This is a genomic window from Halioxenophilus sp. WMMB6, from assembly GCF_033283405.1.
GTDB lineage: Bacteria > Pseudomonadota > Gammaproteobacteria > Pseudomonadales > Cellvibrionaceae > Halioxenophilus.
Map to the genome: position 1 here is coordinate 115,343 of NZ_JAWMQR010000006.1, position 57,671 is coordinate 173,013.

Consider the following 57,671-nt stretch of genomic DNA (forward strand, 5'->3'; position numbering starts at 1 on the left):
ATTGATGCTGTTGTCGCCAAGTTTGGCGCTCTGCACATCGTTAACAACTTTGCCGGTATCGCCCCTGCCTGCAAAACCCTGAGCAAAAAAGGTCCGCACCCACTCGATACCTACATGAAGGTGGTTATGGTCAACCAGGTGGGTACCTTCAACGTGGCCCGCTTGGCTGCTGAGAAGATGGCTGCCAATGAGCCGGTCAATGACGATGGCGTACGTGGTGTGATTATCAACACCGCTTCTGTAGCCGCCTATGAAGGCCAGATTGGCCAGGTAGCCTACTCTGCCACTAAAGGTGCCGTGGTCGGTATGACTCTGCCGATGGCCCGTGAACTGTCTCCCTATGGTATTCGCGTCAACACCATCGCCCCCGGTCTGATCTGGACTCCGCTGTTTGAAACCATCGATCCGGAATACGTTAAGACCCTGGAGGCCTCTGTGGTCTTCCCTCATCGTTTGGGTAAAACCAGCGAGATTGCCGCCCTTGCCGCCCACATCGTGGCCAACGACTACATCAACGGTGAAACCATCCGTATGGACGCCGGCGTGCGTATGCAGCCCAAGTAAGTTGGGTTTCTCCGCCGCTAAAAAAGCCCGCCCTGTGCGGGCTTTTTTTATAAGTGGCCAGCCGGCGACTGCGAATCCAACCATGGTCGTGTTGGCAGGCGGATGGCGCTGGGTTAAAAAGCTATCAGAATTGGCCGGGCCGGCTATTGTGCTTACCGGCCTGGGCTCTAACATCGGCTCTTGGTGGCAACACAGGCCGACACTGATCGGCTGTTGCGCCTGCCCGTTATTCAAGCGCCGCTCAAATAATAAGAGGTTAACTCATGAGTGAATTTGAAAGCCTGCTCTACCGCGTTGAAAATTCGGTATCCATCATTACCCTCAACCGCCCGCAATCACGCAACTCGCTTAATTTATCCCTGCGCCAGGAGCTGATTGCAGCCGTGCGCCAGGCGAACTGTGACACCAGCGTGCGGGTGGTCATCGTCGCCGGTGCCGGCCAGGGCTTTTGCGCTGGTGCCGACTTGAGTGAAGAGGCGGAGGGCAGTGATCAGGATGGCTGGTCGACGCGGCAATTGCGCTATGAATTTAACCCGATTATCGATGGCATTCTGACTGCGGAAAAGCCCTATATCGCCGCGGTGAATGGTGCCGCCGCCGGCTTTGGGGCAAGCCTGGCACTGGCCTGTGACTTTACCGTTATGGCCGAAGATGCCTACCTCTACTCCGCCTTCGGCAATATTGGCCTGATTGCCGATGGTGGCCTGCACAAAATGTTGAGTGATTACATCGGTTCGAAAAAGGCCTATGAGATGATCGCCCTCTCCCAGAAATTAATGGCTGAGGAGTGTTACGAAGCGGGCATGGCCAACCGAATAGTGCCGGCGGAACAGCTGCTGAAGGAGGCGTTGACGCTGGCCTTAACGCTGGCCCAAGCCTCACCACTGGCTTTGCGTTATTCAAAAATGGTGTTGCGTGAAGCCAATGCGGCCAGCGTCAGTGAGATTGCTGAGTATGAAGCCCAGCTACAAAATCACTGCGTGCGCAGTGCCGATTTTAAGGAAGGCATTACCGCCTTTTTTGAAAAGCGGCCGCCCCGTTTTCGCGGGGCTTGATTTTGGGGCCGTTGCCGATCTTGTTCGAGAGACCGGCTGCGAGGGGTGTAGCATCGCCACCTGAAAATCCATGCCCGGGGTCAGGTGCACCGAGCCTAAGTGCACTTGCTCGTTCGGCTGGTTAAACCAGTTGTCTGACACTCCACCGGTGAGTGAAGCGTTAATTTATCGCAAAAACCTTCGCGACCATGTGCTGACCAGTCGCCACTTTGCCACCTGCTCGTGCTATCAGCTGCAGATTCCCCTAACTGATAATACTGAGGGTTGGAACAGTTTGACTTTCTAGGCAGAGCTGGATAGCGTCCTGCGCCAGAAGCTGTAGCAAAGCTGGTGACTGGAGCGAGCACTGAAAGGCGGATTGCACTGCTGTGCGCTTTTGTTTGCGAGCCCATGCAGTACACTAATCTGTTCCTGGTGGAAGTCGAACACGTTGCCCTGTTTTGGCGATACCAAAGTCAGCGTGGATATCCCCTGCTTCTGCGATATGCTGACGTCTTCCAGACTTAGAATAAGGTTAAAAATAAGGGCGGTGGCTATGTTAAGCAGTGAGCAGATCCTGTATGTGATTGTTGGTTGTCGTATCGTTGGTTTGGCATGAGATTATTTTTCAAGCATTCAATAATTTTCTCCTTTTGGTGTGCGCTGGTTGCTTTTATCAGTGTTGCTAGCCATGCCGATGTTCCGGTCAATGCCGAGACCAAGACAGAGACCAATACCAAGAATCACTATGTCGGTTCCCAGAGTTGTGCCGGGTGCCACCAAGGCGAATTCGAGAGCTGGCACCAGTCTGACCATGCCGCTGCGATGGCCGTGGCTGACAGCAACAGCGTGTTGGGAAATTTTGACAACAGCACCTACGACTATGCCGGTAAGACCTCGACGTTTTTTATTCGAAACAATGAGTATTGGGTCAATACAGAAGGACCGGATGGCAAACTGTCTGATTTCAAAATAAGTTACACCCTGGGATACAAACCTCTGCAGCAATATGTAATTGCCTTCCCCAACGGGCACTACCAGGTACTGGGTATAGCGTGGGATACACGCCCTGGCGAGAAGGGCGGTCAACGATGGTTCCATCTTTATCCGGGGCAGGCCGTCGATTCCGAAAACCCGCTCCACTGGACGGGGCCGTATCAGAAATGGAACAGTCGCTGTGCGAGTTGCCATGTTACCGGTTGGTCAAAAAACTTTGATCCAGACTCGAATCAGTATCAGTCCCAATGGCAGGAAACGGGAGTCGGATGCGAAGCCTGTCATGGCCCTGGTGCACAGCACATAACGTTGGCGGCAGGTGGATTCGAAGGTGTCGATAACAAAAGCATTATTTCGGTTCCGGATTTGGGCTCCCACTGGCGATTTGACGGCAACTCCCCTATTGCACGCAATGAATCGACGGCGAGCGATCAGAACAAGGAGCTGGACCTCTGTTTTGGTTGTCATTCACGTAGAGGGGCCATGGCGCCACACCAGCCCGGCGATAATTTTCTGGACTCCTATAGCCTGGAGTTGTTAGGGCAGGGGCTGTATCACGCCGATGGTCAAATTGAAGATGAAGTATTCGTTGCCGGTTCCTTTTTGCAAAGTGCCATGCACCAGGCCGGTGTTGTCTGTAGTGACTGCCATAACGTACACAGCGGTAAACTCAAGGCGGATCTTAACGGCACTTGCTTCCAATGCCATTCGGCCCCTCTATTCGGTGTTCAGAGTCATCATAAACACAAGGATGGTAGTGCAGCCGCCCAATGTGTGAGCTGCCATATGCCTGAAACCACCTACATGGTTGTCGACCCACGCAGAGATCATAGTATTCGTATTCCGGATCCGGCCTTGTCGCAATTGACAGGAACGCCGAACGCGTGCAATAGCTGTCATAGCGACAAAACCCCAGCTTGGGCTGCGGATGCGGTTGAGCGGTGGTCGCAGGAAAAAGAGGTATCTGCCGGTCTTACGCGCGGTGTGAGTGTCTATCGTGATCTGGCCCGTAGCCGGGGCCATGATCTCTTGGCCAGAACTAAACAGCAGCAATTACTTAAAGACAGTCAGGCCCCCGGAATTATACGCGCCTCGGTACTGGAACAATGGCTGCCAACACAACAACAGGACGTATTGATTCTCAATAGGCTACTGACTAGTGATGACCCGTTGGTCAGAGGGGCAGCCTGCCGCAATTACAGCGGATTGCCTGTCGAGATGCGCAAAGAGGCCCTGTGGCCGCTGCTGGACGATGCCGTAAGGTGGGTGCGTCTTGAGGCTTTTCGGGCCCTGTCCGACGTCAATGTGAATGGCCTGAACTTTGTGCAGAAGCAGCAGTTTTCCAAAGCGCGACAAGCCTATTTTGAGGCGCAGAAAGTGAGTGCTGATATGGCACAAAGCTGGATGAACCTAGCAGCTGTACACCTGAATCAACAAGAATTGGCAGAGGCGGAAAAAGCCTATCGTAAAGCTCTAGAATTAGAGCCGGATTTTATTCCCGCCTGGCTTAATATGGCGGATCTTTACCGGGCGACAAATCGTGACTGGCTGGCAAAAGGGTTGCTTCAAACTGCCTTAACCAAAGCTCCGGATGATGGCGGGGCGCATTTTTCAATGGCGATGCTGTTGATTAGGCAAAAGCAGTATCAGCAAGGGATTGATGAGCTTAGCGCGGCTGTGAAGTTGGAACCTACCAACGGCCATTATGCTTATGTGTTCACCGTTGCCCTTTACGATACCGGTAAAAAGGATGAGGCGATCCGGTTTGCCGAGCGCGTCGTCGATGGATTGGATTCATCCTTACCGCTGCTGGAGTTCCTCCGAGACCACTATCTACGCGTTGGAAACTTGGAAAGAGCGCAAGATCTGCAAAGTCAAATTGAAGCGGCCAGAGGCTAGGGCCGTTACCACGCCTTCGATCATCACTGTTGAGACAATAAAACATCAATCCAGGCGCGAGTAACGTGGCTTGTATTCCAAATGCGTGGTGAACAGCAGCGAGTGGTGCTTTATTGGCCGCAGCCGGTAGGGTTGGAGACATTTTTCCCGGCTGTGATTTCAGCTAGGGCCTGTTAACACTAATTTAGCACCTCTGTTGAGCTTGAAATGAGCTCGATCTAAGCGCGAGCCGCGTAGTTTGGTGGGCCCAAATCAGCGGTGAGCAACAACGAGCGAGCTCATTTCAGGCTCAACCCTTCGGGCTGGGGCCAGTTTTTTTGCCCAGCGTTGTTACCAGCCGCTTATGTAGGCCCACTACATGGCACGTCTGGCGCCTAGCTGGACAAAAAACTGACCTCCAGCAGTGGCGCTAAATTAGTGTTAACAGGCCCTAGCACGGGGCTGAATTAGTGGTTGTCACTGCATGCGCAGTGCCGATTTTAAGGAGGGCATTACCGCCTTTTTGAAAAGCGGCCGCACCGCTTTCGCGGTGCTTGTCCGTCGGGAGATTGATCGGAATGTGATTGACGGCGCTAGAATAGGTCTGGTGCATCACGCTGCTGTCTGTCGTTATCCTGCTGGCTGTAGTTGTACTGCTGAATAACCCTATCGAAGTTAGTCACGGTAGCGCGCAACTCCTGGGCCGCTTTCGCCAGTGAGGTGGTCTCACCGGCGCAATGGGTGGCCTGTTGGGCCATGGTCGCCAAGTTACTGTTGATATGCTGTGAGGCCGAGCGCTGCTCATCGGCCACCTTGGCAATGGCGCTGTTGAGATCGGTCATGGTGACCACTGCGGTGCGAATATGGTCGATGGCGTTGGTTGCCTGCTCTGCCAGCAGCGCGGTATTTTGTGTTTTCTCTACACCGCCATTCATGCTGCTCACTGCTTTCGAGGCGGACTCCTGGGCGGAGTGAATAATCGCACGAATCTCATCGGTGGAATGTTGGGTTTTCTGGGCCAGGGAGCGAACCTCCTCTGCCACCACGGAAAATCCCCGGCCGTGTTCACCGGCCCGGGCGGCTTCAATGGCGGCGTTTAGGGCCAGCAAATTGGTCTGCTCGGCAACACTGATAATCACATCCAAAACCGCACCTACGCCAGTAACCTGCACCTGTAATTCAGTGACGGTGTGTGCCGCCTGGGTGATCTCTTCGGCCAGTTGTGTCATGGCGGCGTGGGTTTGGTGAATAACGGTCTGCCCGGTTTCGGTATGGTTGGCGGCCGCCTGGGCTGCAGAAACGGCGCTGGTGGCGTTGTGCGCGACATCGTTGATGTTGTCGTGAATTTGCGCGGTGGCCACCGAAGAGTTGGCCATAGATTTGTCGATAAGGGCGGTGAATTCGGCAATCTGGTGGGTGGCCTCTCCCACATTATTGGCCATGTTATCGATCAACAGGGTCGACTGCTCGAGCTCAACCAGCATCTCCATAATAGCCCGCCGCACCCGTTCCATAGCCAGACTGATTTGGCCCAGTTCGTCACTGCGGTTAAGGCTAATCTCACCGGTAAAATCCTTGCGCTCCAATTTCAAAAAGGCCGCGAGCAGACGCTTGGTTGGCCAGATAAATTTCACATTGAAAAAGAGAAAGGTACCGATCAATACCAGGACCAAGGCTATAAGAATGGCGGGCGCAGTCATCTTTGCCGCCCGGCTGGCTTTGTTGATGGCCTGGTCAGATTGGTCTAGTGCTTCCGTTAAGATCAGGTCGGCGGTGTTGCTGAGCAGCTCGGTGGGTTCCCGGTCTATGCCGCGCACATGGGCATCGGCGGCAGTGGCATCGCTGCTTGCCACAAAGATTTCATAGCCCTCCTGGTAGGCCCGCATCATGGCCGAATAGGCTTGTTGGAAGCGCAGCAGGTTGCTGTGTACCTCCGGATTTTGGGAGGCCTCCGCCAGCTCGTTGGCGCGGACACTGATCTCCGACTCCGCCTTCACAAAGCGTGACCAATATTTTTCCCGGTCTTTGGTCACGTTGCCGCGCAGCAGGGTGTTCTTCCACTCCTGTACCTGAATTTTAAAGTCGATATTGAGCTTGAGAATCTCAGTGCCCTGTTGCATGGGCCCCTTCAGCAAGGTGGCAAAGGTGTCGCTGCTATTGATCTGCTGGTGACCAATAATGAGGGCAATTAGGGTTACGATAAAAATGCCGCATACCAAGACCAACATCAGTTGATTGCGGATGGAGCGGCGGAAAAAATCGGAGAAGGGCATAGAGTGACTGCTCTCTAAAACACTTGTGGATGGCAATGGTGTGATTTCTGTTTGCCATAATGTGTGGCAAAACGTTTTCGGTCAGAAGGGTAAGCCGGTCTGAGCCGCATATTCCAAAAGCAGGAAGCTAAAAGTTAGAGGTTTGAATTGTTCTATAGAGCCTCAATTCATCGCTCTTTGGCAATGGTAGGAATTATCTGTTTAGCGTAGACGTTAAGTGAGTTTTGGATGTTACATTTTTATTAAATTCGGCGTGCACTGCCACTGCCAGAGAGCGGTGGCGACAAAGGGCGTGGGTGGGAAAATAGACGCAAAAAAGCCACTCACTTGCGTTTTGATTGGTGAGTGGCTGTGACGGGATTAACTGCTGGGGTTAATGGGCGGCGGTTAAATAGTGCTGGCGAATCTGCTGCAGTTCGCTGTCGGTGACATTTAACTCCTGCTGAATATACGCCAGTGCCGAACCGGATTTGGCCTCCATGGCGGCGAAGGTCGCCTCCAGATAGGAGCGGCGTACCCCCACCAGTGGCGCCAGGGTCTCTTTTGGAAAACGGGCCAACAACTGCTGCATGGGATCGCTGTTTTCCTGATCACTACTCTCCTGCAGGGCACTGCGGGCTGATGGTCGGTTGTAGTAGGCGTCGGAGAGCATAAAGTCATCGATGATGGTGTCGCGATCCACTCCCAATACGGTTAGCAGCAGTGCCGCGCCGATACCGGTGCGGTCTTTGCCGGCGGTGCAGTGAAAGACCAGGCCTTTGTCATCGGCGGCGAGGCGGTCAAATAGGGTGGCAAACTGCTGTTGGTGGCTGGCCAAAATCCGCGGGTAGGTATCCCTCATAAATTGTTCCATGCGCTCGGCATTGATGCCCGGCTCGCGCAGCACTCGACCAAACTCACCCATATCCAGGTCACTATCCCAGGCAAAAATCTCCGGGGCGGGGCCCTTCCAGTGGGTGGGTTCAGCTTCACGTTCTGATGCGGTGCGCAGGTCGATGACGGTATCGATATTGAGGCGCGCCAGGGCCAGATAGTCGTCATCGGTCAATGCCCAAAGTGCGCCAGAGCGAAACAGCTTGCCCCAAATCACCTGCTCACCATCGCTGTTGGTGTAGCCACCGAGGTCGCGAAAGTTCTTGCCGCCGGCCAGTGGCAGCCAGCGGCTGGCCGCTTCATCAGCCTGGCCCGCTTGCGGCACCACCTTGAAGTAGTAGCGGGCCACTTCGTGTTCGGGTTGCCACTGGAATTGGCTGCCTTGCCAGTCGTCGGAGAGTAGCTCGCTGTTGCTGAAGTCCCAACTTTCCGACACAAATATATCGACCGGTTGCTCACTGGCTGTGGCCTGCCAACTGAGCTGGTAGCGCTGTTCGGCCTGGTCGAAGCTGACGTGTAGTTGGTCGATGTTGTTGGTTTGAATCTGGGTCTCTGTGCAGGCGCTAAGCAGGCCTGCGGCAAGGGCTGCGGCTAGCAAGTGTAGCGGCGCAGAGAGAAGGCGTTTCATGGTTAGTATCCGATTAATATGCGTGAATTTTCCGGCAGTCGCGCGACTGCCGGGAGTGGTCTGACCTGACTGTTCCGTGCTGGCAACAGCGCGCTAGAAGTTGATGCGAACACCGGCCAGGTAGCGGCGGCCGTAGCGCTCCACCTGGTTGGGGGTGGCACTGCTGCCCTGGTAACGCACATCGACGGCGTCGGTCAGGTTATTGGCATTGAGGTAGAAGCTCAACTCGGCACCGTAGATATCCATCGGCAGGGTGTAGCTGATGGCCAGGTCCATGCGCTCATTCTCATCCCAGTATTCAGCAAAGTCGCTGGACTCGGTGACCGTTAACCAGGCATCCCGGTATTGGTAGTTCAAGCGCACGGAAAGGCCGGCCACCTCGTAGAAGAGCGAGGCGTTGTAGACCATATCGGAGGTGCCGGGCAAGCTGAATTTTTGTCCCTCGCGAGTGGTGAATTCACTGTCAAGCAGGCTCAGGTTGCCGCTAAAGCCTAGGCCGGCCAAGGGGTTGTCGAACTCCAGGTGGAAGAGATCAGCGGCCTGGGTAATAACGTTGAATTCAACTCCGCTCAGCTCGCCATCTTTGCCGTTAACGGTGCCGACGAAGTCCCAGGTTTCGCCCGCCGCCGGAGCGTAGTAGATGCCTGGGTCAATGGTGGAGACCGCCTGGTAGATCACATTGTCGATGGTGCGATAGAAGGCGCCCACGGCCAGCAGAGAGCTGTCACCCAGGTACCACTCGTAGGCGATATCACTGCCCCAGGCCTGCTCCTCCTCCAGGGCCGGGTTGCCGCCGGTGATCGCTTCGTTGATGACATCGACGGAGGCGGAGGCGCGCCACTCGTTGTAGGTGGGGCGGGTGATGCCGGAGGTCAGTGACAGGCGCAGCTTCTGGTCGTCGGCCACGTTGTAGTTCAAGTGCAGGCTGGGCAGTACGTTGGTGAAGTTGTCGCTGTAGTCGGCGTCCGGTCCGCTGGCGCTGTAGTCGGTGTACTCCACGCGCACGCCGTAGTTGAGGCTACCCCAGTCGAAATGGGTGGTGCTCATGGCGTAGACGGCGGTGATATCTTCGTCGATTGTCACCACTTGGTCGGCACCGACGCTACCTTTGATGTCGGCACCGGTTGCGCGCCAGGCTGATAACACACCGGCATTGTCGTAGTAGGTGCCGCCCACGGTGTTGGTGAAGTCGGTCTCCCAGCTGCGGCCGGTGTTAAAGCTGTCGATATCCACTTCACTGGGGAAGCCGGTAACGGTAATCGCTAAGGCGTGGCCATCGGATTGACGCTGATCGCGCACCAGGCCCATCTGCACACTGTGGTCGAGGCCGGCAAAGTTAACATCGCGGCTGGCGTCAAATTTAAACTGGTTTGACTCCACCGAGAGGCTGGAGGTGATGGGCAGGCCGATGGTGGCGGCGTAATTGACATCCGACAGCGCCATCTCGGTTTGGGTCATTGGCTGGTAGAGGAACAGCTTGGGGTTTTCCAGATTGCTGATGTCGTACTCAGCGGCGGCGGTGCCGTAAACACTGCGAACAATGGGCAAATACATATCGTACTCGGTTTCGGTGCGGCTCAGTCGGGCCTCCAGCAGCCAGTCGCCGGCCTGGTAGTCGAGGCCCAATGTTTTGGCGTCGGTGGAGTTGCTGTACTCGCCATCCTGCAGCATGCGCTGCACCTGAATAATGGGTTGGTAACCGCTGTTGCCGGGGGTGACATCGACAAAATCGCCCAGGCCAAAGACAAACTGGTTGCGGCGCTCGTGATCTTTGAATTCGCTGTAGAGGCTGGAGACAAACAGGCGGCTGGCGCCATCGTCGAAGCGGTATTCAAACTGGCCGCCGTAGGATTGGTTCTCACGCTTCACCTGGTAACTGCGGAAATCCATATCGAGGGGGATCAATCGGCCATCGTCGGCCTGTTCGAGCTCGTATTCGCGGTTGTCGGTGAGCTGCTCGCGGCTGTCGTCCGAACCATAGAGCATTACGCCAAACTGTTCATCGGACCAGGAGGCACGCAGGCTGTTGCTCTCCACATCGCCACCGCCCAGATCCTGTTCGCCCCGGCCCATATTAACCGCCAGGCCCAGCCCCTCTTTGGCGAAGGGGTCGAAGGTTTCGATATTGATATAGCCGGCAATCGATTCGCCAGGCATGCTGGCCAGCACCGCTTTGTTGGCCTCAATGCGGCTGGTAATCACCGATGGGAAGCTGTCGAAGCGCGGTACCCGGCCATTTTCCGCCCCCGGCAGTTGCAGGCCATCAATGGCCAGTGAGGTGTAGCGGAAGGGGGCACCGCGGAAGTTCAGGTAGCGCGCCTGGCCCTGGTCACGCTCCACGGCGAGGCCCGGTACCCGCGCCAGGGAGTCGGCCAGGTTTTGGTCGGGGAAGCGGCCGATGGTGTCGGCGGAGACAACATCCACATAGTTGTCGGCCAGTCGCTTGGCGAGAATCGCGGAGCGTTGGCTGTCGCGAATGGGCGAGGCCAGTACAGAGACCTCCTCTAGGCCGATAGGCAGTGTCGATTCCGATGTGGTGTCGGCAAAACTGACGCCTGTGCTTAGAGTGGCAGCGATGGCCAGGGCCAGTTGGGATTGTTTATAGAGAGCCATGGTGGGTCCAACCTCGTGTGTGGTTCAAAGTTGGCGGCAAGCTTGCTGTTGTACTGTGTCACTTTTGTTAATTCGAGATTTTTTCCTGGAAAGAGATATCTCTAAAAAATAACTCGCTGATTATGTTGAGTTTTTTATTTTTCTGGCGGTGGCCAGTGAATAATGATTCGGCTCTCGCCAGGGGCCAGGCGATAGCGGCTACGGCCGGTTTTGAAATCCCTTTCGGTCTCGAACAGGTAATCCGCCGCCAGCTTTTCACCCAACAGCTGCACCATCTCCTCTTTGATTTTGTTGCGGTTCTGATCGACCGTTTTCGCCCGCAGGCCGTGTTGCTGCAACTCGTTGAGCGCTTTGCGGTGGCCTTGATACTGGCTCATCAACTGTTGCAACTCCTCGCCGAGCTCCGTGTCGGGGCGGTTGGCTGGTGGATTCATCACCCAGCCGCCGTCCCGGTTTAGCCGACGTCGTTGGGCGTACCAGAGGTAGTAGCAGTAGGGCGTTTTGGTGAGCGGGATAAGCAGGCCGTGAATCCATAATTGGTTTTCCTGCGGCTTCAGTTGCACGCCGGGTTCAGATTGGGCTACATCGAGGGCGCTCTCTAAATTGCCATGGTTATCGGATAGTGCCAGCTCAAACCAGGCCAACTGTTCGGGGCTGAGCTGGCCGAAAACCGGGCTCTGCAGCAGTGGCTGTAGCCTATCAATTGTTACAGCGTGCGCCTGCCACAGGCGCCGCAGGCAGTCGTCCTGCTCAGGCGGCAGAGCTCGAATATTGCGGGTTAATTTGAGTGCGGCAAAAAGGCCAGTGGCGTTTTGGCTGAGTTGCTCTAACCAGTAGCCCCGCTGCCGGCTGATGGGCCGGGGAGCAATCAGCAACAGCAGAGACAGGGGCAGGGCCAAAAGCGCGCTCTGCAGGCCAATGCGCCGCCAGGGGCTAAGGCTCTGCACGGCGAGCAGTGATCGGTATTGGTTGTCGCTGCTTTGCCAGGTAACCGTGAGCTTCGCCGAAAGCGGCCACCAGGGGCGGCTGTCTGTGTCGTACAGAGCCAGCAGATAAACCTGCAGGTTGGGGCGGCTCAAGTATTGGGAGAGATCCTGATTGGTACGCTGGATGAACAGTGCCTCGGGATTGTCGCCCGCATAGTAGTCCAGCTTGGCCTCGGCGATACGCCCGGGCAGCCAGTCGGCGATGGTCTCGGCCACCTGGTGACGAACCGATAGCTGATAGGCGAAAACACTGACCGCAGTCAGGCCGATACAACAGGCCAGCCAGGTGCCGATCACTTTTTGCAGTGGTTGAATCAATCGAATCATGGGCAGTTGTCGGCGTCGACGGCGAATTGAGAGTTCTTCAGGTCGGCGCCAATTGCGGTGATTAATGGGGTAAGCCCAGTCAGCAGGGTGCAGTCGAGGGCTCTGTCGCGGTTCTGGCGGGCGTACCAGTGGCCCATGGGCGAGCCGTTGTCGATGGTGGCCCAGTAGAGGGATCGATCCCGGCTCTCTTTTACCAGCCACAGGCCATCACTGATCAGATCCACCTCTCCGCTCCAAAATGCCTGGCGCAGCTCGTAGTAGCTGGAGTAGTAGACGATTTTGGCCCGGCCGAGATCGACGCCGAGAGATTTCATCTGGGTTAACGGCAGCAGAAAGTGGGAGTTGCTCTCCAGGTCCTCCAACAGGCCAATCGAGTGCTGATAAAAGTACTCCTTGGTTAACTCCGGTTGCCCCTTCAGACTGAACCAGGCGACCTCGTAGCTGGGCAGTTTGACGATGGGTTGGTAGTACTGCTCCAGGTTGGGTACCAAGTGTTGGACGCGGCGGTCCCGGCTCCAGAAGAGATCGTAGGTTTCGTCGACAATATCGCGGGCAGAGAGCTGGTCGCGGTGCAGCCAGGTAACCTCAATCTGGCTAAAGCGGTTGGCCATCGGCGGCGCGTTGCAGAGCTGGTTGGCGAGTTCTTTGGCCCCCCGGTTTGAGACAGTCAGTACGCGAAAGCGCGGGAGTTTCGGTTGCGCCGATGGCGGTGTGCAGCTGACCGAGCGGTAGTCATGAATTGAGGCAAGCGCTGTCGCGGAGATTTGTGGCTGGTTAATGGCAATGGTGCTGAGGGCCGCCGCCATCAGCAGTAGGGTTAATGTCAGGTGATAGAGCCAGGGCGACTGCAGGCAGGCGATGGCGACCTTGTTAATACTGGCCCTGGACATGCTTCCCCTGTCGAATGGCAAATAATAAATGAAGGGTATGTATCAGTCTCAGGTGACAGATTTATTACGGTGGTGGTATGGAGGGTGGTTTATCGCCTGGTGCTGGTGTTGAAACTTAACCGGCGAGTGGTGACCGTAGGCATCGCAAGGTTTTTTTAAGGGCTGGCTATGGCTGGTAATTGTTGGGGAGTAAGCAAGGTGGGGCTGAATGAGTGAATGCAGGCAGTGGTCGAGCACCGGTTTGGATATTCGACTCTAGTCATTCTTCTGTAGTCATTCTACCGCGGGGTTAAGTTCGCTCTTGCGAGATGAACTTAACCCGGCCAGGGCTGCAACAGAGGCTAGCAGCCCGTGGCCGGTTGGCGTAAACGACCGATTAAGCGGCAGCTTCTGCTTCTTTGGCTGCGGTGGCCAGACAGCTTGGGCAGTAGTTTACGGTGTAGAAGTAACCGGCCGCTTTTTTGAAGGCCGCTTCTTTGGTAGCAAAGGAGCCGAGGTATTTGAAGTCTTCTACTGGAGCAATGTGGCTACAATCTTTGTCATGTACCAAGTGGCCTTCTTGTTCAGTAGTTTGTTCTTTAGCAACAAAAAACTCTGCCATGATCTTCCCCTATCTTCGAATTTGGTATTGAAATTGTTGCCACTCAACTGCACGGTACTGATTGGGTGGCAATCGACGGTTGTTACCGTCACTGTTAATAGTGCGAAACCCATGCCGCGCTTAAAATCAATCACCATAACCATAAGAAAGTTGAGGTAAATCAAGCGTTTTGGTCAGTCTGCCAATTGGTTGAGCCAAATCAAATTATTGTCGTAAGTTGATCTAAATCTAATTTTGTCGGATTTGTTGTTGAATGTCCGACACTCCCATGCAAGTGAACAGGCGGTTTTCTTCTAATAAATGAAGCCGATAAGTGCGTAGATGACTCGAGACTCAGAGGTAGTCCCGGCGCGGCCAGCCGCCACGCTGATACTGGTGCGGTCGGCCGAAAGCCAAGCTGATGAGCTGCAACTGCTGATGCTGCAGCGTTCCACTGATATGCGTTTTGCCTCGGGGACCTGGGTGTTCCCTGGCGGGGCGATCGACCCCGAGGATTATGACGGCGCTGTGGAGCCACTCTCCCCCTGCGACAATCCAGTGCACAGTGCGGTGATAGCGGCGGCCATTCGGGAGACGGTGGAGGAGTGCGGGTTGGATGTGCGCCAGCGGACGCTGGCGTATTTCGCCCACTGGACCACGCCAGAGCTTGCCCCCATCCGCTTTGCTACCTGGTACCTGATTGCCGAGGCGCCTGCCGGGCAATTGGTGAAAGTGGATGGTTTTGAGATTGTCGACCATCGCTGGCTTACCGCCCGGGAAGCGTTGGCGGAGTATCGGCAGCATCGCTTTCCGCTCACCCCGCCCACGTTTATTACTCTGTGCGAACTGGAGGGCTTTGCCACGCTGGCTGAACTGGTGCAGTTTACCAGCCAGCGGCCGCCACCGGTTTGCCTGCCGAAGAGGATTAAACGGGGTGAGGAGTTGGTGCTGCTCTATCCCAATGATAGTGGTTATGAGAGTGGTTCACTCGATCTGCCGGGGAGGCGGCATCGAGTGATTATGGAAGCCGGGCAACCGTATCGCTTGATCGATTGCCCGTGATCCACTGCCTTTAGTAAGGAGAGGCTATTGAGGGGGGTTAGCCGAGGAAGGCTTTGGGGGCGATGCTCTCGTCGGCCAGTTTGGCGATATCCACTTCAATGCCTTCGCTCAGAATCTTCTTGGCGACCATAAACTCAGGTGGGCGGTTAACGCAGTCGGCGGCAATCAGTTTGCCTTCGCGCAGGTAGAAGGCGGCGAAGCTGCGGCCGCTGTCTTTATCGCCGCGAATCACCACCTGATCGTAGCCCTGGCTGAGGCCGGCGATCTGTAGCTTCAGGTCGTACTGGTCGGACCAGAACCAGGGCAAGGTGCAGTAGAGCTTCTCTTTACCGCAGATACTGGCAGCGGCGGATTTGGCCTGATCGGCGGCGTTGGGCACCGACTCCAGGCGCAGGCGAATTTTGTAGATGCCGTTGTAGTGGTTGGTGACATCACCGGCGGCGACGATATCCGGGTCGTTGGTGCGGGCGAATTCGTCCACTACCACGCCGTTTTCGACCTCCAGGCCACACTCCTGCGCCAGTTCGACGTTGGGGATAATGCCCACGCCGATGACCACCAGGTCGGCCGCGTATTCACTGCCATCGGCACAGGTAACCTTCTCGACACGGTCACCGCCAATAAACTCAGAAACGGCCACGCCGGTTTTAATGTCGACCCCCTCTTCGGTGTGCACGCGGGTGTAGAACTCAGACAGCTCCGGTGCGGTAACACGGGCCAGCACCCGGGGGGCCATCTCCAGCACGGTAACCGACATACCCAGTTTCTTTAATGACGCCGCGGTTTCCAGGCCGATATAACCACCGCCCACAATCACCGCCGATTTGCCGGCGACCACTTCGCCGCGAATGCCATCGACATCTTTCAGGTCGCGCAGATAGTGAATGCCGGCCAGTTCAATGCCAGGCAGGCTGACGGTGCGCACGCGGGAGCCGGTACACAACGCCAGCTTGTCGTAGCTCAGGGTTTCGCCATTGTTCAGGGCGACGGTTTTGGCGGCGCGGTCGATCTTCTCAACGCGTAGGCCGAGACGAAACTCGATCTCTTTTTGTTCGTAAAAGTTGGGCTTGCGAATTAATAGTTCGTCGGCGGACTGATCGCCCGAGAGGTAGGCCTTGGAGAGTGGCGGGTGGTTGTAGGGGAGCTGCTGCTCATCGCCGATAACGATAATTTTGCCTTCCCAGCCCTCCTGACGGAGTGAGGCGGTGAGTTGCGCAGCCGCGTGGCTGGCGCCGATTACGATACATGTTTGCGTCATAGCAGTAACCCTGTTGTCTCTCTTTTGTTATTTGGTGCACCACTCTAGTGGTTTAGGCTGGGTGCGATTTGATTTTGGTCGAAAGAGTACAATGATTTAGGTTCTCATTTGGTATCATTTTCGGTCAAATAATTAGTATTTAAGGCCATTAATGGGTATCATTTTCGGCCATGACTAACTCTGTATCTCAAGAGATCCCCTTCCTGTCGGCACGTATCGAGCGCCTCTATCGTCTGTTGACCAGTGAATGTGAAGGTGTTGACCTGGCTCAGTTGGGGGTGGATGCCGGGGTTGGTGGTGACTGGTGGTTGCGGGCTGAGCAGCTGGAGATGCGCGACTACTACCGCCTGGTGCTGTTGTTGTCGAACGAGCAGGTGCCGGATATCGCCCTGCGCCTGGCCCGCCTGCTCAGCCTGGAGGACTTGGGTGTGTTGGGCTATGCCATCTGGTCTTCGGCGAGCCTCGGCCAGAGCCTGCAACTGCTGATGCACGTGGTTGAACGCCAGCACCCCTATGTACGCCTGCGCTTGCGGGTTGAGGGGGGGCTGGCGCAGTTGGAGTGCCAGGTGCGGCCAGCGGGCTCCGGTTACTATCGGCTGCTGATCGAAGAGAGTTTGGTGTCGCTCTGGTTTTTGATCCAGGCGCAGCTGCCCGAAGGGCTGGCCGCGTGTGCTAGTTACGTGCATCTCACTTTCACTGCGCCCCCCTACCATTGGCGTTATCAGCAGGCTTTCCGGTGCCGTGTGAGCTTCCAGCAGTTGCGCGCGGTGCTGGCGTTTCCCACCCAGTGGCTGAGTGTGGCGGTGGCGCCAGGTAATCGTGCGGCGGTCACCCAGACCCAGGTGCAGCGCCTGCTGCCCCACCAGCGCCAGGATTTTGTTTCACAGGTAAAAACCCTGTTGCTGGAGCACCCCAGCGAGTGTGCTTTCGATATGGTGAAAACCGCACGCTACATGGCGGTTTCCGAGCGCAGTCTGCGGCGCTACCTGGCGCAGGCGGGGAGCAGTTTTCGGGCCCTCTGCCAGGAGGTGCGCATCACCTTGGCCAAGGATTATCTGTGCAATACCGACCTCTCCATTCAGGAGATCGCCTATCAACTGGGCTATGCCCAATCCAATAATTTCTATCGGGCGTTTGGCAGCAGGGTGGGTGTTACGCCGATGGAGTTTCGCCGCAATCGGGGTGAGGTTAGCCAATAACCTGCTGTTTTGGGTAGGCCCTGGAAGGCGTTGTCCTGGGCTGCACAGATGGGCGAAACAGACGGCTGGATGGTCGATTAGCACTATCTGTTTGGGCTCTACTGCCATTGACCTAGGCGACTTAGCCATTAAACTATGCCGCGGTTCGCGCCCAGGCTATCCCTGGTTTTGAGGAACCGGGTGAACAACCTTAAACCTGTCGAGCTGTGCTCGTATCGAATATTAATTTTTAGAACAATTGGGTTGGAACTATGACACGTGAAGCCATGGAATATGATGTTGTGGTGGTGGGCGCAGGCCCGTCTGGTCTTGCCACGGCAATTAAACTGCGTCAATTGGCCCAGGAAGCAGGCCAGGAGATCTCCATTGTGGTGTTGGAAAAGGGGTCTGAAGTCGGCGCACATATTCTGTCCGGTGCCGTCATTGAGCCCCGTGCCTTGAATGAACTCTTCCCCGATTGGAAAGAGAAGGGCGCACCGCTGAATAACGAGGTGACCCACGACGACGTGCTGTTCCTCACCTCGGATCAAAAATCCCTGAAGATGCCCAATCTGTTTGTGCCCAAACCGCTGCACAACGATGGTAACTACATCGTTAGTCTGGGCAATGTCTGCCGCTGGTTGGCCGAACAGGCCGAAGCCATGGAGATCGAAATTTTCCCAGGCTTTGCCGCCACTGAAGTGCTGTTCAACGAGGATGGCAGCGTTAAAGGTGTCGCCACGGGTGATATGGGTGTAGCGGCCGATGGCAGCGAGAAAGACACCTACATGCCGGGTATGGAGCTGCACGCCAAGTACACCGTATTCAGCGAAGGCTGTCGAGGCCACCTGGGCAAACAGCTGATTGCCAAATTCAACCTCGATGAAGGTAAAACGCCGCAACACTACGGTATTGGTATCAAAGAGCTGTGGGATATCGACCCGGCCAAGCACAAGCCTGGCCTGGTGGTCCATGGCCTGGGGTGGCCGTTGAGCGATTCCGGTACCACCGGTGGTTTCTTCCTTTACCACACCGATAACAATCAGGTGACGGTGGGTTTGATTACCGACCTCAACTACAGCAACCCGCACGTTAGTCCGTTTGATGAATTCCAACGCATGAAACACCACCCGGAGCTGGCTAAATATCTGGAAGGCGGCAAGCGCGTCTCCTATGGCGCCCGCGCGGTGGTGAAAGGTGGCTTAAATGCCCTGCCGAAAATGACTGTGCCGGGTGCTTTGCTGGTGGGTTGTGATGCCGGTACCCTGGTCTTCTCCAAAATTAAAGGTACTCACACCGCGATGAAATCCGGCATGTTGGCCGCTGAGACCATCTTTGAAGCCCTCTCTGGCGGTGATACTGGTGGCCAGGATCTAACCCAATACGACACCAAGTTCAAAGCCTCCTGGGTCTATGAAGATCTCTACAAAGATCGCAACTTCGGCCCAGCGGTACACAAGTGGGGTCCATGGCTTGGTGGCGCCTTCAACTTTATCGACCAGAACATCTTTGGCGGTAAGCTGCCCTTCACCTTGAAGGACGAGCACAAAGATAACGAGATGCTGAAGCTCGCCTCTGAGTGCCCGAAAATCGACTATCCCAAACCCGACGGCAAGCTGAGCTTCGATAAGCTCTCTTCGGTGTTCCTCTCGAATACCAACCACGAAGAGGATCAGCCCTGCCATCTGACCTTGAAGGACGCCTCCGTACCCATCGCCATCAACCTGGCTAAGTACGATGCCCCGGAACAGCGTTACTGCCCGGCGGGGGTTTATGAGATTGTTGCCGAAGGGGAAGAGGAGCCGCGTCTGCAGATCAACTCGCAGAACTGTGTGCACTGTAAAACCTGTGATATTAAAGACCCAACGCAAAATATTGTCTGGGTGGCTCCGGAAGGGGCGGGTGGTCCAAATTATCCCAACATGTAACTTGCAGTTCCGGCGGCTTGCCCGCCTTGGGCGAGCACTGTTCGGTGGGCTGTTGGCTGCGGCCAGTGCTCTGCCAGCACTGGCGCTGGAGTTTAACCAGCCGGTGCAGCAGGGGGCGGTACTGGTTGGCCAGGTTGAGCCGGGCAGCCAGGTACGCTTTGGTGAGCGCAATCTCACCGTCTCGGCCGAGGGCTATTTTGTGATCGGCCTCGATCGGGATGAGGGTGACTCCATCACCCTGTTGGTGAGCAAGCCCAATGCTGATGGCGAGCGAACCATGCAGGAGTACAGCTTCCCGGTGCAACAGCGGGAGTACCGTCTGCAAGAGGTGAATGGTGTACCCCAGCAGACGGTCACTCCGGATCCAGAACAGGTGGCGCGGGCCAAGAAAGAGGGGCAGCTCGCCTGGTCTGCCCGTGCTATCAATTCCGACCTGCAGTTCTACCGCGCCCAGTTTCAATGGCCCCTCGTCGGCCCTATTACCGGTGTCTACGGTAGTCAGCGTATCTACAATGGTGTTCCCAAGCGCCCCCATTACGGTGTCGATATCGCCCGGCCGACCGGTACCCGGGTGCACGCTCCCGCGGGTGGCAGGGTTCGCCTGGCCTACCCGGATATGTTCTACTCCGGTGGCACCCTGATTATCGACCACGGCCAGGGGCTCACCTCCTCCTTTATCCACCTCAGCAAAATTCTGGTGGAAGAGGGGCAGATGGTGGCTGTGGGTGATGAGATTGCTGAGGTTGGGTCCACCGGTCGCGCTACCGGCCCGCACCTGGACTGGCGTATGAATTGGTTTAACAATCGGGTGGATCCGGCGCTGTTGGTCGGCCCCATGCCTGCACTAGAAGAGTGAAGCCGACGATGATCGACAAGAAATTGCTGAGTATACTGGTCTGCCCTGTCAGCAAAGGGCCCTTGGAGTACAACGCCGAGGCACAGGAGCTGGTCTGCTGGCAGAGCGGCTTGGCCTACCCCATTCGTGATGATATTCCGGTGATGCTGGAAGGTCAGGCACGTACCCTCAGCGAAGAGGAGCAGGAGTCCCATCGGGCGAAATTAAAACAACAGGGCGGCGCATAACGCCCCATCGCAAACAGAGGATTTGGAAAGCATGAGTGAGACAGTCTTTGGCAAAATTATCGCCGGCGAAATCCCCACCGATAAACTCTATGAGGATGACGACTGCATCTGCATTAAAGACATCTCGCCGCAAGCGCCTACCCATGTCCTGCTGATTCCCAAAAAGGCTATTCCCCGGCTGGTGGATGCCACCGCGGAAGACCAGGCCATGCTCGGCCGCCTGATGCTCAAAGCCGGCGACATCGCCCGCATGCTGGGGGTGGATGAAGCCTTCCGCTTGGTGGTCAACAACGGCGCCGGTGCCGGCCAGACGGTATTTCACCTGCATCTGCACATTCTGGCCAACAAACGCTTTGAAGAGGGCGATGGCCTGGGCTTGTAAAGCCGGCTTGTCGCCTCAATCCTTTACTATTCAACGGGTAAAATTTACCTCTCGGGGCGGGAGTCGCTATACTGTGCGGCTTCGTCAGACCGGGTGGCGGTGAATCGCTCCTAAAACCCGGCAAACTTCCCACTGTTTAAGAATCGGTTTATGAAAAGCGCTGATATTCGCCAAGCTTTTTTGCAGTTTTTTAAGTCCAAGCAGCACGAGATTGTGCCCTCCTCAAGCCTGGTGCCGGGCAATGACCCCACTTTGCTGTTTACCAACGCTGGCATGGTGCAGTTTAAGGACGTATTCCTGGGGGAAGATCAGCGCCCCTATAACCGCGCCACCAGCTCCCAGCGCTGTGTGCGTGCCGGGGGTAAACACAACGACCTGGAAAACGTCGGTTACACCGCCCGTCACCACACCTTCTTTGAGATGCTCGGCAACTTCAGTTTTGGGGATTACTTTAAAAAGGACGCTATCCATTTTGCCTGGGAGTTTTTGACCAGTGCCGAGTGGATGGGTATCCCCACTGAGAAGCTCTCGGTCACCGTATACGAAGAGGATAACGAGGCCTACGAAATCTGGCGTGATCAGATTGGTGTACCGGTTGAGCGCATTATCCGCATCGGCGACAACAAAGGCGGGCGCTACAACTCCGATAACTTCTGGGCCATGGGCGACACCGGCCCCTGCGGCCCTTGCACGGAGATCTTCTACGACCACGGTGCTGAGATCTGGGGTGGCCCTCCGGGTAGCCCAGAGGAAGATGGCGATCGCTTTATCGAGATCTGGAACATCGTCTTCATGCAGTTCAACCGCTCCGCCAGTGGCGAGATGGCGCCGCTGCCTGCGCCGAGTGTTGATACCGGTATGGGCCTGGAGCGCGTCTCGGCGGTGATGCAGGGGGTGCACTCCAACTATGAGATCGATCTTTTCCAAAATTTATTAAAGGCTGTGGCCCGGGAGACCGGCGCCACCGATATGGAAGACAAATCCCTGCGCGTGATTGCCGACCACCTGCGCTCCTGCGCCTTTTTGGTGGTTGATGGCGTGTTGCCGTCGAACGAGGGCCGCGGCTATGTGCTGCGCCGGATTATGCGTCGTGCCATTCGCCACGGCCACAAACTGGGCCAACCCCAGGCCTTCTTCCACAAGCTGGTCCCCGCACTGGTGGCGGAGATGGGGGATGCCTACCCCGAGCTCGTGAAAGCCGAAGAGCAGGTGGCAAAAGTGTTTGCCCTGGAAGAGGAGCAGTTTGCCAAAACCCTGGAGAAGGGGATGGCGGTGCTCGAGACAGCCCTGGCCGAGGTGCAGGAACAACAGCTGAGTGGTGCGGTGGTTTTCACCCTCTACGATACCTACGGCTTCCCCCTCGACCTGACCGCCGACATCGCCCGTGAGCGCGGTCTGACCATCGACGAAGCCGGCTACGATGCATTAATGGAGCAGCAGCGCCAGCAATCCCGCGCCGCCGGCCATTTTAAGGTGGATTACTCCGGCGTTATTAAACTCGAGGGGGCCACCGGTTTTCTCGGTTACGACCGCCTCACCGATGCCGGTGTGGTGACCGCCCTTATAAAAGAGGGTGAACAGGTCGAGAGCCTCGCCGAAGGCGATAGTGCCCTTATCGTTCTCAACCATACCCCCTTCTATGCCGAGTCGGGCGGCCAAGTGGGTGACACCGGCTACCTGCGCGCAGAGGGGGTGCTATTTGAGGTGACTGACTGTACCAAGCAGGGCAGTCATCATCTGCACCATGGCCGTCTGGTGGAGGGTTCTCTTTCGGTGGGCGACAAACTGATGGCCGAGGTCAACGGCAATGTCCGTGGCCAGACCGCCGCTAACCACTCGGCCACCCACCTGTTGCACGCCGCGCTGCGCACCGTTCTGGGTGATCATGTCAGCCAGAAGGGCTCTTTGAACGATTCCCTGAAGCTGCGCTTCGACTTCTCCCACTTCGAGCCGGTAACCAAAGAGCAGCTGAAAACCATTGAGGCGATGGTCAACGAGCAGGTTCGAGCCAATACGCCAGTGAATACCGCGGTGACCGATATGGACAGCGCGGTGGAGATGGGCGCTATGGCCCTGTTTGGCGAAAAGTATGGTGACCAGGTGCGCGTGCTCTCCATGGGGCGGGATAACTTCTCGGTGGAGCTGTGTGGTGGCACTCATGTGCGTCACACCGGTGATATAGGTCTGTTGCGCATCACCAGTGAAGCCGGTGTAGCCGCTGGTGTGCGCCGAATCGAAGCGGTGACCGGAGCCAATGCCCTGGCCTTTATCGATGAACAGGAAACGCGCCTGCAGAGTGTGTGCGAGCTGCTGAAAACCGGTGCCGATAAGGTGGTCGATCGTGTCTCTGGCCTGCGCCAGGAGTTGCGCGACCTGGAGAAGCAGCTGCAGGAGGCTAAAGCCAAGCTGGCTGCCGCCGGCAGTGATGACCTGATCAACCAGGCCCAGGACGTTGCTGGCGTGCAGGTGTTGGCCGCCAGCCTGAATGGGGTCGATGACAAATCCCTGGGAGAGATGGTCGACAAACTGAAAGATAAGCTGGGCCAGGCGGTGGTGCTGCTGGCCTCGGTGGAGGGCGACAAGATCACCTTGATTGCCGGCGTAACCAAATCCCTCTCTGGTCGGGTAAAAGCGGGTGATCTGATCAAATTCTTCGCCCCGCTGGTCGATGGCAAGGGTGGCGGCCGGCCGGATATGGCCCGCGGTGGTGGCACCAATGTCGCCGCTCTTCCAGGGGCATTGGCGCAGGTAAACGACTGGGTTGCCAGCCAGCTGTAACGGTGCTGACCGGGCCACGACTTTCGTCGTGATACACCTTAACTTTTGCTTTGCTTTAGTGTTTAATGCGCGCCTCGTTATGTTTCGGTAAATACCGGTAGTGGGCCCGTAGCCCGGGCAAGCTGAGAATTCTCAATGAGTTTATTCGTGCAAAAATATGGCGGAACCTCTGTGGGCTCTCCCGAGCGCATCGAAGCCGTCGCTGATAAAATCGCCAAATTCAAAGCCGAAGGACACGATCTGGTGATTGTGGTCTCCGCCATGAGTGGTGAAACCAACCGCCTCATTGAGTTGGCTAAGGCTATTACGTCTGAAGCCGAACCCCGTGAGTTGGATGTGCTGGTTTCCACAGGTGAGCAGGTCACTATTGCACTGTTGTGTATGGCGTTGCACAAGCGTGGCATTGGCGCTCGCTCTTACACCGGCCAGCAGGTTCGTATCCTGACCGATAACGCCCACACCAAGGCCCGTATTCAAGAGATCGACGATACCAATATTCGCGGTGATCTTGCCGCAGGCCGGGTTGTTGTTGTCGCCGGATTCCAAGGGGTGGACGAGAATGGCAATATCACAACCCTCGGCCGCGGTGGTTCGGACACCACCGGTGTTGCTCTGGCGGCCGCGCTGAAAGCTGACGAGTGCCAGATTTACACCGACGTTGACGGCGTTTATACCACTGACCCGCGTGTTGTCGCCGGTGCCCGTCGCCTGGAGAAGATCACTTTTGAAGAGATGCTGGAGATGGCCAGCCAGGGCTCAAAAGTGTTGCAGATTCGCTCCGTGGAATTTGCCGGTAAGTACAACGTGCCCCTGCGAGTGCTCTCCAGTTTTATTGATGGCCCAGGCACGCTAATCAGTTTAGAAGAGGATAACTCCACCATGGAACAAGTTGTTGTTTCCGGTATCGCCTTCAACCGCGATGAGGCCAAGGTCACTATCGTCGGTGTGCCCGATACACCGGGAGCGGCCGCTCGTATACTGGCACCGATTGGCGAAGCCAATATCGAGGTCGACGTGATTGTGCAGAACATTTCTGCCGATAACACCACAGACCTCACCTTTACGGTCAATCGTAACGATGTGGAGAAGGCCAAAGCCATTCTCAACTCTGTTGCCACAGATTTAGGCGCACGGGAAATCAAAACCGACGCCAAAATTGCCAAGGTCTCCATTGTTGGGGTGGGTATGCGTTCCCACGCTGGAGTCGCCTCGACTATGTTCTCCGCCTTGGCAAAAGAGAACATCAACATTCAGATGATCACCACATCTGAAATAAAGATTGCCGTTATTATAGAAGAGCGCTACCTGGAACTGGCGGTTCGAGCATTGCATTCAGCCTTCGATTTAGACGCCGAGCCAGTTAAGGAATAGCCAAAAACAAAAAAGGACTATGCCGCCGTTAGAAAATGGTCCGATGTCGGGTTTTAGGGGTAATAAGAGTGGATTTTCATGTCCATTCAGTGGTATTGATAACGAATTGGTAGTTTTAGCCTGACTTTTGACAGGTAAGAAAGCCAAAAACGGAATCCCGTTAGAGGATTTTGTGTTTAAAAGAGCTTAGTCTTACTAATCAAAAGCATAGAGAGAGCTGGTTAAGTAATTTATCACTCATGTTGCTGCCGGGAAGCCAAGTAAGGTGAATCAGCAACAGCGAGGGTGGCTCGTTATCAGTGATCCCAATTAGAGCTTCCTTTGAAAAAGCAGGAAGAAAAGGAGAAAAACCTATGTTGATATTAACCCGTCGGATTGGCGAAACTCTGATGGTTGGCGACGATGTTACCGTCACTGTATTGGGAGTGAAGGGCAACCAGGTGCGTATTGGGGTTAATGCTCCGAAAGAGATTGCAGTGCATCGGGAAGAGATCTATCAGCGTATCCAGCGCGAGAAAGAGCAACAGGAATCCAAGTAGTTAACCACTGCTTAAGGTTTGCGAGCCTGCTAGCTACGTCTGTTGGGAGCTGTCTATGAAGTTTAAACGGTCGGGCTTATGGCCATATGCAGGGGTAGACGAGAATAGTGTTTACCCAATCATCAAAGAGTAGTAACTAAGTCTTTGAATTTGCGGCGTTTGTGGTATTATGCCGCCCACTTTTTGGAGAGATGGCCGAGTGGCCGAAGGCGCTCCCCTGCTAAGGGAGTATACCCTAACCCGGTATCGAGGGTTCGAATCCCTCTCTCTCCGCCATACAAACAAACCCGGCTTTATGCCGGGTTTTTTGTTTGGCGCTGAGGCGGGGAGATGAAGAAGCATCTGTTCGAGTAATCGCCTGGAGCGATTACTACCGCCACAGGCGCCCGCAGGGTCGAGCCCAGGGATGGGCTCGAGTAAATCCCTCTCTCTCCGCCATACAAACAAACCCGGCTTTATGCCGGGTTTTTTGTTTGGCGCTGAGGCGGGGAGATGAAGGAGCCTCTGTTCGAGTAATCGCCTGGAGCGATTACTACCGCCAAAGGCGCCCGGGCCGTCTCCTTGCCGATGCCTGAACTGGCGCCAGTGTTGACGGCGGTGCGATCATTCATGGCTCTACTCCCTGGACGCCGTCTTCGTGGGCCATCCAATGCACGAAGCGGTGCATGGGGTACATGGCATCATGGGGGTTGCCGATGGTGGCTGGACCGGCCTCGCCCAGATGGACAATTCTCTGGGCGCCGCCGCTGGCCAGTCGGTCGCGGTAGCTGGCCATGCGCTCAAAGGGGTAGAAGCCCACCGTTTGGGTGGCGACGTTAATGTACTTCACTGCGTCATCGAGGGAGTCGACTCGCACCACGTTGGCGGTTTTATTGATGGGGTGAAAATCCACCGGCTCGTCGGAACGAATTACCACACCCCGGCCATCGGGTTTGCCAAACACCCGGTAGTCGTCATCCATCAGCATCATCATCTGAATCTGCTCGGCGAGCTCTATCTCCAAAGGGCGGATATCGCCAGAGACTGCCGCCCGCTCGGCAATGCGTTGATGCAGCAGCCCGCAGAAGTGGTCGACCTCGGCCTCACTGCCCTCCACAAATTGAAAGCGGCTGGCGACACAGGCCTCTTGATTCAACGTCATCACGTCTGCCGAGGCGAGGTCTGCCGCGAAGGCCAGACTCTCTTCGCAGGCGAATGCCTCTCTGCCCACCATGGAGATCGATGTTTTCGGGTCGAAAGAGATCAGTTGAAAGCCGGGCCCGAGGTGCTTCACGACATTGTTAATGGCGTCACCGCCACCCCAGGCTACGATCTTGTCGAAATACTGTGGCCGATAGAGGCTGCTCTCCACCGCTTCATCACCGCCGCGCCAGTAGACCGCCGACATGGATTGCACAATCGGGTGATTGGCGTCGATGGCAGCCATAGTGCGCAGGATCGCGACCATGGTGAACGGGTCTGCCGAGGACATCTTAAAGAGGTTGATCGCCTTGACCATGGCCCCCTGGGCGATGGACTTGACCGCAACCCCGGGGGAGTTGCCGGGCAGTACGTGAATCAGGCGCGGAGCAAAGGCGCGCACAAAACTCTTGCGGCCGGTGAAATCCTGCTTTGGCACCCACTCGTCCAGCACCTTGGGGTTAGGAAAGTTCTGCTCCACTTCGGCCATTAATATGCGTTTATCGAGGTAGGCAGTGGCGTGGCGGGCGGTAGCCTCTACCACACTGCGCGGCAAAATGTGGGTTGCCGTCATGCGATCAAAGCACTCCTGCATAAAGGGGTTGGCAGGCGAGCGCAGCCGCTCGCCAGTCTCTACCAGGAAGTCGATGATCTCAGCCAGAGGGACATTCAGCAGCGGTGGCACCTCCGTGCGCGGGTGCACCAGTTGATCCAGGTCCAGGTGGGGTGTGGCAAAACTGACGCCAAGGTCCCGGGAGCACTGAATGGTATGGTTGCCCTCTACCAGCGTGCCGCGAATAAAGTTGGGGGCGGAGACAACCGCCTCGTTGGTGGTGTTGGCTAGTGTTTGATTGCTCATGCTTCACCTCGCACGTAGGCATCGACAGTACCGGCGCAGCCAATTTTGTCATCACCTTCCAGGTCGGCGTAGCGCACGATGTTGTCGCGAATGGATGGGCTGCGCGCGCCGCAGGCGCAGGGGCGAAAATCGATGCTTACCTTATCGCCGGAGATAACCCCGCCCCAGCGGCCATCAATGGAGAGGTCAAAAAAGGCGGCGCGCCCTTCGTACTCCTGCTCCGTTATCGGCAATAGCTCGTCGCCGGTTTTGTTGAGGATCAATGGCACCACCCAGGGTGGCAGATGGTAGCGGCCCCCCTCCTGGCAGCGGGGCATGCCGGAGTGAAGCTCCTGCATACTGTAGTTCTGGTAGTTGCGCTCTGGAGCAATGTTGAAGGTTTCGTAGACGAACGTCTGGTAGTCATCGGGCAGTTGTGCGCGTTTCAGGCCGCCGCCCACATAGAAGGAGTTCTCCGGGTGGAAGTCTATGGCGCTGTAGCCGAGTTCGCGCACCGCTTTCGCCACGGCGTAGAGGTTGGCCCAAAGACCGCTGATGTGCAGTTTGTCATCCCGGTACGCCACCAGTGCCTGGGCGGCTATACCCACAGCGGCGTCCATCGACTGTGTGCGTTCGGCAGAGGTTGCCTCATAACGGGCCAGGTCACCGGGTTTGGCCGTGCCATCGGCGATGGCTTTGCGCAGTACCACCATCTGCGTTAAGGCACCCACGGTGAGCGGCGGCACCGGGTAGGCGAAGGGTTCCAGGCTTGGGTCCTGCAGACCGGACAGGTAGGAGTCGCCCGTGGCGGTATTGCGCGGCACCTGGGCTACCGGTGCCAGGCCCATAATGCGGCGGTCTCTATTGGGTTTAACACCAGAGCCCCAGCTGTAACTGGTGATCGCCTCTTTACGGCACCAGGCCATATCTTGGGCCGAGGCGACCAGCATGGCGCTCTTGCCTGTGGTGCCGCTGGAGCAGGAGACAAAATGGCCTCCTGCTTGCAACTGTGCCACCCAGTCATCGATGTCGGTAACTGTGCTGGCGTTGATGGCGGGCACTCGGTAGGTAGCCACGGTGTCCAGCCAACGACCAAGGCGATCCCACTTTTCGTTTATCAGAAATGACTCGGGGTAGCTCTTGTAAGCCGTATGGGGGAAGAGCAGCGGCACTACATCCTCCAGGCGCGAGATCTCTTTAATGCCTGACTGGTCGGCGCGATGGCCTAGTAATTTGATCTGGTCTTTGCGTGATTGGAAGCGCTCATTTATTGCGGCAATTTGCGCATACTGAACTTCGTGGTGAGGAATGTCGTAGCGAGAATCTTCATCTACCAGTTGCGTCAGCCTGTTGACGATGTTGCCCATGGTATTTCCCCTTTGTGTAATAATCGGGTGGTTTGGGGTATTTAATGATACCTATGGGTTTCATTATTGCTCTGGTTGCAGAGGAGTGCAAGGCTATTACTGCTAATCAACAATCGGCATCCCGCCGTCCTGGGTCTGGCCGACCCACCAAAGAGGAGGCTGCCCGGCGCCACGAACAGATGCTGGAGATGGCTATCGACTCGTTTCTGGAGGCGGGTTTCGAGAACACTCGGGTTATTGATATCGCGACGTCGCTGGGTATGTCCAAGCGTACTGTCTACGCCTACTACAAGGATAAAGACGCGCTCTTTATCGCCGCAGTGAAGCGTTTGATCGAGCGCTACACGGTACCCCTGGAGGCGTTACAGGCGGTGGAGAGCGATGATGTAGAAGAAACGCTTTGTGCGGTTGCCCGCATTCGTATTGCTAATGTGGCCACGCCCACGGGTATCAAGTTACAGAGGATCTTAAGCGCGCAGTCACATCGGTTCCCAGAGCTCTTACAGGGGGCCTTCATGGCCAGCACCGAGCCGACCATGACGTTCCTGTGTGACCTGTTTAAGCGCCTGGCGGAACAGAAGCGCATTCGCACTCTGGACCCAGACAAAGCCGCCACGGCATTCTTAAGCTTGGTGGTGGGTGGCCCGGCCCGGTTGATTGTGATGGGCGGCACTATGGATGAGGCGGAGGTAGAGTCGAGGGTTCAGTTCTCTGTAGACCTGTTTTTAAACGGGCTGCTCAGCCGTTGAGTGGCCTGGCGGTTATTCAGGGAAGCGTGGCGATAAAAAAAGCGGGCATTACGCCCGCCTAAATCCACTAGGGTGGGGCTTGCGCCCCTGGGTTGGTTGGATAGGCTATCCAACGATGTCACCTTAGCAATGTCAAAGTGAATCCCAACTGAACGGACGTGTGGCCGCTGAAAAAATAAACGATGAAAAAAACCTGATTTTTGAAAGAGATAAGCTATTGACGGACAAAGGTTTACTCATTAGTATACGCGCCTCTTCCGCACCTACTGGAAGAGAGATTACGCACTCGTAGCTCAGCTGGATAGAGTACTCGGCTACGAACCGAGCGGTCGGAGGTTCGAATCCTCCCGAGTGCGCCATTTCAATATTCGAGCCTGAAATACCACCTAAAGCCTTGAAAGGTAAGGTGGTTTCAGGTGTTCGAAAACCTTCTCCACGAACATACGCCAATCTGTCTGCAAAAGTGAGTTTCATCACTGCATGACGGTCTTCCATTCGCTCGGAAGCCCAGAGTTCATGCGGGTTTGCGAGAAAATCCATGGCGGTTCGAAAACTATCGTCAAAGTCTCTGATCGGACGACCGCATTTAGCGATCTTTTCCTGCATAACCTGCTTATCCAGTTGAAGCTGGCTGATGCGTTTTTCGTAGGCGCTTACCACGGTGTTATCCTCAGCCTCTACGATACGATCCAGCAATTGTTCGATCTTGCGCTCAGTCTTATTGATCTCCAGCTCCAGGGACTTGCTATGGCTTTTCTGGAAGGCCACACGGTAATCCCAGAGGTCTCGGAACATATCTTTGGCCAAGCCAAAAAGCTCAGGCGTTGGTTTGAGTGACATAAGGAATTGCTCAAACTCACCCTCGATCACATCGCGGCGAATAGACTTGCGGTAGTGGCTACAGCCTTTCTTGAAGCACATATAATAAGGATGGCGTTCATTCTTACCCTTCGACCAGCAGGCCGTTAAGTTATGGCCGCATTCGCCGCAGGTGACGAACCCGCGCAATGGGAAGTCCAGGTTTATATCTTTGCGTGCAGGTGTCTTGGCATTGGTATTCAAGCGATCCTGAATAGTTTTGTATGTCTCCAGGCTGATTAAGCCCTCATGCCTGCCAGGACGCAGCGAAACCTGCCAATCCTCTGAATCCACATACCCGGCATATAAGACCTTCGTTAGAATGTCGTGAACCCGTTGGTTATGAACATAGCCTTTGCTGTCTCTGGGAAACTCAGGGAAGGATTCCAGGAAGCGCTTTACTTCCACCTGTAACTGAAAGCGTCCGGAGGCATAGCCCTCCAGGGCTTCTTGAATAATGGTGGCGAGTGGTTCGTTCCGAACTAGGATTTTCCCTTGGCCGGAAGTCTTCTGATACTTGTAGCCCACCGGAGCCTGAAACACCCAATAGCCGTTCTTGAGGCGGGATTTCATCCGGTTAAGGGTTTGCTCAGAGTTCTTCTGACGTTGGTGCTGAGATACGCTGGCCAGCAGGTTCTCCACCAGAACACTGTCGGAATCATCGCCAAACTCAATGGAGGGCGATTCCAGCGTTGCCCCCGCCTTGGCGATAGCGCCTCTGAGCTGGAGGTGAGCATCAAGCCCACGAGCCAGCCTGGAAATATCGTCAATAATGGCCACACGCGGGTTTTTGCGGTGCTTGCTCAAATGCTTGAGCATATCCTGCATACCAGGGCGCTTGATCAGGCTACCGGAGACATCATCGGTAAATACCGCTTCGACCTCATAGCCCTTGTATTTAGCGTATTCGCGGCAGCGCGTCTCTTGCGAGCCGAGCCCATCGCCCCGCGTGGTTTGGGTTTTATTGGATACCCGGCAGTAAATGACTGCCTTTGTTACGTTACTCGACATCTATAACTCCTTTTGAGTTAACCTGCTCATCATCACGGTTAACACCATGAGCGAGGGGCTCAGGCTGCTTTTCGTCCGAGGATGAGAGTATCTGAATTGAATCTACCCCAAATCCCAGGTCAACAAAAGCCGCCATTATCAGCCAAATGGTTTTCAATAATTCAACCCGCTCTGCTTCACTCAAGTCAAAGTCTTTAATGTGATTTCGGTACTTATCCACATCGCATTTAGGAGGCTCGACCATTGGCTGCTGCTGAGCGGAAACCCAGTGCTCGTTCACGTCAATTTTCGTTTCGTCAGTCAATGTTCTTCCTCCTTTTCGACAGACAGATCACCAAATTCAAACGGGTGATACGTATAGGAAGAAAATAACTGCGCCATGGCGCAATGCAGCAATCCGAGCATAAACTTTCGTTTGCGGAGGACATCGGCGTAAGTTTGGGACTTACGCTGCGCAGTGTATCTAAATTCATATTACGGTCTCACCTGTTAATAAATTCTTAAATTCTTTCGTATAGGCAAATTTTTTAGCGCTCGAAAACTGGCTCTGAGCGCCGAGTTTGTTGCGCCGAACTTTCACGTTGATTCGATAAATACGCCATTTGTGCGTCTCGTTGTTCCTGAATCCAGGCACGATCAAAGAAAGATTTTTTAACTTCGCAACAATTTTCCGGCTTCATTTCGGGAAACGGCTTTTGCCGTTTCACCATTTTTGATCCACCGTCAGAGTCATCACGTTGCCAAGCATCCTCTTTCAAAACCGGATTCTCAGATGTTCGTTGTTGGTTACTGTTTGCAATTTCAAAGTCGCGACTTAATGGCCCCGCCCGCCGAAGGCAGGCAGGGGCTTGTTCACGTAAACTAGGTTCTTGCATGGAGTAACTCACGTAAGCGCTAGTGCGCTCGTTCGCGGCCACGGCTCGGTCTCCTGTTCTGATCCTGCTCAGAACGTGCTTCCTGACGTTCGCCTTCGTATGCGTTCATGCGCTCCTCACGTAATTCTCTAATTGTGAGGCGGCCATCAAGTGGAATACTGTCGAGCTGAATATCCATGCCTTGCCCGTCGCGGTGCTCCCAGGCTGCGCCGACTTTATTCCAATGGCCTTTACCGTCTTTGCTATCGCGCACGGAATACGCGATAAAATCCGGCTTGCGCCCAACGCTATCGTTTTCTTTCTCACTCATAATCATTCTCCAAATGCCTTCGCGTTCATTGAGTTTCAAAGGCCAGCCGAAGGCACTTACTGGCCAACGAAACGGCTCTATCTTTTGGGAAATTCACGGCTGTCGATGATTTTGAAAAACGGGCATTCGCCCATGGCCACGTAGTGGACGAAACCACGAGAGCCAAGGTACTGGCAGCTCAGCATGTATTTATAAGAGCCGCGTTGCTCATAGGTGTAATTCAAAAGCATGTGCGGCCCCACCGGAGAGAGAATAAATGCTGCAATCAGCAGCAATGGCCATCGCTCTAAAATGCCAGCAAGACTGCGGAAAAAACCTGCAACAATTTTTCCCCATCGAATTCGTTTTGGTTTGTAGTGACTCATTACGCACACTCCTTAACTCTGTCTGAGCTTTACTTTTTTGAGAAACGGTTTGCCGTGGAATGGATTGATGCCAGCCTGTTTTCGCCATGGATGAACTTCACCGTAAGAAATCGGTTCAATAAGCGCAGGCTGTGATTGCCTGATAAAAAGCAATCCGTGTTTGGTTTGCCGAACTTCGGCTGGTGTCATGAGCGGTCTGCCAGCTTCGCTGGTGTTTTCCTGCAAGCCGTTTTCGCTTGGCGATAATCCGGCGCTCATAACGCTTTGGCTGCCCAATAACTGGCTGATCATCTCCAGCGTTTTGGGTGAACGCTGGCCAGGGAGGAATTGTTTTATTTCCGTTTCGGAAAGCAGTGTTTCTACCGCTGTTTTGCCGTAGGTTTTTTCAAAGGCAGAAATGTCCTGGAAAATAATGTGCAGCAATAAGCCGTAAGAGCGACCCCAGGTGAGCAGATTTTCCAGGCCGTGAATTTTGTAGTTGGTGGCTTCATCCATGATGAAATACACGCGCACGGATTTATTCTCGTGGCGTTTAATGGCGGTCATGGCGCACCATTGTATAAGCCCGATATAGCTTTTATACGCCTCCATGCGGCTGGCATCGGCAACGATAAATAAGCTGGTAGGCGTATCTTTAGATTTTAGGTCGTTCATCCTGAAGCTTGAGCGCCGCATTGCAGGTGCAAGCCTGCCAAACGCAAAAGGCGCAAGAGCTTGTTGCGCTCCACTGATAAAAGAGTCGAAGGTTCGGCTTTCGCCGTTACCCATGAGAGCAAGCAAGCCTCTGGCTTGCGCTCGTACCCATTGAATAAATTCCGCTAAATCGGCAGCATCATGGATTTGTGCCCAGGCACAGCTTTCGATGGGCATCGGCCCATCTGGGAGTGGATTACCTTCCAGATCAATTCCCACCACCCAACGAAGGTTATGTTCAAGCGCTTCACGATCCTCGATCAGCAGCGCCACAGATGACAGTGTTGCATCGCGGCCTTCGATCATGGTTTCAAGAAGTTTGGCAATTCCAATGCAGTGCCGTGAACCTTCGCGCCAATAGGTATTCTCACCATCGTTTTGTGCAGGCTCAGGCAGAATTTGTGCGCTTTGTTCTCGAAGGTCATCGGGAACATCACGCAAACCCCCAGGCCGCTCAAGATCATCAACGATGATATCGAGCGGGTTATAACAATCACTCTCTCCAATAATGCTTTGCCACAATCCGCCAGGATTGAGCACCCGCACTTTCTCGCCACGCTTTTCAAGAGGCTTTTTCAGGATGCAGACCAACTCACCTTTGAAGTCACTGAAGACTTTTGACTGCTTGATCGAAAGGCCATTGGTAATAACGCTGTAAATTCCCTTACCTGATCCGGCAGGCGCAACCGTTAGTGCATTGGATGCATAGTCGCTGAAGATAGGGCTTTTACCCCCGGTGGCCATTCTTCCCCAGAATGGTCCGGTCAGCTTTTTACTGAATTCTTTCTTGAGGTCTTTCTCAGTAGCCCAGCTCGCCGTTCCATCTTTGCCAGTAGCCTGATGGGCACTTGTCCATTCAAAGAAGCGTGCAATAAAGGTAAGGCAATGAATGACAATGCGCAGCCCCATTAAAGCGGTTACGCCATACAAAACCGCAGGTAGCCATTGCAGTTCACTGCCAACATATAGCGGCCCCACTTGGAAACAGCCCCAGGCCAATAGGCCCGAGACTATAACCAAGCTTGGGAAGTGATCGCCGAGCGATTGCCGTTGCTGCATAGCGCTAGCCCTCGACATAACCATGCCGAATGCGAATAAGGCTGGGTTTGTCTACGCCATTAGCGCTGAAGTAGTCGCGCCAAAAACGGCTCAACTCTTCCTCGCTATAGCAATAGCTGAATTCGCCTTGCCCATAGCCATGGCGCTGAATCATCAACAGCTCAACATCAATGCCTTCCATGGAATCCGGCTTCAAACGACCGTAAACAGGTCGTTTGGAAAACACGGAGAATGGAGGCATGTCGTTTTGCGTTCGGCAAAACTGCACGCTATCGCTGTTCTGAATCAGGTCACTCACGACAATTAGGCGATCACCAGGCCGCAAAGGCTGGAAATGGCGAATGCCTTTGACCATCTCCAAAATGGGCGACTGATAACGCTGGCGACTAGCGGCATCAGGTGACAGCACCGAAGCAATGGCAGGCGCGAACACCTTTTCGTAGAGCCGCTGCTTTTGCTTTGCCAGGAAGCCAGCGCTTGCGCCTTCTGCATTGACTGCTTCCAATTCCGCAGCACTGGTTGCCTGCCCACAAACATGGAACCGGGCTTTGGGTACAGAACCAATCTGATCCTCAGCCGTTGTCACAACACTCAAGCGTTCATTGAAATCCAAGCTTTTATAAAGCTGATCCAAATAACGCTTGAGTGAGCGTGCCTGTTCATCATTGAAACGCGGCTCACTTACATCCAACAGCACAACCGTTTGCGGTTGCGGTGCATTGGCAAAGCAGCCAACTTGATCGGCAGTGACTTTGCCCATGGATTGCCAAGCCATGTATCCCATACCGCCCATGGCAACAGCCAAGGCGCTTGAGAGTGCAGCAAGTTTCAATGGGTTATTTCCGCGAGATCGTCTTCTCATGGCTTCTTACCTCCAGTGGCGTTAAGAACATCGTTAAAAATCAGGGAGAGCCGCTTAACGGCTTGGTTTTTTTCGATCAGTAATTCGGAGTGAAAGGCCCGCGCCTCCGGGCAGGCGCGAAATGCAGGGATTTCGAAGTCCAGGTATTTTTCAAAGGAAACCATCCGATTGAGCGCATCCATCGGAATATCCTGGTCTTCGCCAGAAATGCAGTTGTAGGAGGTGATCAGCTCAGCCAGCTTGCCGCGACACTGGTTTTCAGCCTCTTTGGCGCTTTCATCCAGGTGACGCTTTGCTTCATGGCAAGCGGAGACAGCCTTGTTGTATTTATCAACCGACTTCTTCTTGGACTCTACGGCTTCCTCAAGGGACTTCTTGCAATCATCGAAATGGTCGTTGACCTCATCCTTGTAAAAATCAACGGTATCGTGAATGTCTTCCTTGGCCGCTTCTTCGGCGCGTTGCAAACGACCGATTTCAGGGTAAGGACAATCGAAGCTATGAATACCTTTGTGGAAGGCAAACACGCTCATGCAGCCACCCATCAAAATCAGGAAAATGGCTTCTGGTGTTTTCAGCATTTCCAGATAGGCAGGCAGGGAATGATGGACTGCATCGATGGATTCTTGGGTGCGAACAAGCCCCACAGTCAGATGGAAAAACACCATCACCGCGATAAAGCCAATGAACTGCACTCTGGCTTTGTTGCGCTTGCGGCGAAAATATTCATCGTCGCTATCCAGCGCATTCTTGCCGTAATCGCGATACCGACCAATGAAAAAGCCAGCGCTTGCGCAGGCCGCAACATTGGTCATCGAGATCAAGAAGCTGGTAACGAGTGCCGCCGTTGGCCCGGCCACCATATGGGCGTTACCGAAAAACGCCGCATTGATAATGGATTCACCGAATACGGTCAGCAGCAGCACCAGCACGCCTTGAAGCACCGGAGGCGCTTCATTGGTTGACACATAACCATGACGTAGCTGTGCCGCTTGCAGCGATTTTTTGGTAAAACTGTGTGCCTGGGCCTTATCGGCAATGTCTTGCGAGGCGCAGGCGTAGAGATATTCCAAATCCTCACTGCGTGAGATTGGAATCTCGTTCTGGCCCTCAAGCTCAGGGTTGAGCTTTTCCGCCTTGGAACATTGCTGCTTTAGGGCAAACAGCTTTTGCTGGATTGGCCTCTCATGGTCTGAGAGGAGCTTTTGGAATTGGCCATCTAATTTCTGGCCAATGATGGCTTGAATGCCAGTTCGGTCGAATGCGCTCATAGTAGGCTCCGGCAAGGACTAAGTAACAGCCACATATGTGACTGGCCGTTCGGCGTTCACCGGGCGCAATACCCCCTGAAAGCCAATGTTTGCTACTATGCAGCTTCAGAAAACGAACAAAAAAGAACACAAAGTGCGAATAAACTGCGAATACTGGGTTAGTTGGCCGAGATATGAATCAGAAAAAAGCGAAGGTTCTGATCAAGGACTATTTGAGAGAAACTGGCCGCAAGGGTGTAACCAGCCTGATGCGGGACTTAGCAAAATTCGAGGGCAGCAGCATATTCTCCAAAAGAACGCTGGAATTATGGCTGCAAGAACAAGACAGGCAGCTTGATGATCGCAACTGGGATGTCGTAAGCCGTTTTATTGAGTCTGATAAATTCAAAAGCGTAGTTCCCTATATGAATGAGGGAAGCGCTAATGAGCGTTTGAAACAGGTTGCCGAAGGTTTTATCGCGCTCTATGGGAAAATCGAGCATCCCGATGGCATGTATATTCTGCCTTCACGAATTCAAGAACAGGGAATGATTGCCGTTCGGGAGCTTGACGGAAATTGGGAGAACATCCCGAACCAAGCAGATCGAGATGTTCCGCGCACCATTTGCAAGATGGAGCCCATCCCCGGAACACGGTATGCAAAATTCGCTTATTTAGCGTTATTTCGTTCACGGCAAATTTCAGCAACAGGCTTGGTCATCTACCTCAATAGTGATGAGCTGAAAGAATACGACTACTGCCATATGTTTGTGTTGCAGTTATGGCGGCGGCGAGACCCACAGACAGGCTCGAACATGCCTGGCGAACTGACCTTTCTGATTGATGGAAAAGACCAGCCGGAATTTTCTATATCCAGTGTTCTCAACCAGTATTTCTACAAAAGCGATGACCCCATCGTGACCAGGGGCGGAGTGAAATACGAAGCCACAACAAATCCTGAAACCGATGAGATGGAGCTGAGAGGGAAATTATCTGCGAAGCAGACCTTTAAATTTGGTTTTAATGAAGCGGCTGGAAGCACCGTTTTGCTGAAGAAAAACAAAAGCCCATTTCCAGAAGAAGAGAAAATTATTGATCAATTGCTAGAGGACGTGCTACCCCATGGCTATGCCTAAACCAAAACTGTTTGGGCGGAAAGGGACGTCAGTGCCGCCAGAGGTGCCTAATATATTTTTAGCTGCTGAGAACAATGATGTTAAGGCGCTCGAAATTGCTCTTCAGCATTACGATGTGAATGAGCAGGATGAGAGTGGCTTAACCGCACTTCATTATGCCGCCAGCACATTAGCTAACCGCGCAATTGATCGCTTGCTCAATGAACCAGGGATTGATGCTTCCATTGCAGACGACTTTGGCAGAAGTGCTGCAACCGTTGCCTATGAGTGTTGGAATGATTTAGCAGATCGCGTCGTCGATAAACTCAATCCTCATTGTTACCCCTGGCTTTACGAGACACCGGAAGACCCGGTGGCTCCATAAAAAGAGGAACATCCATAACCCCAGTCGCCCGTTGAACCAAGTCTTTTTGCAGTGCAAAAATCGAACAAATCTGCGGGCTAGGCCCCAGAGACGCTGGTGATAAAGGGCGACCGCAAGATGTGTATGTACTACGTTCATACCATCTTGGCAGGGAGATCACTGCCGTTCTCCCGTGCACCCTCTGGGCCGCTCTAAGCTTCCCTTGGTTCCTATCGGAACACTGCGATCAGGCAAGAGCTGGTGTGGTGCTTTCACGGCATCGAGCCATTCCAGCACCAGCAAACGATTGGCCGTTTGATCACCACTTGGGGAGCCTCCGAGCTACCCCAAGACCCCATGGCAAGGTGGAGATTTCAGTTCTCCCCCCTTTGATCCCCCATCGACCACTGGGCATTTCATAGCCCCTTGGAACCCTAGACCAACCGTGCGCCGATTGGATGCCGTGAGCGTTTCGCCGCTCAACCCCGACCCCTGTTTCGCCAGTGGATGACGACCAAGGGAAGCCCTTGGATGCTATAGCAGACAGTTCAATCCTATCCAAATTCCCTATCTATCACCTTGCTAATCAGGCTTTATTGGGCTAAACCATTTCAATTCCTATATAATCCGTCTAATTCATATTTACATCATGCATATCATGTGTAACTTATGTCGGATGTTGCTGGCTTGACCTGAATAAAGAGGAAACCAAGACATGCCTAATCGGTGGCTATCCGTTGAGGAAATCAGTGAATACCTGGGCGTGAGTAAAGACACTATCTACGCGTGGAGAAGCAAAAAGGGATTGCCCGCCCACCGAATAGGTCGCTTTTGGAAGTTCAAAACCGATGAGGTCGATGAATGGGTTCGCTCTGGCCAAGCCGCCGAGCCTGATCCAGAAGATGTCGTAGATGACAAAAGGAATTGATAGGAGAGCGTGAGTTCACTATTTAGGGAATGGGTTAAATTTTGAGTGCTTTTGTGGAGATTGTTGAAATATGACGATGGCTTGTATTGATTTGTTTTGTGGGGCTGGTGGTTTGACGCATGGTTTCGTTAAGGAAGGCCTGCCAGTGGCTGCGGGAATTGATATTGATGATGCTTGTAGATATCCCTATGAACAAAACAACGAGTCTGTATTTCTACAAAAAGACGTGAGTGAAGTTTCAGCGGAAGATTTAGAACAATTTTTTGGCGACGCCAAAATCAGAATACTTGCGGGCTGTGCGCCCTGCCAACCTTTCTCAACTTACTCTCAACGATACGATCTGAATAGAAATGAGCGGTGGGGGCTACTATACGAATTTGCCCGTTTGGCGGAGGAAACTCTGCCGGAAATCATCACAATGGAAAATGTACCCAGCGTACAAAAACATGAAGTTTTCCCTGATTTCGTTCTGCATTTGGAGAATCTGGGGTATCACGTCTGGTATCAAGTTGTAGACAGCACACACTATGGTGTTCCGCAGACCAGGAAAAGGATGGTGCTCTTAGCTTCCTTGTATGGCCCTATAGAATTGATAGAAAGAACACACAAGAAGCCAAAGACGGTCAAACAGGCAATAGGTCGTTTGAAACCCATTGCTGCTGGTGAAAACGCACCTAGGGACAGACTCCACGTTTCAGCCACATTAAGTGATATCAATTTGAAACGCATCAAGTCATCTAAGCCTGGGGGCACTTGGCGTGATTGGCCCAAACACCTTATTGCAGATTGCCATAAGGAGAGTTCTGGCAAAACTTATCCCAGTGTCTACGGGCGGATGGAGTGGGATAAGCCTGCACCAACTATGACTACTCAATGCTATGGCTATGGTAATGGGCGTTTCGGCCACCCCGAACAAGATCGAGCTATCTCGTTACGTGAGGCCGCAGTCATACAGGGATTTCCTAGAAACTACAAATTCGTAGAAAAAGGAGGCCCGGTTGAATTTAGAACGTTAGGTAGATTGATCGGAAATGCCGTTCCTGTTGGTTTAGGACAGGCTATTGCCAAGAGCATCAAGGCACACCTGGAAGCACAGGGTTTGATCGAATAATTATGTGAGGAAGCCAAGTGGCTGATGGAATGACGAATGTAGCCAGAGAAACATTTTCTACTCCACCTGAGCCGGGGCAACTGGTAGAGGTGCGCCGCCGACAATGGATTGTGGCCGATATTCAGCGCTCTCAATCCATATCTAATTTCACGAATAAACAACATTACGTCACATTATCATCGATTGATGAGGATGGTTTGGGCGAAGAATTGGAAGTCGTTTGGGAAATAGAACCAGGCGCTCACGTCATAGAACGTAAAGGACTTCCTTCCATCACGGGCTTTGATGCGCCTGAACGACTTGACGCATTCCTCGACGCAGTTCGCTGGGGTGCTGCAACCAACGCCGATCGAGGTTTCCTCCAGGCTCCCTTTAGAAGCGGAGTTAGTATCGAAGATTTCCAGCTTGATCCACTTGTGAGAGCAATAGACTTGGCTCGCGCCAACCTACTTATTGCTGATGACGTTGGTCTTGGTAAAACCATTGAAGCCGGATTGGTGATACAGGAACTACTGCTGCGGCATCGAGCACGGAGTGTCTTGGTCGTTTGTCCAGCGTCACTGCAAGAAAAGTGGCGTGTTGAGATGCTCGAAAAGTTCGGTTTGGAATTCAAAATCGTCGACACCGATTTCGTCAAGCGATTACGCCGAGAGCGAGGCATCCACGCAAATCCTTGGACTTCTTTTCCTCGTCTTATCGCATCCATGGACTGGATGAAAAGTGGTGAAGCGCTGCGTCTCATTCGAGATATTTTGCCCGTTCACCCAACATATCCACGAAAGTTCGACATTCTCGTCGTGGATGAGGCGCATAATATCGCACCCTCGGGTTCGGGAAAGTATGCGATCGAAAGCCAACGCACGAAGCTTATCAGAACACTATCACCTCACTTTCAGCATCGCCTGTTCCTAACTGCAACTCCCCATAATGGCTATACGGAGTCCTTTACGTCCTTACTTGAGCTATTGGACGATCAACGTTTTGCGCGAACGGTATTGCCAGATGAGGCGCAGCTTTCACAAGTAATGATCAGGCGGCTAAAAACAGATTTAGTAGACAAGGATGGAAACCGCCTGTATCCGACGCGGAGTTTGCAAGCTCTCAAGATTGATTACACGGAAGGCGAACGAGAAATTCACAGGTTGTTGGAAGCCTACGCGACTTCGAGATTGAGTTCGGCTGAAACCGGACAGGCAGAATTCGGTACTAAATTTATCAATAACTTGCTAAAGAAACGGCTGTTTTCGTCACCCGCTGCCTTTGCATCGACTTTGGAAAAACATGTAGAAAGCATTCATTCTGGTCACCAGAAGAAAAAAGATGCTATCGACGATAGGATATTGAGGAAGGTCATAGCAAAATCCCAGGAGGACTATGCGGATGATCGTACATACGAAGAAGCACAAACTGAAGCAGTTGAAGAGGCAAGTCGCCGAGTTCCACCTCTGACGGAAGAGCAAAGAAATATACTTGTGCCAATGCGCGAATGGGCGCAGGCATACATGAATCGCGTCGATAGCAAAGCCCAGGCGTTGATCGACTGGATCGAAACTCATCTGAAAAGTAACGACGAATGGAATGACAAGCGCGTCATTTTATTTACCGAGTATAGAACGACGCTCGACTGGATTCAGAGAATATTAGCTACACATGGCTATGGTGGTGATCGACTATCCATACTGCACGGGGGTGTTGATCACCAGGATCGTGAACGGATCAAAGCATCTTTCCAAGCCCACCCGCAGCAATCACCCATTCGAATTTTGTTGGCAACCGATGCGGCGTCTGAAGGTATCGACCTTCAAAATCACTGTAATTACCTTATTCATTTAGAAATACCATACAACCCTAATGTCATGGAGCAGCGAAATGGTCGTATTGACCGTCATGGACAACGTGAGAAAGAGGTTTTCATTTGGCATCCTGTAGATGCGGATACATCCAAGGGCGCTGTTGGTGGACATGCTGATGACATTCTAAGAGCGCTGAGAAAGATTGATTCAATGCGTCAGGACTTGGGGAGTGTAAATGCTCTGATAGAGCCGCAAATCTCTCAAGTCTTGGAAGGAACAAGAAGCAATCTCGAAACGAAAGCCGCAGAGAAGCAGATGGAATCTGCCAAGCGTTACATGCGAGCTGATGCCCGAATGCGTGAACGCATCGAAAGATTGCACACCCGTTTGATAGAAACCCAAACAGACTTCCATTTGACGCCCGATCGTATCCAAGCCGCAGTCGAAACGGCGCTTCAACTTGCTGAGAAGCCAGCGTTGAAGCCAGTCGAATTATCTGATGCGCGACCAGGCACAGTATTTGAAATGCCGCCATTGTCAGGTTCTTGGGCAAGATGTGCGGAAGGGTTGGAACATCCGCATACCCATGAAATACGCCCGATTACATTTGATCATGACGTTGCCAAAGGCCGGGATGATGTTGTCTTAGTACATATGAATCATCGCTTGATTCAAATGTGCTTGCGGTTGCTTCGTGCCGAGGTGTGGGCTCAAGAAGACGTAAAGAAGCTGCACAGAGTTACGATCAAAACTTTGCCAGAGGGTCAACTTGAAAGCCCTGCAATCATTGTCCTGTCTCGTTTGGTTATTACTGGCGGTAATCATCATAGGCTTCACGAAGAATTGATTGAAGCAGGAGGATTCCTTGGAGAGAAATCATTCAGACGTGAAACGCGTGTCAATGAAGTCAGACGTTGGATGGAAGAATCTACGACATGCAATATCAGTGATGCAACCGAACAAGCATTGAGAACAAGGTTCGATCGATATTTGGAGTCCGTGCAGTCGGCAGTCTCTAACCGTGCAAAAGAGCGACTCAAAAATCTGGTTAATACTCTGAATACTCAAAAAGATAAAGAGATCAAAAATATCAACGAAGTCCTGGATGAACTCGAACGAACCATTCTTAACGAATTATCCGAGGATAGGTCTCCTGAACAGATGGAATTGTTTAGCGATACAGAGCGTACTCAGCTAAAGCGTGATATTCAGGCCTTGGAATCCAGATTAGCTCGTATTCCAGAAGAGCGCAGTTGCGAAATAGAATCCATTGAAAAACGTTTTAGCGATCCAAGCGAACATACCTTCCCAGTTGCCGTGGTCGTTCTGGTTCCTTCTAACTTGGTTGAAGGTAAGGAGTAGCGACTTTGTATCAAATGAAATTGCATGGCGAATGGTTATCTTTACTGGATATTTCTGGCCCATTCCTTGCCGAACCTATACTTGAATCCCATTTCCCCCAGGGTTTGGATCAGCTCGATCCAATAAAAAAGAAAAGAATACGCCAGGCTTATGAGGAATGGCGCGATGCCAAGGATAACGATGACCCACTAATGGCCGAGCTTCACAAAGCTTGGATTGATCTTGTTCTCAAGCAAGGCCTCGAGCTGGACGAAGACGACAATGAAGATGTTTTGAAGCCCGCTTCAAAGGTTAACGAAATTAAGTATGAAGCTTTGGAGCATGGTGTAGTTATCAGGCCTACCTATGCTGTAGTTGCTGGAGATGATAAACCACCCAGCATGTTAGTCGAAGTTTTGTCTCCAGAAATAGACCTAGAGGCAGTTAACAAACAAGATGGCTGGTCTGCAAGCTCAGCCGAGCGGATGCTTCAACTATGCCGAGCCAATAAGGTGCGCTTGGGGCTTCTAACCAACGGTGAGCAATGGATGCTGATCGATGCCCCCGAAGGTGGTGTTACAACCTACGCAAGTTGGTATGCTCGGATTTGGTCGCAAGAGCCTATAACGCTTCAAGCCTTCGTCACTCTTTTGAGTATTCGCCGTTTCTTCCTGGATGAAAGCCAGCAACTACCAGCCTTAATTGATGAATCCCTAAAACATCAAGACGAAGTAACGGACGCTTTAGGTGATCAAGTTCGACGCGCAGTCGAAGTATTGGTACAAGCGCTAGACAAAGCCGATCAGGATCGTGATCGCGAATTGCTGAAAGATGTCGAGCCCTTTGAATTATATGAGGCTGGATTGACGGTGATGATGCGGCTTGTATTTCTGCTCAGTGCTGAGGAGCGTGCTTTATTGCCAGTCGACTCTCTGACTTATGAATCCTATTACGCCGTTTCCACACTTCGTATGCAATTGAGGGATCAGGCAGGTATACACTCTGAGGAAATACTTTCGCACAGGCGCGATGCATGGTCTCGCTTGTTGGCCATCTTTCGGGCTGTCTACGGCGGCGTCGACCACGAAACGCTAAGCATGCCTGCTTTGGGAGGATCACTCTTTGATCCCGATCGCTTCCCATTTCTTGAAGGCAGAGAAAAAGGCTCCAATTGGCGTTGTGACCCTGCCAGACCACTGCCAATCGATAATCGTACCGTTCTGCTTTTGTTGGATGCGATCCAGCTATTCCAAGGTAGAACGCTTTCCTATCGTGCATTGGATATCGAACAAATTGGTTACGTCTACGAGGGCTTGCTTGAGCGCACGGTTGTTCGGGCAAAAGATATCACACTGGAACTGGATGCCACCAAAAAGTCCAAGCAGCCTTGGGTAACTTGGGGAGAGCTGGAAGATACAAGATTGAATGGTGATAAAGCCGTTGAAGAATTGTTGGTTGAGCGCACGGGCAGCTCCGCTTCGAGGATCAAGAATGACCTGAAGAAACCAGTAACCGATGCTCAAAAAGAGCGGTTACTGACGGTCTGCCAGGGTGATCAAACGCTGCGTGATCGTTTGGCCCCTTATCATCACCTGCTACGCATTGATCCTTGGGAATATCCACTGATATACCCAAAGGGTGCTTTCATGGTTGCGACAGGAACTGAGCGCCGTGAAACAGGAACGCACTACACGCCAAAATCACTGACGGAAAGTATCGTCGAAACGATTCTTGAACCTGTGGCCTATGTCGGCCCAGCTGAAGGCAAGCCCCGTAATGAGTGGCAGCTGAAGTCATCGGCTGAGTTGCTAGAACTAAAAATTTGCGATCCGGCCATGGGTTCCGGGGCATTTCTCGTTCAGGTTTGCCGCTGGCTGTCTGAACGTTTGGTCGAAGCGTGGGGGAGCGAAACTGGGCATGGTAAATTCATCACCGTTGATGGTGAAGCACTGGATTCTGCAGGTGGTTCAGAGCCGATGTCGTCCTCGCTGGACGAACGTTTGTTGATTGCCCGTCGTCTCGTAGCTGAAAAATGTCTTTATGGTGTTGACCTCAATCCGTTGGCCGTTGAACTGGCGAAGCTTTCCATCTGGCTAATCACACTGGCGAAAGGCAGACCTTTTGGATTCCTTGATCATAACCTGCGCTCCGGCGACAGTCTGCTTGGGCTGCACAAACTAGAACAGTTGACGAGGTTTTCGCTGCATCCGGAAGAGAAGCACACCGCTTCCATCTTCGCTTCCAATATTGAATCAGCGGTCAATGACACATTGTTGCTCCGCAAACAGCTCCGAGAAATCCCGATTCGGGATATTCGGGACGTTGAACACATGGCACAACTGGATCAGCAAGCCCGACAGAAAATTGAACAAATGGAACACATAGCGGATGCCATGATCGGCGAGGCCTTAGCTGCCGGCGGCAATCAGCGAACCATGGATGCTTCCATGGACAACCTTTCCTCATGGGCTGCTGCCTATATTGAGGGTGACAATGAAACTGGGTGGAAGATTATTACTGAGGCGAGAAAGTCATTGAGTAGAGATCTTCCAGCAGGAAAGTCACCCCGGAAGCCCTTTCATTGGGTATTGGAGTTTCCGGAGGTGTTCGAACGAGGTGGGTTCGATGGTATTGTTGGGAATCCGCCCTTTTTAGGAGGAAAACGCATAGGAACTGTGCTTGGAGAAAGTTACCAATTTGGTATTAAATCTCTTTTTGATAACACAAAAGGAGCCGCTGATCTCAGCGCATTTTTCTTCAGAAAAGCATGCTTGTTGTCTGGAAGTGAGAGCTGCTTTTGCTTTATTTCAACCAATACAATTGCTCAAGGTGATACCAGAAAAGTTGGTTTGGAATACATGATAAAGAACGAAAACTGCACGGTTTTCAATGCCAAAAATTCAACCCCGTGGCCTGGAAAAGCTGGTGTCCACATAAGCGTTGTTGCACTTAAAAAAGGAAGGTGGGATGGGGAAATTTATCTAGATGGTAATACGGTAGCCAATATATCCAGCTCTTTAGAGGAAGAAACTGATTTTAATGTATTTACTCTTGCAGAAAACAAAGGAGGTATCGCTGAAGGAATAAAAATACATGGCAATGGATTTCTAGTTGATGAAAGTGAATACAATAATCTCGTAAAGATCAATCCAAATAATAGTTCAATATTGCAGCTCTATTTGGGGGGAGAGGATATAACTGATAACCCTTCTCAGAGAACGGTAAGATATGCAATCAATTTTGGGAATTTTGATAAAGAGCAGGCAGAAGGTTTCCCAGAGCTTTTTGACATTGTGACAAATCGAGTAAAACCATATCGAGATGGATTAAAGGGCCAAATTCATGAAAAAAGGTATTGGATATTCTGGGATAGAAGAGAGGCTTTCTTTGATCAGTTAGATAAATCAAAAAGAATACTTGTCTGTTCAGGAATTGCGAAATATCTAGCTCTTGAATTTGTTCAGTCAGATGCAGTGCTTTCGCAAAGGTTAAAAGTTTTCAAGTTTCAAGATTACACGCATTTCAGTGTGCTGCAATCAAACTTGCACGAATCATGGATTAGGAGGAACAGTTCTACTTTGGAAACTCGATTGAGTTATTCAAATAGGGATGCTTTTGCGACGTTTCCATTTTGCAGCTATTCCACCCTCCTCGAAGAGGTAGGAAGATCATACTACGAATGCAGAAGGGAAATGATGTTGAAATATAATGAAGGTTTAACATCAACATACAATCGTTTTCACAATTATGAAGATAGTTCAGCAAACGTGGATAAATTTAGAGATTTACATGTTCAAATGGACACTTCTGTAGCGGCCGCCTATGGCTGGGATGATTTAGACCTTGGTCATCGATTCCATGAAACAAAACAAGGTATTCGTTTTACCATTTCCGAGGAGGCTCGACGTGAGGTCCTGCGGCGCCTGCTCAAGCTAAATAATGAACGCTATGATGAAGAGGTCGCCCAAGGGCTGCACCACAAAAAGAAGAAGTCGACTACCCGCAAAACGAAAACATGCTCGGCCAAAGACGACCGAAGTTTAAATTTGTTCGGAGATTAACTTGAAAATATTTCCGTACGATCAACTCCCAAACGCCGATCTCGTAATAGATGCGATTTACGAAAGCACGCATGATGGACAGCTTTCTGGTGAGGCGCTGAACGCCTTGCTTCCTGGCGTAGGAAATCAAGGCGGGTTTCGTCCGGCAGGCAGAGGTGAAGATAAAAACCTAGTTGTGCTTTTTACTACTGGTGAAGATAAAGATTGGCCAGATACCCTGGACCTTAATACTGGTCAGTTTGTTTATTATGGTGACAATAAAACGCCTGGGCATGAGTTGCATGATACGCGAAAAGGTGGGAACAAAATATTAAAACGTGCGTTTGACCTTTTACATTCAGATATTGATATGCGAGAACAAATCCCTCCGTTCTTGATATTCAAAAAATACCCGACAAAAGATGGTGCAAGGTCCGTTCAATTTAAAGGTCTGGCCGTACCAGGCTTTATGGGGATGTCTCCATCGGAAGACTTAGTGGCTGTTTGGAAGACTTCAAATGGCCAGCGTTTTCAAAACTACCGAGCTGTTTTCACTGTTTTAAATGCGCCCACAATTGAACGGTCTTGGTTGACAGCAATTTTGTCTGGTAAGGCTATGCCTGAGAATGAGCCTTATGCTTTCAAGGTTTGGAAAAATAATGGTCATTATCAACCTCTCCAAAGTGAACCTACAACTGTAATTCGCACTGAGCAGGAGCAAATACCTGACACGCAACTCAAATCCGAAATTCTTGATGCAATCTGGAAGCATTTCGACCACGAAGAAGATTCCGAAAAAAGACGCCGTGCGCATGTGTTTGAACATTTTGCAGCAAGGGTATTTCAAATGTTAGATGGTCGAGTGCTCATTGATGAAGTCACCCGTGGCGCTATTGATGGCGGAAGGGATGCTTACGGGCGCTACATTCTTGGGGTTCTTTCTGATCCTGTATATGCAGAGTTTTCGATTGAAGCTAAATGTTATAGACCCGTTGCCAAAGACAGGCCAGGTAATCGTGTGGGGGTTAAAGAAGTTTCTCGGCTTATATCACGAATACGTCACAGAGAATTTGGCGTCTTAGTAACGACTAGCGTTATTCATAAGCAGGCTTACCAGGAAGTTCGAGAGGACCAGCATCCAATAGTTTTTATTTGTGGTAAAGATATAGCAGAGATTTTTATCAATGCAGGTTTTAATACTATAGAGAGAGTAGTCAATTATTTGGAGCGGGAATTTCCTGTGTAGGATCAAGAATGGATAACGTGAAAAATCGCAATGCTTGGTTAGTCGTTAAGAGTGGAAATTCTGCTGGTAACTCGCAGGTTTACTCGTTGCAACTAACCGGAGAACGCTCTAAATTTCAAGCCGTTCAAGAGGCTGACTGGGTGCTGGTTTTGAATGGTTCGAGTGAAGCCATAGCAGTCGGTCGAGTTTATCGCGTTCGCTCAGTTCTTGAATCTACTACTCTTTACTTCGACAAATACTTTTCCTTCGAAGCGCCAGCGTCATTGGTTAAAGCCAATATTCCTGCTCCGGGCGCACAAATTTCTCGATTACAGTGGACAGACTTTGCAGAAGGCTTGCCAAAGTTAAGTGGTGTAACGCTTGCCGATATCCCACTTGTCGATGATCAAGCCTATATCCGTGAATTGTTACAGCTAGCTGTGATGGATGACCTCTTGGGGCCTGCCAATGGGCCTTACGAAGAAATCATTGATATGAGTGTGCGGGACCGATATCTCGTAGGTAAGCTGGCTCCTCGTGATAGCAATAAGAATGACTGCATAGAAAGTTTAAATGGACCTCTCGCAAACCAAGAGGAAGAAACGCCAGATGAAATTATTGGCGCTTCAGATAAGAATGCCCCCAATCGATTGAGCCACGAACCAGGCGCTGAATTCAATTCCACTACTGGAAAAGTTGAGCCGGAGGCTGATAGCGCAGATGAAATTGATGCAGCAAGCAATCAATCATTGATCCCTTCAAGTATGGGGATCACATTTTGCGTAAGCGGTGATGTCGATGCAATCGAAGTGGAAGCATCTTGGGGCCGATACGAACGATTTTATGATCATGAGCACACCAAGCCCATTAAGCGCAAGATGAGCGCAAATGAAATCGAAGCCTATAAAAATCGGCAAGGTCTCGACAGTGTCGCAAGTGTGGCTTTAGGTTCGAAGAATGCTGCGGGTGAAGAAATGTTCTCGGTTGAATCTGAGGCGAAAACCAAAGTTTGGAAGCGGATTCCTTGTGGTGGCCCCATTGTCTTGCCAATGACTGAAGGAATCATTCCACATCAAGCGCCTGATAAAGCGCACTCAGGCGTGCGTATTCAAGGAAGTATTCGAGCGAAGAACGCCAATGGAGACCGTTTGATAACGCTCTTTCTAGTCAATGCGCAGGAGGAGCCAGAGACAAACAAGGATTCTGCATGGTTGTTCCAACCCGAAATAAAAATTCGCGCACCAAAAGATGCAAAAGACAAGGCGATCTTTAGGCGCAGGCCTTTAGCTCTCGGGGATTCCGACGACGAAGAGCGCAAGTCTCTTGAAATGGTCTATCGCAAGAAGGTCGAGTTCGCAGTTGGTCATGGTGCAGCAGTTCATGCGATTAGCGACAGGCAGAATGTCGAGCAAGCAACCGAAATACGCACGGTCATAATGCCGCAATATGAAGTTCCAGTAACGGAGACGCCAGGATTAAATCCTGACGACCGAAAGGCTATGCAGGAGATGATCGAAAAAGGTTATCTTGATATGCAGAACTTAGCCGAAATGGAGCGCGATGAGCTTGTTTCGGCACTGACGATGCTGGCCGACGACTACGGTGTTTGGATTGGTGAACAACGTAAACGTATCGGAAAAGACGTTGAGGGATACGATCAGGAAGCCAAGGATGCTCTGACTAAGTGCGAGGATATTCAGCGTCGTCTTGAAGAGGGAATTAAGGTTTTGGCCGAAGACGATCATGCTTTGAAGGCTTTCCGAACCGCCAATCTTGCAATGGCCAATCAACGCATTCGCAGTATGTATGCGCTATCTCAACGAAGAAAGCAGGACAAGACGCTGGCAGATTTTCAAGTGCGCAAGAACCGCTCTTGGAGACCGTTTCAGTTGGCCTTCGTGTTGTTGTCGATTCCATCACTTGCTAACCCGCAGCACAAAGATCGAACCAAGCCCATCGAAGCTTACGCTGATTTGTTATGGTTCCCTACAGGTGGTGGTAAGACCGAGGCCTATCTTGGTGTTGCAGCCTTCACCATGTTCATTCGTCGCTTGCAAGGAAATCTAGGTGGCTACGATAGTACGCGAGGCTTGTCTGTGGTTATGCGCTATACCTTGCGCTTATTAACCTTACAGCAGTTTCAACGAGCTACGACTTTGATATGTGCTATGGAGGTGTTGCGTCGTGATGCTCTTGCCAATGGCGATGAGTCATTGGGTAAGGAGCCATTCACTATTGGCCTATGGGTAGGCAACAAAGTAACACCAGGTACGACAGAAGATAGCCATAAAGCGATTCAAGACATTCGAAACCCTGATAAGTGGGATGCGGGGAGTTCTTCACCCGCTCAGCTTACCAGTTGTCCTTGGTGCGGAGGCGAAGTAGCACCTGGACGTGATATAGAAGTAAATAGATTGGCGGGACAAACCACGATCTACTGTGGTGATAAGAAAAGCCATTGTGATTTCTCACGCGGTAAATCCTCTTCCCAGCCCCATCCAGGTATTCCTGTAATGGTGGTAGATGAAGAAATCTATCATCGACCACCAACCATGATGATTGCGACGGTCGATAAGTTCGCAATGATGGCTTGGCGCGGTCAAGTTCGCACGTTGTTCGGTAGAGCTAATAGGGAATGTCCGCGTCATGGGCTACTTTGGCCAGATAGTGATTGCGAAGGCAATCATCGAGCAGCCAAAGGACTCCCTGCAACAAAAGTTCGGTCAATCCTACCGATACGGCCACCTGATCTGATCATACAGGACGAGTTCCATCTTATTAGTGGGCCTCTAGGTACAATGGTCGGTCTATATGAAACGGCAGTAGATGAATTGGCAACGTGGGATTTGGAAGGCTCAAAGGTAAAGCCAAAAATCATTGCGTCCACCGCGACTGTTCGTAAAGCGCCTGAGCAGGTCAATGGTGTTTTCATGCGGAAGGTTTCAGTTTTTCCTCCGCACGGTTTGGATATTGAAGATAACTTCTTCTCGGTGCAGCGACCTATCGAAGAGAAACCTGGTAGGCGTTATCTCGGCGTATGTTCACCGGGTAGTTCACGACCAGCCATGCTAATCCGTGTCTACACGGCTTTCCTGACCGCTTCTCAAGGCCTTTTCGAGCGCTTTGGCAGTGCTGCTGATCCTTATCTAACAACTGTTGGGTACTTCAACTCTCTGCGTGAGCTTGGTGGAATGAAACGTCTTGCAGAGGACGATGTTCAAACTCGATCTTATCGGGTGCAAATGAGTTTGGTTGATCGGCCTGGATTGGCTCAGCGAAGTGTTCAAAACATAAGGGAGCTGACTTCTCGCGTTTCTAATCAGGATATTCCGAAATATTTGGATCAACTGGAAGTTCCGTTTAAAGCCGATTTCGATTCCTCAAAAGGTAAGTTCGTAACCAACTGGCAAGAGGGTGATTCACGGGCTATTGATGTCGTTTTGGCGACGAACATGCTGTCGGTGGGTGTCGACGTAAATCGTCTGGGTTTGATGGCTGTGAATGGTCAGCCAAAGGGAACGGCGGAATATATTCAGGCTACCAGCCGTGTCGGTCGTCAATTTCCCGGTTTGGTGTGCACGGTACTCACGTGGGCTCGGCCAAGAGATTTGTCACACTATGAAACGTTCGAGCATTACCATGCGACATTCTATAAACATGTTGAAGCGCAGTCGGTAACGCCTTTTTCACCGCGAGCCATGGATCGTGGTTTAACTGGTGCCATGATTAGCATCATGCGGTTGGAAAACGATGCTCTAAATCCCAATCCCGGAGCAATGGCAATGAGCAAGGCTGATTGCACTGAGGCGAAATCCTCCACGGATATTATTACCAATAGAGCATGGTGTGTGACAGATCGGTCGGATATCCAAGCGCTTGCTAAATCTGAGTTGAAATCTCGCTTGGATGAATGGTCTAAAAAAGCAGGTGTGGGTGGCCGTATCTTAGGATATGAAAAGCGAGGCCCAAATAAAGACACTATGGCCGCTTTGATCCAGTCCCCAGGTATAAAAGCATGGGATGATTTTACCGTTCCAATGTCCATGCGTGAGGTCGAGCCTGGTGTAAGACTGGTTATGAATACCCGAAAAATCGCAGACGCGCCTAAGTGGAATCCAAGACCAATTAGTGATGATGAAGATTCTGATCAGTCATCCTCAGATGATACCAAGAAGAAATCTCAAGTCTCTTCGGCTCAAAACGTTCCTTTAGCGGATATCGTTGGGGGCAAATATAAGCAAGGTGAAATCATTGATATTGAGATTGATGGACACCCCAAAAAGTTGATTGTCTCGAACTCGAACGTTCAAAAGCCAAAGAAGAATAGCTTTACGGTTTTGTCGATCGCTGGCGTTCAACAAGGGAAGTTCCCAAAAGGCGTGCTTGCCGGAAAGCTAAGCTGGTCGGAGTTGCAGGATGAAAACGGAAAGTCTCTTGTTCGTGTCAAGCTGAGATATCCTGGAGCAAATTCATCTTTCGATTTGACACCTGATGAATGGTCGTCCGTTACTGTTCACGCTCAGGAAGCATAGGATTTGGTGAAATTGATATGGCTAGGTTAGTACCCAGTATTGCGGTAGAAGATATTGAATTAAAGCCTGAGCGAGATGTTGCTTCAGTTCTTATAGATCAGCTTCCGAATAACGTTACCGTTCTTCATAGCTATCCGTGGCTAAGGCCGGATCGCAATGATAGGACTGGAAAGGTGACACTTATCGAAGGCGAGGCTGACTTTTTAATCGTTTGGCCGGAAATGGGCATCCTTGTTATCGAAGTGAAAGGTGGCACTATAAAGTATGACGCTGATACACGAGGATGGTTCCGCGTGCTTGGTCCAAACGACAAGGCAATTACTGACCCATTCGAGCAAGCTCGAAAGAATACACACCAAATCGTGGATTCGATAAGCACCAAAGTTTATGGAGGTCAAAAGCCTCCATTTTCGTTTGGATATGCAGTGATATTTCCTGACTGTATCTATAACGGTGCACTACCGCCTGGAGCGGATTCAGCCATCACTTTATCCTCAAAGGATTTGAAAGGTATATCCGAAAAAATAGCGCGTGCCCTTCGTCAATGGTCTAGGACAGCTACGCCATATGAGTTCAGCAAAGATGAGCTTTCAAAAGTCCAACGCGCAATCCTCCCCGCATTCAACATTCTTCCCGTGCTTTTCAGAACGATCGAAGAACAAGAAGAGAAGCTACTTAGGCTGACCGAAGAACAAATTCGGCTGCTCACCTTTTTGAGTAACAACAAACGAGCTGCTATCGAAGGGGTTGCCGGCTCCGGCAAAACGATGTTGGCAAAACGCCAAGCCGAAATCTTTGCGGAAAGCGGCAAGAAAACATTGTTCGTTTGTTACAACAAGGAACTTGCCACTTGGTTGAAGCAAGGCGTTCACAGTGAGATGAAAGACCTTATTAACGTATATCATTTTCATGGATTATGCGCCCACTTGTGTAAGAAAGCAGGCATCAGATTTTCCCCGCCTGAACATGATAGCGACACCTTTTGGAAGGAAGAAGCGCCGAACCTCCTATGGGAGGCTGTCGAATTCGTAACTGATAGATATGATGCGGTTGTAGTGGATGAAGCACAGGATTTCTACCCTGATTGGTGGCAGCCTCTGGAATTGCTAAATACTGATGAAGAGGACGGGTACTTGTATGTCTTCTACGACCCAGCTCAAAACCTCTTCAACAACGGAAAAGTCTTTATTCCAGCAATGGGCGCGCCTTTTCTCTTGCCAACAAATTGCCGCAATACCAAAAAGATTTCAAACACCTGCTCAACGATACTGGAAAAGGAAATCGCCACGCATCCTCAGGCACCAGAGGGTGTTGCCACAGAATTTATCCTGGATAAGAAACATAAACTTCCTTCGGTGGTAGATTCCATCATTAAAAAGTTGGTTTCGAGCGACAAAATATCCAATTCCCAAGTCGTGATCTTATCTCCATCAAAGTTCATGAATTCTTGTCTGAATGGCCAAAACAAAGTTGGTGGGCAGCCACTGATCTTTGATCCTATGGAGTGGAGAAATGGTGCTGGCATTTTGTTTTCAACCATTCGCTCTTTCAAAGGATTGGAAGCAGATATTGTTATTCTTATTGATGTCGTAAGACCGGGGTCAATTGAAAATTTCAGCAGTTCAGATTTTTATGTGGCTTGTTCTCGGGCAAAGCATTTATTAAAGATTATTTCTAGCGAAGATATTGAGGTATTAAATGTTTGAGGTTCGATCATGAACGATAAGTCACCCGTTGGAGAGGTTAGACCAAGCCAGTTGCTATGGACATATGGCCCTGGCGCTCTCATTGATCTTCCTAGCATCTCCGTTGTGACGCTAGGAATAGATCAGTGGGAAAAAGACCGCTGCCCTCCGATCGAAGAGGCCCGCTTATTGGCTGCTGTGAGGAAAGTGCTCGGCCCTCAAGTTGATACTCTCCGTATGCCGCCGTTTCAGAAAAGTGAGCAAGTCGACGTTTGGTCTGCGGAGGCTAATATTGGGGTTCCTGTACGGCCTTTCCCTCGCTGGCTCCGCTGCGTGAAATGTGGACTTCTCTCGGAATACGATATTGATCTCTTCGAAATAAAGGAAAATCGATATCGTCCAGAGCAAACACGCTTTGTTCACAAGGCCTGCAAAGGGTCTAAAGGTGATCTTCCTGCCAAAGATGCTGATGCTGTACCTGCACGTTTCTTGTTGGCTTGTCGAAACGGACACTTAGATGATTTCCCTTGGCATTACTTCGTGCATAGCGGCCCTTCGGACTGCAAGGGCACATTACGTTTCTTCGAAAGCGGTGCTTCTTTGCAAACTGAAAACCTTTGGGTGAAATGCGATGAGTGTGGCGCTTCAAGAAATATGGCCTTTGCTTTTGGCCGCGAAGGTAAGGAGAACCTTCCAGGGTGCCGTGGTAGGCATGCGCACTTGGATTTGTTTGAGGAGAATTGCTCTGAGGAAGCGCGAGCCGTTTTGCTTGGGGCAACCAATGCCTGGTTTCCTGTTACCTTATCTGCGCTGGCAATACCTTTAGCAAAAGACCCAATATCACAATTAGTGCAGGATGGTTGGGATTACTTTCAGGATTTAGAGTCGGAAAGCGAAGTTGCAATTACCGTTAAAACTTTGAAAAAAACAGGAGCATTACCCGGAATAGATAAGCACGATGCAAAAGCAATTTGGGAAGTCATAGAATCCATCAAATCTGGAAAAGCCACTGACTCAATATCCGAAGCGGATATAAAAGGGCCGGAATGGGATGTTCTGATTGATCCAAATCCTCCTACGGATTGGCCACATTTCTTGAGTAGAAATGTTGAGGCTCCGAAAGGTTTTGAAAATAAAATAAAGAGTGTTTTGCTTTTGGAGCGGCTTCGTGAAGTAAATGCTTTGGTGGGATTTACCAGAGTTGAAGCTCAGGAAGGTACTATTGGTAATGGCGATGGACCAGAAATGGCGAGCCTCAGCCGGACGCCGCCTGACTGGGTTCCTGCCAGCCAAGTTCACGGCGAAGGCATCTTCATTCGTTTCGACGAGGATGTATTGACTAAGTGGGAAAAGCTGAGTGCTGTAGAGGATATTCGCAGCAAGCTATTCGAAGGTCATCAAGGTTGGCGAAATGCCAGACGACTTGACCCTGACGAAGATTTTCCTGGTGTGCGTTATGCGATGCTTCATACGTTAGCGCATCTTCTCATAAGGGAATTGGCGTTGGAGTGCGGATACAACGCGGCGAGTATTCGTGAAAGAATTTATGCGGACACCGAAACTGGCGACCCTCAAGCTGGCGTATTAATTTACACGGCAGCAGCAGATTCCGATGGCACATTGGGAGGCCTTGTTGATCTTGGAAAACCTGAGAATTTAGGAAGATTGTTAGGACAGGCTCTTAACAGAGCCAAGATTTGTTCTTCTGACCCATTATGCTCAGAGCATCATCCTGGCAAGGATAAGTCATTGCACGCTGCCGCTTGCCACGCATGCAGCTTCGTTGCTGAAACATCTTGCGAACGAGGCAATCGTTATCTAGATCGCACCTTGTTGGTGTCTACACTCGAACGTACGGATGCGGCATTCTTTGATGACTGTTGATATGAATTCATTGCTGAAATCCATATTTGAATTGGTGGAACAAGTTTCTCCTAAGAAGCTTGAGCAAGTCGCTGACCATATCGCATTGCTTGAATCGAATTCGACCATAAAATCAACAGATTTCTTTTCAACGCCAGCAGCAGGCAGGCTTTTCGATAAGGTCATCAATGAATGGCGGAGTTCGGATATTTCTGCCCAAGAATTAGCTGGAATGATTAGGGGTGCGAGCCATGCGCTCAACATGGCAAAGAATGAAGTTTCCACTGAATTGATTTGGACTGGCCCGACGACGCCAATAGTCTCGACTCGAAGAACAGAGCAAGCACTCATCGAAGTAATTGATAGCTCAGCTTCTAACTTGTTTGTAGTAAGTTTTGTTGCGTATGAAATCCCTTTGTTTGCTAGCGCAATCGAAAATGCTATAAATCGTGGTGTAACAGTATCATTGCTTTTGGAATCCTCAGACAAGCATGGCGGCTCAGTTACCATAGATGTGATAGGGAAAATGAAGCAAGCTTTACCTGGAGTAAACCTTTATTGCTGGGAGTCCAAGGATACAGAATTCGAAGGCGCAAAGGTGCATGCGAAAGTGGCCGTTGCTGATCACAAAAAGTGCTTTATATCTAGCGCTAATCTTACTGGTCATGCGATGAATAAGAATATGGAAGCGGGTGTCATAATCACTGGAGGCCATGTGCCTGATAATTTGCATCGTCATCTTGATGCGTTAGTAAAAACAGGCGTAATTGAAACAATAACATAGTTTTTCCACCTTGCTGCAACCGTTGTTTCAAGGGCTGAAAGCCCTTGAAACTAATTCTCTTTGAATATTTTCGATTGAGGCAAGTGCATTGCGGCGCTGATGAGTATCAGAGTTGCTTTTAGCGAGTTCGTTAAAAGCGTAACGCAGTAATGCATGCAGCTCATTTTCATTCAGTTTTGCCAATTCAAATCGCGTAACGAGTTTCATTGTTACCTCCTTCAGTTTGGAGGCCGTAAAACCTTTTCACGGCCTT

Annotated in this window: 42 protein-coding genes, 2 tRNA genes and 1 pseudogene (1 of these 45 cut by a window edge); 27 read left to right on the forward strand and 18 right to left on the reverse strand. The window is 51.9% G+C overall.

Annotated elements, in window-relative coordinates:
- From SBL51_RS15155 to SBL51_RS15165, 3 genes are all read left to right on the forward strand, one after another.
- On the forward strand, positions 1-564 hold the 3' portion of the coding sequence (locus SBL51_RS15155; RefSeq protein ID WP_317931900.1) for an SDR family NAD(P)-dependent oxidoreductase. The gene continues 207 nt to the left of window position 1, outside the view; 564 of the gene's 771 nt are visible here — the last part of the coding sequence; the start codon falls outside the window, past its left edge; it ends in the stop codon at positions 562-564.
- A 263-nt stretch (positions 565-827) separates the two neighbouring features.
- Positions 828-1,619: an enoyl-CoA hydratase/isomerase family protein gene (locus tag SBL51_RS15160; protein WP_317931901.1), complete on the forward strand. Its 792-nt coding sequence runs from the start codon at positions 828-830 to the stop codon at positions 1,617-1,619.
- 594 nt (positions 1,620-2,213) lie between these two features.
- Positions 2,214-4,493: a tetratricopeptide repeat protein gene (locus SBL51_RS15165; protein ID WP_317931902.1), complete on the forward strand. Its 2,280-nt coding sequence runs from the start codon at positions 2,214-2,216 to the stop codon at positions 4,491-4,493.
- A gap of 572 nt (positions 4,494-5,065) precedes the next feature.
- Here SBL51_RS15165 and SBL51_RS15170 read toward each other — a convergent pair.
- The 6 genes from SBL51_RS15170 to SBL51_RS15195 all read right to left on the reverse strand — a co-directional run bounded on the left by SBL51_RS15170 (position 5,066) and on the right by SBL51_RS15195 (position 13,663).
- Positions 5,066-6,745, reverse strand: coding sequence for a methyl-accepting chemotaxis protein (locus tag SBL51_RS15170; protein ID WP_317931904.1), 1,680 nt, complete (start codon positions 6,743-6,745; stop codon positions 5,066-5,068).
- A gap of 373 nt (positions 6,746-7,118) precedes the next feature.
- Positions 7,119-8,246: a tyrosine-protein phosphatase gene (locus SBL51_RS15175; protein WP_317931905.1), complete on the reverse strand. Its 1,128-nt coding sequence runs from the start codon at positions 8,244-8,246 to the stop codon at positions 7,119-7,121.
- Between the two features lie 93 nt (positions 8,247-8,339).
- Positions 8,340-10,859, reverse strand: a complete 2,520-nt coding sequence (locus SBL51_RS15180; protein WP_317931906.1) for a TonB-dependent receptor — start codon at positions 10,857-10,859, stop codon at positions 8,340-8,342.
- A 134-nt stretch (positions 10,860-10,993) separates the two neighbouring features.
- On the reverse strand, positions 10,994-12,172 hold the full coding sequence (locus tag SBL51_RS15185) for a hypothetical protein (RefSeq protein WP_317931907.1): 1,179 nt from the start codon (positions 12,170-12,172) through the stop codon (positions 10,994-10,996).
- Positions 12,169-13,062, reverse strand: a complete 894-nt coding sequence (locus SBL51_RS15190; RefSeq protein ID WP_317931908.1) for a hypothetical protein — start codon at positions 13,060-13,062, stop codon at positions 12,169-12,171. Before SBL51_RS15190 ends, SBL51_RS15185 begins: the two co-directional genes overlap by 4 nt.
- A gap of 376 nt (positions 13,063-13,438) precedes the next feature.
- Positions 13,439-13,663, reverse strand: a complete 225-nt coding sequence (locus tag SBL51_RS15195) for a hypothetical protein (protein WP_317931910.1) — start codon at positions 13,661-13,663, stop codon at positions 13,439-13,441.
- A gap of 321 nt (positions 13,664-13,984) precedes the next feature.
- Between SBL51_RS15195 and SBL51_RS15200 the strand changes: the two genes are divergently transcribed.
- Positions 13,985-14,704 (forward strand): NUDIX hydrolase, encoded by a 720-nt coding sequence (locus SBL51_RS15200; protein WP_317931911.1) that lies wholly within the window; start codon positions 13,985-13,987, stop codon positions 14,702-14,704.
- A 37-nt stretch (positions 14,705-14,741) separates the two neighbouring features.
- Here the strand turns inward: SBL51_RS15200 and SBL51_RS15205 are convergent, their stop codons facing one another.
- Entirely contained in the window at positions 14,742-15,962 is a 1,221-nt protein-coding gene (locus tag SBL51_RS15205) for an NAD(P)/FAD-dependent oxidoreductase (RefSeq protein WP_317931912.1), read from the reverse strand.
- Between the two features lie 170 nt (positions 15,963-16,132).
- Here SBL51_RS15205 and SBL51_RS15210 point away from each other — a divergent pair, with 170 nt between their 5' ends.
- The 9 genes from SBL51_RS15210 (at position 16,133) to SBL51_RS15250 (ending at position 25,497) form a co-directional block, all read left to right on the forward strand.
- Entirely contained in the window at positions 16,133-17,161 is a 1,029-nt protein-coding gene (locus SBL51_RS15210) for a helix-turn-helix domain-containing protein (protein WP_317931913.1), read from the forward strand.
- Positions 17,162-17,412: 251 nt separating this feature from the next.
- Positions 17,413-19,068: an electron transfer flavoprotein-ubiquinone oxidoreductase gene (locus SBL51_RS15215; RefSeq protein ID WP_317931914.1), complete on the forward strand. Its 1,656-nt coding sequence runs from the start codon at positions 17,413-17,415 to the stop codon at positions 19,066-19,068.
- 52 nt (positions 19,069-19,120) lie between these two features.
- Complete coding sequence (locus SBL51_RS15220) at positions 19,121-19,924, forward strand: M23 family metallopeptidase (protein ID WP_317931915.1); 804 nt, start codon at positions 19,121-19,123, stop codon at positions 19,922-19,924.
- Between the two features lie 11 nt (positions 19,925-19,935).
- Positions 19,936-20,151, forward strand: a complete 216-nt coding sequence (locus tag SBL51_RS15225; RefSeq protein ID WP_317932076.1) for a Trm112 family protein — start codon at positions 19,936-19,938, stop codon at positions 20,149-20,151.
- 31 nt (positions 20,152-20,182) lie between these two features.
- Positions 20,183-20,533, forward strand: coding sequence for a histidine triad nucleotide-binding protein (locus SBL51_RS15230; RefSeq protein ID WP_317931916.1), 351 nt, complete (start codon positions 20,183-20,185; stop codon positions 20,531-20,533).
- Between the two features lie 150 nt (positions 20,534-20,683).
- The gene (gene alaS, locus SBL51_RS15235) at positions 20,684-23,311 is read left to right on the forward strand and encodes an alanine--tRNA ligase (protein ID WP_317931917.1); all 2,628 of its coding nucleotides are present in this window, start codon (positions 20,684-20,686) and stop codon (positions 23,309-23,311) included.
- 135 nt (positions 23,312-23,446) lie between these two features.
- Positions 23,447-24,682: an aspartate kinase gene (locus tag SBL51_RS15240; protein ID WP_317931919.1), complete on the forward strand. Its 1,236-nt coding sequence runs from the start codon at positions 23,447-23,449 to the stop codon at positions 24,680-24,682.
- A 353-nt stretch (positions 24,683-25,035) separates the two neighbouring features.
- Positions 25,036-25,221, forward strand: coding sequence for a carbon storage regulator CsrA (gene csrA / locus SBL51_RS15245; protein WP_317931920.1), 186 nt, complete (start codon positions 25,036-25,038; stop codon positions 25,219-25,221).
- A 185-nt stretch (positions 25,222-25,406) separates the two neighbouring features.
- Positions 25,407-25,497: transfer RNA gene (locus SBL51_RS15250), tRNA-Ser, on the forward strand.
- A 331-nt stretch (positions 25,498-25,828) separates the two neighbouring features.
- Here SBL51_RS15250 and SBL51_RS15255 read toward each other — a convergent pair.
- Both SBL51_RS15255 and SBL51_RS15260 read right to left on the reverse strand, forming a co-directional pair.
- Positions 25,829-27,259 (reverse strand): acyl-CoA reductase, encoded by a 1,431-nt coding sequence (locus tag SBL51_RS15255; protein WP_317931921.1) that lies wholly within the window; start codon positions 27,257-27,259, stop codon positions 25,829-25,831.
- Positions 27,256-28,605 (reverse strand): hypothetical protein, encoded by a 1,350-nt coding sequence (locus SBL51_RS15260; protein ID WP_317931922.1) that lies wholly within the window; start codon positions 28,603-28,605, stop codon positions 27,256-27,258. Before SBL51_RS15260 ends, SBL51_RS15255 begins: the two co-directional genes overlap by 4 nt.
- A gap of 44 nt (positions 28,606-28,649) precedes the next feature.
- On the opposite strand from SBL51_RS15260, the gene SBL51_RS15265 reads away from it, so the two are divergent.
- The 3 genes from SBL51_RS15265 (at position 28,650) to SBL51_RS15275 (ending at position 30,191) form a co-directional block, all read left to right on the forward strand.
- Positions 28,650-29,354, forward strand: a complete 705-nt coding sequence (locus SBL51_RS15265) for a TetR/AcrR family transcriptional regulator (protein WP_317931923.1) — start codon at positions 28,650-28,652, stop codon at positions 29,352-29,354.
- Positions 29,355-29,636: 282 nt separating this feature from the next.
- A tRNA-Arg gene (locus tag SBL51_RS15270) sits at positions 29,637-29,713 on the forward strand.
- Between the two features lie 121 nt (positions 29,714-29,834).
- On the forward strand, positions 29,835-30,191 hold the full coding sequence (locus tag SBL51_RS15275; RefSeq protein WP_317931924.1) for a hypothetical protein: 357 nt from the start codon (positions 29,835-29,837) through the stop codon (positions 30,189-30,191).
- Between the two features lie 18 nt (positions 30,192-30,209).
- On the opposite strand, the pseudogene SBL51_RS23290 reads toward SBL51_RS15275, so the two are convergent.
- The 8 genes and pseudogenes from SBL51_RS23290 to SBL51_RS15315 all read right to left on the reverse strand — a co-directional run.
- Positions 30,210-31,223, reverse strand: a pseudogene (locus SBL51_RS23290) (recombinase family protein); the annotation flags it as partial.
- Positions 31,213-31,527: a hypothetical protein gene (locus tag SBL51_RS15285; RefSeq protein WP_317931926.1), complete on the reverse strand. Its 315-nt coding sequence runs from the start codon at positions 31,525-31,527 to the stop codon at positions 31,213-31,215. The gene SBL51_RS15285 and the pseudogene SBL51_RS23290, both read right to left, overlap by 11 nt.
- A 223-nt stretch (positions 31,528-31,750) precedes the next feature.
- Positions 31,751-32,098 carry a hypothetical protein gene (locus SBL51_RS15290; RefSeq protein WP_317931927.1) on the reverse strand — a complete coding sequence of 116 codons (348 nt, stop codon included), beginning with the start codon at positions 32,096-32,098 and terminating at the stop codon, positions 31,751-31,753.
- Positions 32,099-32,117: 19 nt separating this feature from the next.
- Positions 32,118-32,408 carry a hypothetical protein gene (locus SBL51_RS15295; protein WP_317931929.1) on the reverse strand — a complete coding sequence of 97 codons (291 nt, stop codon included), beginning with the start codon at positions 32,406-32,408 and terminating at the stop codon, positions 32,118-32,120.
- A 77-nt stretch (positions 32,409-32,485) separates the two neighbouring features.
- A complete protein-coding gene (locus SBL51_RS15300; RefSeq protein WP_317931930.1) occupies positions 32,486-32,773 on the reverse strand; it encodes a hypothetical protein in 288 nt (95 codons plus the stop codon).
- Positions 32,774-32,785: 12 nt separating this feature from the next.
- On the reverse strand, positions 32,786-34,525 hold the full coding sequence (locus SBL51_RS15305) for a type IV secretory system conjugative DNA transfer family protein (RefSeq protein ID WP_317931931.1): 1,740 nt from the start codon (positions 34,523-34,525) through the stop codon (positions 32,786-32,788).
- Positions 34,526-34,529: 4 nt separating this feature from the next.
- Entirely contained in the window at positions 34,530-35,357 is an 828-nt protein-coding gene (locus tag SBL51_RS15310) for a hypothetical protein (RefSeq protein ID WP_317931932.1), read from the reverse strand.
- A 26-nt stretch (positions 35,358-35,383) separates the two neighbouring features.
- Complete coding sequence (locus SBL51_RS15315) at positions 35,384-36,658, reverse strand: hypothetical protein (RefSeq protein ID WP_317931933.1); 1,275 nt, start codon at positions 36,656-36,658, stop codon at positions 35,384-35,386.
- Positions 36,659-36,831: 173 nt separating this feature from the next.
- Here SBL51_RS15315 and SBL51_RS15320 point away from each other — a divergent pair, with 173 nt between their 5' ends.
- From SBL51_RS15320 to drmC, 11 genes are all read left to right on the forward strand, one after another.
- Positions 36,832-37,773, forward strand: a complete 942-nt coding sequence (locus SBL51_RS15320) for a hypothetical protein (RefSeq protein ID WP_317931934.1) — start codon at positions 36,832-36,834, stop codon at positions 37,771-37,773.
- On the forward strand, positions 37,760-38,137 hold the full coding sequence (locus SBL51_RS15325; protein WP_317931936.1) for an ankyrin repeat domain-containing protein: 378 nt from the start codon (positions 37,760-37,762) through the stop codon (positions 38,135-38,137). Before SBL51_RS15320 ends, SBL51_RS15325 begins: the two co-directional genes overlap by 14 nt.
- A gap of 694 nt (positions 38,138-38,831) precedes the next feature.
- A complete protein-coding gene (locus tag SBL51_RS15330; protein ID WP_317931937.1) occupies positions 38,832-39,044 on the forward strand; it encodes a helix-turn-helix domain-containing protein in 213 nt (70 codons plus the stop codon).
- Positions 39,045-39,114: 70 nt separating this feature from the next.
- Entirely contained in the window at positions 39,115-40,155 is a 1,041-nt protein-coding gene (locus SBL51_RS15335) for a DNA cytosine methyltransferase (protein ID WP_317931938.1), read from the forward strand.
- Positions 40,156-40,172: 17 nt separating this feature from the next.
- Entirely contained in the window at positions 40,173-43,310 is a 3,138-nt protein-coding gene (gene drmD, locus SBL51_RS15340) for a DISARM system SNF2-like helicase DrmD (protein WP_317931939.1), read from the forward strand.
- 14 nt (positions 43,311-43,324) lie between these two features.
- Positions 43,325-47,350 carry an Eco57I restriction-modification methylase domain-containing protein gene (locus SBL51_RS15345; protein ID WP_317932077.1) on the forward strand — a complete coding sequence of 1,342 codons (4,026 nt, stop codon included), beginning with the start codon at positions 43,325-43,327 and terminating at the stop codon, positions 47,348-47,350.
- A gap of 1 nt (position 47,351) precedes the next feature.
- Entirely contained in the window at positions 47,352-48,575 is a 1,224-nt protein-coding gene (locus SBL51_RS15350; RefSeq protein WP_317931941.1) for a restriction endonuclease, read from the forward strand.
- An 8-nt stretch (positions 48,576-48,583) separates the two neighbouring features.
- Entirely contained in the window at positions 48,584-53,086 is a 4,503-nt protein-coding gene (gene drmA, locus SBL51_RS15355) for a DISARM system helicase DrmA (protein ID WP_317931942.1), read from the forward strand.
- A gap of 17 nt (positions 53,087-53,103) precedes the next feature.
- A complete protein-coding gene (locus SBL51_RS15360; RefSeq protein ID WP_317931943.1) occupies positions 53,104-54,792 on the forward strand; it encodes an NERD domain-containing protein in 1,689 nt (562 codons plus the stop codon).
- A 9-nt stretch (positions 54,793-54,801) separates the two neighbouring features.
- The gene (locus tag SBL51_RS15365) at positions 54,802-56,655 is read left to right on the forward strand and encodes a DUF1998 domain-containing protein (RefSeq protein WP_317931944.1); all 1,854 of its coding nucleotides are present in this window, start codon (positions 54,802-54,804) and stop codon (positions 56,653-56,655) included.
- Positions 56,645-57,418 (forward strand): DISARM system phospholipase D-like protein DrmC, encoded by a 774-nt coding sequence (gene drmC, locus SBL51_RS15370; protein ID WP_317931945.1) that lies wholly within the window; start codon positions 56,645-56,647, stop codon positions 57,416-57,418. The genes SBL51_RS15365 and drmC overlap by 11 nt, the downstream gene beginning before the upstream one ends.
- Positions 57,419-57,445: 27 nt before the next feature.
- Here the strand turns inward: drmC and SBL51_RS15375 are convergent, their stop codons facing one another.
- Positions 57,446-57,625 (reverse strand): hypothetical protein, encoded by a 180-nt coding sequence (locus tag SBL51_RS15375; RefSeq protein WP_317931946.1) that lies wholly within the window; start codon positions 57,623-57,625, stop codon positions 57,446-57,448.
- Between the last annotated feature and the right edge of the window lie 46 nt (positions 57,626-57,671).

Coding starts and splice junctions, on each gene's coding strand:
- SBL51_RS15160 (WP_317931901.1), top strand. CDS start 828: ATGAGTGAATTTGAAAGCCTGCTCTACCGCGTTGAAAATTCGGTATCC.
- SBL51_RS15165 (WP_317931902.1), top strand. CDS start 2,214: ATGAGATTATTTTTCAAGCATTCAATAATTTTCTCCTTTTGGTGTGCG.
- SBL51_RS15170 (WP_317931904.1), bottom strand. CDS start 6,745: ATGCCCTTCTCCGATTTTTTCCGCCGCTCCATCCGCAATCAACTGATG.
- SBL51_RS15175 (WP_317931905.1), bottom strand. CDS start 8,246: ATGAAACGCCTTCTCTCTGCGCCGCTACACTTGCTAGCCGCAGCCCTT.
- SBL51_RS15180 (WP_317931906.1), bottom strand. CDS start 10,859: ATGGCTCTCTATAAACAATCCCAACTGGCCCTGGCCATCGCTGCCACT.
- SBL51_RS15185 (WP_317931907.1), bottom strand. CDS start 12,172: ATGATTCGATTGATTCAACCACTGCAAAAAGTGATCGGCACCTGGCTG.
- SBL51_RS15190 (WP_317931908.1), bottom strand. CDS start 13,062: ATGTCCAGGGCCAGTATTAACAAGGTCGCCATCGCCTGCCTGCAGTCG.
- SBL51_RS15195 (WP_317931910.1), bottom strand. CDS start 13,663: ATGGCAGAGTTTTTTGTTGCTAAAGAACAAACTACTGAACAAGAAGGC.
- SBL51_RS15200 (WP_317931911.1), top strand. CDS start 13,985: ATGACTCGAGACTCAGAGGTAGTCCCGGCGCGGCCAGCCGCCACGCTG.
- SBL51_RS15205 (WP_317931912.1), bottom strand. CDS start 15,962: ATGACGCAAACATGTATCGTAATCGGCGCCAGCCACGCGGCTGCGCAA.
- SBL51_RS15210 (WP_317931913.1), top strand. CDS start 16,133: ATGACTAACTCTGTATCTCAAGAGATCCCCTTCCTGTCGGCACGTATC.
- SBL51_RS15215 (WP_317931914.1), top strand. CDS start 17,413: ATGACACGTGAAGCCATGGAATATGATGTTGTGGTGGTGGGCGCAGGC.
- SBL51_RS15230 (WP_317931916.1), top strand. CDS start 20,183: ATGAGTGAGACAGTCTTTGGCAAAATTATCGCCGGCGAAATCCCCACC.
- alaS (WP_317931917.1), top strand. CDS start 20,684: ATGAAAAGCGCTGATATTCGCCAAGCTTTTTTGCAGTTTTTTAAGTCC.
- SBL51_RS15240 (WP_317931919.1), top strand. CDS start 23,447: ATGAGTTTATTCGTGCAAAAATATGGCGGAACCTCTGTGGGCTCTCCC.
- csrA (WP_317931920.1), top strand. CDS start 25,036: ATGTTGATATTAACCCGTCGGATTGGCGAAACTCTGATGGTTGGCGAC.
- SBL51_RS15255 (WP_317931921.1), bottom strand. CDS start 27,259: ATGAGCAATCAAACACTAGCCAACACCACCAACGAGGCGGTTGTCTCC.
- SBL51_RS15260 (WP_317931922.1), bottom strand. CDS start 28,605: ATGGGCAACATCGTCAACAGGCTGACGCAACTGGTAGATGAAGATTCT.
- SBL51_RS15265 (WP_317931923.1), top strand. CDS start 28,650: ATGATACCTATGGGTTTCATTATTGCTCTGGTTGCAGAGGAGTGCAAG.
- SBL51_RS15275 (WP_317931924.1), top strand. CDS start 29,835: ATGACGGTCTTCCATTCGCTCGGAAGCCCAGAGTTCATGCGGGTTTGC.
- SBL51_RS15290 (WP_317931927.1), bottom strand. CDS start 32,098: ATGCAAGAACCTAGTTTACGTGAACAAGCCCCTGCCTGCCTTCGGCGG.
- SBL51_RS15295 (WP_317931929.1), bottom strand. CDS start 32,408: ATGAGTGAGAAAGAAAACGATAGCGTTGGGCGCAAGCCGGATTTTATC.
- SBL51_RS15300 (WP_317931930.1), bottom strand. CDS start 32,773: ATGAGTCACTACAAACCAAAACGAATTCGATGGGGAAAAATTGTTGCA.
- SBL51_RS15305 (WP_317931931.1), bottom strand. CDS start 34,525: ATGCAGCAACGGCAATCGCTCGGCGATCACTTCCCAAGCTTGGTTATA.
- SBL51_RS15315 (WP_317931933.1), bottom strand. CDS start 36,658: ATGAGCGCATTCGACCGAACTGGCATTCAAGCCATCATTGGCCAGAAA.
- SBL51_RS15320 (WP_317931934.1), top strand. CDS start 36,832: ATGAATCAGAAAAAAGCGAAGGTTCTGATCAAGGACTATTTGAGAGAA.
- SBL51_RS15325 (WP_317931936.1), top strand. CDS start 37,760: ATGGCTATGCCTAAACCAAAACTGTTTGGGCGGAAAGGGACGTCAGTG.
- SBL51_RS15330 (WP_317931937.1), top strand. CDS start 38,832: ATGCCTAATCGGTGGCTATCCGTTGAGGAAATCAGTGAATACCTGGGC.
- SBL51_RS15335 (WP_317931938.1), top strand. CDS start 39,115: ATGACGATGGCTTGTATTGATTTGTTTTGTGGGGCTGGTGGTTTGACG.
- SBL51_RS15345 (WP_317932077.1), top strand. CDS start 43,325: ATGAAATTGCATGGCGAATGGTTATCTTTACTGGATATTTCTGGCCCA.
- drmA (WP_317931942.1), top strand. CDS start 48,584: ATGGATAACGTGAAAAATCGCAATGCTTGGTTAGTCGTTAAGAGTGGA.
- SBL51_RS15360 (WP_317931943.1), top strand. CDS start 53,104: ATGGCTAGGTTAGTACCCAGTATTGCGGTAGAAGATATTGAATTAAAG.
- SBL51_RS15365 (WP_317931944.1), top strand. CDS start 54,802: ATGAACGATAAGTCACCCGTTGGAGAGGTTAGACCAAGCCAGTTGCTA.
- drmC (WP_317931945.1), top strand. CDS start 56,645: ATGACTGTTGATATGAATTCATTGCTGAAATCCATATTTGAATTGGTG.
- SBL51_RS15375 (WP_317931946.1), bottom strand. CDS start 57,625: ATGAAACTCGTTACGCGATTTGAATTGGCAAAACTGAATGAAAATGAG.